Genomic DNA, 57,671 nt, shown 5'->3' with positions numbered 1-57,671 from the left:
AAGCCAGACGGGCTGTTCTTTTATCATTGCTATAAAAGAACCAAAAGATCTAGACGTCAAAAATATAGTTACCCATAACGACTTAAAGTCTAAACAGAATAATATTCCTTCGTTCCTCAGTCATGGAAATCTGTTCTTAACGACTTTTTCATCTATGGGTCCCAACAAATTTTTGAATGTCACTGTTACTGCAATAAATGAGTGATGTTTTAAATGAATTTTGCCTGAAGGGCAAATATCATATAGCCCAGGGGAAGGGAATGGTAATGACCGCCACCCTGGGTTAGTGTGTTTAAAATGTAATCGTCGCAATTGGGAATGTTGTTTTGTGTGGTGTGTTTATTGCGACGGAGAATGGATTGGTTTGTTTTCGAGCTGTTAATTTTCTCTTAAATGAGAAGGGTTTTGTGTGTTTGATTTGTGATGCTTTGTTTTTTCATTAACTTCAAATGAGTATTAAGCTTAATGAAATTTGTAATGGAAGATAAAAAAGATATCCTATTGGATAATGACATACTTGTAAACAAATCTCCAATTTTAAATCAGGGCACACCTGAGGAAAAAAGGACGGAGATTTTAAGATACTTTCAGCTTACCTGGGAGCTGGATAATAGATTGTACGACAGCCTAAAGAGTGAAGAGGCATTTTATATGAGGGCTGATCCGCTTCGCCATCCTTTGATATTTTACATTGGACATACGGCTACCTTTTTCATCAACAAATTGATTCTGGCGGGAATTCTAAATGAGAGATTGAACCCCAAGTTTGAATCGATGTTTGCGGTTGGTGTAGATGAAATGTCGTGGGACGATTTGAATGAACAACATTACGACTGGCCTAAGCTGGAGGATGTAAGGCAATATCGCAGGCAAGTGAAGCAGATCATCGAAAATTTGATTCTTGAACTTCCCCTGCAGATGCCAATCAATTGGGAATCTCAATTCTGGGTAATCTTGATGGGGATTGAACATCAACGAATTCACATAGAGACCTCATCAGTCTTGATCAGGCAACTGCCTATTGATGAGGTTCAGCAAATTGATTTGTTTGAAAGCTGTACAGAGAGAGGTTTGGCTCCTGAAAATGTACTGCAAAAAGTAGAGGCAGGAAAGGTGAGCATAGGAAAGGATCGTGATGATGCCCTTTATGGCTGGGACAATGAATTTGGAAGCTTTAAATCTGAAATTAAATCTTTTAATGCTTCGAAGTATTTGGTTTCGAATCAGGAGTTTAAAGGATTTGTGGATGATGATGGCTATGGAAACGAAAAATGGTGGACCGAAGAGGGTTGGGCCTGGGTGCAATACAAGAAATGTAGCTTCCCGTTCTTTTGGTTGAAGGATGGAGAGCAGTGGAAGCTTCGTTTGATGAGCGAGGAGATTGAAATGCCCTGGAATTGGCCAGTGGAAGTAAATTATTTGGAGGCCAAGGCTTTTTGCAACTGGAAATCGGCGCAAGAGGGAAAGAAACTGAGAATGCCGACCGAAGCGGAATATTATCGTCTTTACGATAGCGTGCGAATTCCGGATCAACCGGAATGGAAGCAAGCGCCTGGAAATATCAATCTGGAACATTATGCGTCACCTTGTCCGGTAGACCAATTCGAATCTGCTGGTTTTTACGATGTGGTGGGGAATGTGTGGCAATGGACCGAAATGCCAATCTCAGGATTGGATGGTTTTGAAGTGCATCCTTTCTATGATGATTTTTCGACTCCTACTTTTGATGCCAAGCACAACCTGATAAAAGGGGGATCGTGGATCTCGACAGGGAACCTTGCGATACGAGATTCGCGTTACGCTTTTCGTCGTCATTTCTTTCAGCATGCAGGGTTCCGATATATTGAATCGGAAGAGGAGGTGGAAATCAAATCGGATTATTATGAAACCGATGAGCTGGTGTCGCAATATTGTGAGTTCCAGTACGGACAAATGTACTTTGGCGTAGAAAATTATGCGCTTTCGTGTATTGATTTGATCAAAAGCCATATAAAGGATGTGAAAAGAAGTTATGCTTTAGATTTGGGATGTGCAACCGGACGCATGACTTTCGAACTGGCAAAGTATTTTGATCGTGTTACGGGGCTTGATTTTTCGGCTCGCTTCATTCGAATTGGCACACAGCTTAAAGAGAGTGGGAAATTGAATTACATCCGACAAGAGGAGGGGCAACTGAATTCATACCGGGAATTTAAATTGAGCGACTTTGGTTTGGATCAATATCGTGATAAGGTAGAATTTTACCAGGCTGATGCTTGTAACTTGAAGAGCTTGTACACGGGTTACGATTTGGTTTTTGCAGGAAACTTGCTGGACAGACTGTATGATCCGAAGAAATTCCTGAAAGAGATTGCCAATAGAATCAACAAGGATGGTTTGTTGGTGTTGACTTCTCCTTATACCTGGTTAGAAGAGTTTACCGAAGTGGAAAACTGGATTGGTGGCTTCAGAAAGGATGGTGAGCCTTATTCAACTCTTCAAGGTTTAAAGGATATTTTATCTGATCAGTTTGAGATGCTGGAAGAACCCAAAGATGTGCCTTTTGTGATTCGGGAAACATCGCGTAAGTTTCAGCATACGGTAGCGGAAATGACGGTTTGGAGAAAGAAGTGATTAGCGATGAGCAATGAATAATTGGGAAAAGGAGTGTAATGTTTTGTCTTATCCTCTGGCTGGATGGGCTATTCTGTTTAATCATCATCTTCGCCTATGGGTGCCCCACTTGCGTTGCTCATACCGAACTGGTTTGAATCGGGATTGTGATAAATTGGTGATGGTTCTTAATTGAAGGGATTGTTATTTGGTGGGTTTGCCTGAAGGGCAAATATCATATAGCCCAGGGGAAGGGAGTGATAATGACCGCTGCCCTGGGTTAATGAGTTTGATTTGGAATCGTCGCAAGTGGGAGTGTTGTTTTGTGTGGGGTGTTTATTGCGACGGATAGAATGGCTTGTTATTGTCTTCTTGCCAGACGGGATGTTTTTTTTCCTCAAGCCGGATGGGCTATTCTTTTGTCATTACCACAAAAGAATTAAAAAGTCTAGGTGTAAGCACTCGGTGACCCATTACGGCTCAATGATGAAAAGAAATAATAGTTGCGTTCGTACCTCACTTCACAGAATTTCTTTTTAGTCATCATCTTCGCCTATGGGTGCCCCACCTGCGTTGCTCATACCGAACTGGTTTGAATCGGGATTGTGATAAATTGGTGATGGTTCTTAATTGAAGGGATTGTTATTTGGTAGGTTTGCCTGAAGGGCAAATATCATATAGCCCAGGGGAAGGGAGTGATAATGACCGCCACCCTGGGTTAATGAGTTTGATTTGGAATCGTCGCAAGTGGGGGTGTTATTTTGTGTGGGTTGTTTATTGCGACGGTTAAAATGGTTTGTTTTGTCTTCAAGCCGGATGAGAAGAAATGTGCTGTACTTTATTCTTCGTTCTCAGTTATGACTTCTTCAGCTTCGCCGGACCAATAATGAACAGGAGCTTCTAATTTTTTAGATATTAATTCTTGTATGTCTGGTCTAACAGTCATTTGCCCTTTCATAATAGCTTGGAAGACTGGTTTTGTTAGAGGAAGGGATTCAGTCAGATCATGAAATAAAAGACCTAGCTTTCTTAGTCGTGTTTTTAGGATATCAGGATAAACCAACCTGTGTTGATCTATTGAAGTTTCGAAGACTTGATTGGCATTACAAAAGCGTACTTGCTCAGGGAGTTGATTCCCACAGTTGGGGCAGTAGTTTAGCGCTTCTAATATTAGATGGTTACATGAAGTGCACTTGTGTTGTGTTAGGTAATGCTTTTCAGCTGATTTTAGTTTGTAATCTTTTGTGAAATCAGGTTCAGTGATAATAGGAAGTGACTTTTCTTCATCCTTATGGTTTTGCTCCCATTTATTTTTGAATGAGTAGTGAGGATCTTGTGTTTTCTCAATGATTTTATGAAAATCGAACTCGAATATTTCTGTTAGTACTAAAATGCTGTATTCATCTATTCTTTTCACCCCGGAAAAAATGGAGTGAGCTCTTAATTCGCTTACTCTTAATTTTTCGAAAATTTGTTCAAAACTAAGGTTTTTTGCCTTCATGGCTTCTTCGAAGACTTCAGGAATAATGTAATATTTTGTCATTGTATTTGTTGAATATTTTGATTAAAAATAACAATAATAATTCGAAATAGAATGAGAATTAGGATAAATTGTTGTTTGTGGTAATAATGTTTTGTTAATATTGGATTTGATGAAAAAGCTAAGATAAATACCCGAGGGCGAAGTTAAAGCTTGTAAATACGGTGTAAATGCCATGTCAACTATTTATCGAATTTAGGTTTGTCTTACACAAATCATTTTACAGATAAAGCCAAGGGTTTTCCTTGGCTTTGTAATCATTAAATAAATATCGGTAAGGATATTTGTTTTATGCCGGGTGAGGAACCGGGAGTGGCTGCATCTCTACTTTAATACTGAGGTATTCGTTGATGTAACGGTAAATGTCTATAGTTTGGGTTTCGAACCTGATGTTTTCTACCTTTAGGGTGAATTTACCTTCAGGGAAATTCTTGAATGAGAAGTATCCTTTTTCAGTGATTTTGGTTTCCAGATCAGTGTCGAGAACGCTAACAATACCATTTGCAATTGGTTCGCCGGTTTGTTTGTTCACAACAAAACCTCGTATGGCGATGTGCTGATTGATGACCTTCTTTAGTTTACGAGCAGTAAAGTAGGCTTCTACTAATTTAGGGTTTGCCTCGCGATAGCTTTCGATGGACCAATCGAGTTTGTCCTTCAAAAAGGAATCGGTGGTTCGAATCAACTCTTCAAACTTCTTTTTGTTTTTCTTGTTCTCCTCCAGAATCAAGTCTTTCTCTGCATTTTGGATTTCGATATCGTCGATGCATTTCTTGTAGGCGGTAATAGATTCGCCGGCAATGGAATAGTTGGCCAATTCGCTGGTATAATCAACGCTTAGCTCATACAGTATGAATGCGGCTGCCAGGCGCACAATTTGTGATCTGCGTGCCAACTGATCCTGTACTTTTTCCAGCTTAACGCGTAGTGTTCCATTATCCGTGTCGTTTGCCAAACGAATCAAGGCTATCACCATCAATTTGGACTTGAGGCTAAGCTCTTTGTACAATTCATTTTTTGCTTTGATTACCGCTTTTGTTGGCTTGTTCTGTTCTACTTGAAGGTTGCGCAATTTGGTATGGTAACCTGTGAAAATTGTGATTTGAGCCTTTGTAGATTCATCGGTTTCGAATGCCGATTGGTTTTCTTCCAGCGCATCTTCGATGTGATGATAACTCTGTAGCTTGCTTAAATATCTTGCTATCATATGAGTGTTGTTTGTTCGCTAAATAACTTGTTGTTTATGCATCAACCGAAATTTCAATAGTAAATTACGTATTCGACTCACCCAGTGTAGGTGAGAGGCAGGTAGTAGTTTGATACAGTGGTTTGTATCTTAGGGTGTCAATTCACGGAGTCATGTTTTAAAGCCTCGTACATTGGTTTTAATGGACGAAACGCAAATGTTAATGCTTGAAACGGTCCTGTAAATGCTTAGGGAGTACATGTAAAAGCATGAAACATCAGTGTAAGAGCTTGATGTAGCAGTGTTAGAGGACTAAACGGCTCGTTAAATGTTCTGGTACGCCATGTAAATGAACAGGTCGGCCGTGTAAATGGAACGGAATTGCCATCAAATGCTTTCGAAAGCGCATGCAATCCTTTGGTTTGGCTTATCAATTTATTGGATTGTGCGGTTAGTCTGTCTGAATGAAGGTGTAATGCCTTTGTATGACTTGTTAGGATCATGTGCAAAGCTTTCATCCATTTCATTCTCACCTATCCTTCTCTTGTTCTTCGCTAATGCAGTAAATTGATAATATATATCGTATTGTTTAGCTAAACTCCTTTCGAATGTATAAAAATGTAATTAACAATACAAAATATTTATTGGCTGTTTGAATTTGAAGAATGAAGGTAGTTAACCTGCACTTATTGAAATTGCTAATGCTTCCGATAATTTTAATAAAAATTAAATAAATGCAGTTTAGAATCATTCAAAATATGATAATTAACAAAAAGGGAGTGTTTTTATCAAAAATGAACTATGGTTATCCTAAAAGTCTAATAATATGTGATGAATGTGTTTTCAGTTGATGTAAATGGCTTTGCTTTGTTTGTCAACTTGTTTGTTGTTATCTGTATTTTGTTTGCAATATTAGGCCGTTTGAGGATATTTTAAATGGGATTATTTTGGAATGATTTGGTTTAACTGGATAATTTGAATGGGTAATAGATTTGTGAGTGAAATTAGTTGAGCATAAGTTTTGATTTGAGGGTGGGGTTTGGTAGATTTGGGAGAGCTGCATCGAAATTGTTTGAAGTTCGAATGCTGTTATGGATATTATTTAGGGAAGTAAAAGATTAGATAAATGACATAAACCTGTGAGTTATGAAACTTAGAATTACAATTGTAGTGCTTTCAATATTGTTTTTGTTTGGGTGTGTGAGTAAAAGTAGAGAGACAGAATTGCTTTCAAAAATTGAAAAATTAGAACTGGAATTAGATGAACTTAAGAATGGAGATGAAAAGCTTTATTCTGAAATGAAACACTATTATCAGGAGAGTAAATACCCTACTTGTAAGAGCATTTATATTGAAATGGAAAAAAGACATACCAATTCGAAACATTTTGTGGAGGTAAAAGATTTGTATACAAAGATTTTGAGAAAAGAAGAACAAGAAAGAGAGGAGTTGAGAAAGAAGAAAGAACAGGTACAGGCCGAAGAGAAGAGGAAAATTGAATTAGAAAAACAAAAAAAGTTAAAAGCTTTAAAAAAGCTAAAAAAGTCCTTTGATGATGTGTCAGGTAATACTTGGTATTATAATCCTTATTTTACTCATTACAATAATAAAAATTTGACTTCACTTTATATTGGGAAAAGTGATTCTTATAGTTGGCTTAGATTAAAAATGTCATATCAAGGTAGTAATTGGATTTTTTTTGAACGAGTTTATTTGTCCTATGATGGAAATACAAAGGAAGTTATTTTTGATAAGTATGATGACAAAGAAACTGAAAATAGTGGAGGGGGTGTATGGGAATGGATTGATGTATCAGTGTCTAAAGATCTACTAAAATTCCTAAGAGATTTTTCTCAATCTCCAAATGCAAAAATGCGATTGTCAGGTAAATATACAGAAACACGTAACTTAACTTGGAATGAAAGACAGGGAATAAGAGATGTAATTAAAGGGTATGATGCTTTAAATGAATAAAATCGGTTCTTATATTTTTGATAAGTAATGGTAAAAGTGTGAAATAATAATGCTAATAGCTTGATTTAAATAAAGATGTAATTTATTAAGATAAAATCTAAATCAATGAACACATTAACAATGGAAGCGCCGAGTAAGATAACTCCAAAAGAAAAGGGAGATTCTTTAGAACTTGCTGTTGAGCATATATTTAGTGTAGCAGGGTTTAAAACAAGCCGTAATGTTTGGATTGCAAAGTATGAAATTGATGTGGTTGCTGAAGTAGGGGATAGAAAAGTTATTGTGGAGTGTAAAAACTATCAAAATGGGTCTCTTACAATTCGAAATTTAATTCATCAATGGCATAGTAAGAATCAGATTATAAGAGCTCATAAAATCATTATTGCTTTAGCGGGACTTGTTGTAAAGGATAGTGACTACGCCTTGGCTGCTGAATTTGATATTGAGCTTTGGAGTCAGGATGATATTTCAGAGATGTTTAATTTGTCCTTGAAACCTGATGAGCTTAGGAAAAAATTAATTGAAAAGATTGATTTTAGACCTATTACCATTGCAGAGAGATATAGAGACGATATTACATATTTGGTAATTAAGCCTTTGTTATCGATTTATGATATTCCAGAGGAGGGATTGTTTAGATTATTTAACAGGTGGTTGAGGGCCCATATATTAACAGAGCTTCAGATGACTGAAACTAATGCTTCGGAGAGATCGAATTTGATTGAGTTGTTCGAAGGAAGCAAAACTAAGAAAAGATTCTTAAATCTTGTGAAGAAGAAGAGGAAAGAGGTTGAATATTGGGATACTGTTTATGAGCAGCTTAAATCACATGATGTTTTATCGAGAGAAAGGCAGGATTACTATTTGAGTCATATGAATGACTTGCTGTGTGAATATGCGGATCAGAAAATATTTTTCAGAAGTGATGATTATATGGCTAGGATAAGAAAGTTAATTTCATCAAGGTTACAAAATGCTTTGTTAATGGGGCAATTTTGTTCTTTCACTACGAGTACCATGAATAATCATGTTAAGGTGTTTTTTGAAGAAGAAGGATATGTTGGCATTTATATTACTGGAATATCAGAAGCTGAGAGTAATGTGTTGAATTGGATTATGACTTCACAGTGTTCCCCACAAAGAAATGAAAATGGAGAAATTATTTCATATAGATGGTGGTGCAGTTCCTTAAATGATGCAACCGAAAAATTATATCGGATTTTTACGGAGTATTATGAGATAAGTGAGAAGAATAGGTTGAAGGATGAGCAGATCAAATAATATTGGGAATATATCGAAAAACTATATGTAATAAGAAATTAAAAGTATGAGAGGAAGTTATAGAAGTAGTATTATTCAATTTTTGTTTGTCGTACTCTTTGCAGTATTTTTCTCGGATAGTTTATATGCTCAAAATAGAATTGTGACATTGCCAGAAGGGGAGCAGATTATTTTATATCCGAATAAAACATGGGATTACTATAAGGGTATTTCTTATGATTTTGATTTTTCGACACTTACCAATAATAATATACCAAAGTTTCTGAGGTCTGGAATAAGTGTAGATAAACAAACATTAAGGATTGCTGTTGAGATGTATTTGCAAGGTTGGAGATATATTATGCCTAGACCCAAGAGTTCGCAGGCATATTGGGGTAATTCAGATGGAAGAACAACTTGGTGGAAAGGATATTGGTACAATAGCAAAACTTATAAATATTCGAGGATAAGACCTGTGAAGCAGAGTAGTGGATATTACAAAGGAGATGAACAAAATGATAAAGGATACTGGAGTAATGGAGGAAGTCCTGCGTATCCATCAAAAATTGATTGGTTATTGTCGTCATCAGGAGGAGTAAAACCTTATTAAGAATTGTTTAAAGACTTATAGTTACAATCAAGGTTAAAGTAAGAGCTTTAAACTCATACCAATTGGATGTGCATGGCTGATGCATAGACTAAAGACATAAATTAAAGATATGGCACAATACATTAAAAAGTATTCCATTTTATTGGTTTCTGCTTTGATCCTATCTCATGTATTGACAGGAGTGATCATGATCATATGGCCAGATTTATTAACGAGGGAATTGCCGAATGGAGGGTTTTCCACTTTAGGAACAGGCTTCCTGACTTCGGGGTTGGAATATCTAATCAATATTGCCTTTGTGGTTTTGTTGTACAAAGAGATGAAAAAGGAAAATATCAAATCGATTCCTGTTTTGGTGTTGACTTTCTTTTCATCCTTCATGGGTGTATTGTTCTTTCTGTTTGTTGTGGCCTATGAGCGAATGGGGCTTTGTAAAAAGTAAGAGTTATGAATAAGTTAATGAAAGTATTGAATAAGTATATCGTTTTATTCATCGTTTCGGCATTGTTTGGAATGCCATGGATCTATGTTAGGCATTTGATGTTTGATATGACCAATCATGAAACCTTTAATTTGGTTGATTCTATACCGGGTTATGTGAATTATTTGATTCGATTGATTGTGATTGTTTTGTTGATCATTGATTTTAGAAAGCAGAAATTGAAACATGTGGTTTTGACTTGTATTGCAACGCTGTTTTATCCTCTCTTGGGCGTTGTTGTGTTTGCCCTTTTGATGTTGGAGAAAGAGAAAGTAGAAAGGATAAAGTAATAAGGAAAAAGTAATAAGGATAAAGTAAAAAATATAAGAAGATGAGAAAACTATTATTTGTTATTGTATGTGTTCTAAGTGTGCTAACGATTAGTGCTCAGGAGTATAAAGAATATTTGCGTCAGTTTGAAGTAAGTTTTAGCGAAGGGAATTATGCCGCAGCCGAGAAGCATATGAATAAAGCGATATCGATTCTTGAACAAACGGGCAATAATAAAGAACTGGTATATTCCTATTCGAACCTCGGAACAGCTTTAAGGCGAATGGATAAGAATGAAGAGGCACTCCGAGCCTATAAAAAAGCTTTGGCTTTACGTCCTGATGCCGTGTTTGTATTGGCTAATCGAGCATCGCTTTATAATGTGATGAAGAAATACGATCTGGCTATTGCTGATTTTAATACAGCATTAAAACTTAAGCCAAATGAAGAAGGATTGTTGTTGAACCGAGCACATGCATTTAAACAAAAAGGTGATAGTTTGGCAGCAGAGAAAGATCTTCAAAAGATTATGGAGATCAATCCGGAAAACTTTCGTGCAGCAAGTAACTTATGCGGAATCTATGCCAACAGAGGAGATTACAAGCGTGCTATAGCTACATTAAGTCAGCTAATTGATAAGCATCCCTATGAATTTAGATTGTACAATAACAGAGCCTACTTCTATTTGAAAACCAAGGAGCTTGATAAAGCAATGCTTGATGTGGACAAGTGTATCGAGTTGAATAAAAACTACGATGTTGCTTATACCACAAGAGGGGAATTGTATATGGAGCATGGTGAGTTTAAAAAGGCACTGAAGGATTTAAGGAAAGCTGTAAAGCTTGGAAATAAGGATGATGAGACATTCAAGTTGATTGATAAATGCAATGAGCATTTGAATTAGACTTGAAGCTAGAATTAGCTAAAGAAGAACTGTATAGTATGAAAAATAAATTGAATTTGCTGGTGTTGCTGCTTTTCTGCAGTTCGATGTCGGCCTGTGCACAAAAAGAGTTGAACTTGAAGGCTTGTGCTTTAAGCGATACTATTGTTATGGGCAAAAGTGTAAAAGTGCGTTTGACACTGGAAGGAATTGAGAGTGATATTTTTAAAGGCAGAGAGGCTAAAAGTTGGGATGGTTTCTTTGGTGACTATCAACAGAATCATGATTTTAGAACTTTTGTAAGTGAAGTGCCCAATGAGTTAGGGACGAATGTATTAGGGCCTTATGCCATAAAGATGATGGGCAGGGATTTTGTTTCGAATACAGTAATTGTTGAGGTGATAGAACAGCCCGAAGAGATTTTTAAGATTGAGATGCCCAGAGAAGGAGAAGTGGGAGAGGAAATTACAATCAAGTTACGTGGCAGGTTTAATGGATCGCTTACAGCTATAATTAAAGAGAATGAAATTTTTAAGGTGAATGCCAGATCGGTTACCACAAGTATAGCAAATGGCGTACATAACACGGTATGGGAGTTTGGTGTGAGGCTAAAGAAAAAGGGTGTGTTTGAAATGAATAGAAGTATGTTTAGGAATCTGCCGGATCAAATTAAAATTACGCCTGTGACATTTGAGGTGAAATAAGCGGAGGCTATACAACTTGATCATCTAAAAATTAAATACATGAGATTCCTGATTGTCGTTCTGATCATTTTAGGTTTTACAGGATGTAAAGAGAAGATGAATTGCTCTTATCGAGTGCCGGAAGATAAGGGGGATGGCCTAATGGTATCTACACTTGCAAAGCATGCTTTTGATACCCTCCGATTTGTGGATGTGAATAAAGACATTTGCCAAGGGAAATATGGAAATGTTCATTCGGTCTTGCTTCTTCACAAAAAAGAATTGTTGGTAGAGCAGTATTATCATGCTTGGGATGAAAACGAGATGCATTTTTTAGCCTCCACCACAAAAAGTTTCTCTGCCATTTTAATGGGTATTGCCATTCAACAAGGAAAGATTAAGAATGAGAATGAAAAGATGATGGATTTCTTTCCTGAGTATTCTGTTTTACCTGCTGATTCATTAAAAAAGAGAATTTGTATCAAGCATTTGTTGACCAATACATCTGGATTTGAATGGGATGAGTATGCTTTGGCGGTTGATGATCCACAGAATATGGGTGTACAGATGGATAAAAAGGAGGATTGGCTGAAGGAATCGCTGGAACTGCCAATGGATACCATACCAGGAACTCGGTATGTATATAGTGGGCCAAATAATATCATTGTGGGAGAAATCATCAAAAGAGCGACAGGACAGAATGTGGCAGAATTTGCCAATGAAAACCTGTTTGAGCCATTGGGGGTTAAAGAGTATGACTGGTTTTTCAAGAATGGAGTATGTGATATTAGTGGCGGCTTGAAACTGAAAGTGAGAGATATTGCTAAATATGGCTTGTTGCATTTGAATCAGGGCAAGTGGCAAGGCAAGCAAGTGGTTTCGTCGGAATGGATGGAAAAAATATTTGAGCCATATATTGAAATCAAGCATCCGTTGTACAGTTGCTTTCAGTGGCGAATGGTTGAAACGGAATATGGATTTAATTCATGGTTTATTCCGGGAAATGGAGGGCAGATCATAAATGTTGTTCCTGAATTGGATTTGGTGATTGTAATCAATGCTGACAATAGAAGGATTCGGAAAGGGGAGTGTATTCCCTTGGAGTATTTGTTGAAGGCATTGACGGAATTACATCCGAAGCTCAAAAAGAATTGATAATACTTAAAAAAGTAAAAATATAAAGTCATGAGAAAATCAAATAAACTAATACTTGCAATTGTTGGCCTAGTTGCAGGGATTTTATTGTATTACTTCAGTGATGGAGTTGTAATTGTTGATTCTGAATGGACAAGTTTTCTTTCAGGTGCTCTGATTGGTGTGGGGGGTGGTTTTATGATCTTCTACCTGTTTAATGTCGGTAGGAATAAGGAGTAGATTCAGAAAAAGAACCTTATAAAATAAATATTGTTGACTAACAGTTTAGGACTGCCGGTTTATTTGAGAATAAATTAAAACTCAGATCTATGAATAGGAAATTATTTGTTGGCACTTTGCTAATTGCTGTATTGTTTTTTAGTTGTAAACAAGAAATCAAGAAGGTTAAAAGCAGTAGTGAGGAGATTGTTTTGTTGAATCATGATCCTGTTGTGAAAAGTAAGAAAGATATGCCTAAGAGTTTACCTATCTTATTTCAATCAGGAGAGCATAAGTTGGTAGGTAGAATTTTAATGGCTCATGGATCGAATCTAAAGCCTACTGTGATTTTTCTTCATGGTAATCCAGGATTTGAAAAGAATGAAGAAATAGGTCAGTTCTTAAGAAGACAGGGGTATAATGCAGTGTTCTTTTCTTATTCGGGAACGTGGGGTAACGAAGGGGTGTTTAATTATAAAAATTCCATAGAAGATGTTAAGTCACTGGTGATTTATCTAAAGAAAAATGCGAAATACTTTAGAATAGATACCAAACAAATTACTCTTTGTGGGCATAGCATGGGAGCTGATATTGCCATTCTTTGTGGTAAAGAAATTTCTGGAATAAATAAGATTATTTCTATTGATCCATGGGATGCTTATCATGCTTTACGATCAAAATCGAAGGAGGAATTGAATCAATATATTTCGAATGTGGAGAAAAGGCCTTGCATCAAAGTGAGCTCGGGAGCGGATTTTGTGAATGGTATTATTGAAGATCCGGAAATGGATTTAGAGTCAGCTTTAAGTGTTGGGGAAAACATTCATATTTTTAGTAATAAGGAATCGGAAGCAGAATTCATGGAGAAGTATGCGGGTGTAAGTAAAAAAAATCTAGTTGTTCTTGATGCATGCGATCATTCTTTCTCTGACAAACGTATAGAATTGGCAAAGACAATTATAAAAAGCCTACAGTAGTTGATGTTAATTATAATTTAGAAGATAAAATTATGAAAAAAATAGTATTACTTCTCTTTTCCTTTGTGGCTTTTTCATTCGGTCTTATGTCGCAGACTAAGTATTACAAGGAGTTCGGTAAAAGCAGAATTATCGATCAGGCCGAGTATGATCAGATAAAAGATGTATTGATTCACAAGAACAAATCAAAGCCTAATGTAAATGTGCATTTGATGATTGTGAATGAAAGCATGCGTAATGATTCTCTTGTGCTTACCTACAAAAGACAATTGGTAATGAATGGAGGCGTAACAATAGATTTATCGGGTGCCGAGCAGGTGTATGGCATGGTAGGAAAAAAGTTTCCGAAGTTTACTCTTAAAGATTTGGATGGTCATCCTTGTTGTTCTGATAGTTTGTTAAATGGTCCGGTAGTTATAAATTTTTGGTTTAATGGCTGCAGACCCTGTAAGCGAGAGATGCCAGTTTTGAATCAGATTAAAAAGGAGTACGAGGAAAAAGTTCGCTTTGTATCCATTACGTTTAATAATGCAGGTGAGGCAGGTAGAGTTTTGGAAGACAATCCTTTTGATTTTTACCATTTGGTGGAGGGCAAGGCACTTATTGATCAAATTGGAATTACGGCTTATCCTAAAACCATTATCATAGATAGGAATGGCGTTGTCGGACAGGTGATGGATTGTGTTGAAAGTGTGGTGAATGAAAATGGAGAAGTCGTTTTGGGTAAGGGGGATGAAATCAGGAAAGAGATAGAGAAGATCTTATAGACCTTTTGCAGATGCGAATACAAAAATGATAAGCGCATGAAAAAAAGAATTGAAAAAAAAGGTACTGATATGCTGTTGGATTGTGCACTGGAGTATCTCTCGAAGTAATAATTGTTTGTAAAATATCGAATTGTAACGTTTCACAAAATAATTAATGACATGATTAGATTGTTTTATTATTCGCAGTATTTGTTTTGGCCCTTTTTTGCCTTAACAGTTTTCTATATTATTAAAGGTTCTGTTTTTGAGCCCAACCTTAACGATGTTAGTCTGGGGGTTTTGTTTATGGGAATTGCATTTGGATTTAGTAGCATGGGTGATGTCTCAGATATTTCGAAGAGAGAAGAGAAAATGTTTTTGAATGAGAAGAAATTTAAAAGTCAGGTAATATACATTGCAGCATGTGGGATAATGACTGTTTTTATGACATTGTTCTTTATGAGTTTAAAGTGGTTTGGTACTAACGAAAGTGCCGATGTCTATTATAATTTAGGATTGAATTGTTCTCCATTGATACTTGCTATGTTTTTTACCTTAAAGCAGTTCCTTGATAAAAAGGCATATTTTGATATAAAGAGACAAGAGGATTTGCAATTGGAAAATCAATGTGTTGACAGTTAATGTGATGATATCTAAAATTTAATAGTTATGGGATTATTTAAAAAAACCAGAACCACAGAGAGTAGAAATAAAGGGACATCAGTTGAAGTGTCCGATATGTGGAGAAGAATTATTTTATCAGCGAGAAACTCAACTGAATACGGCAGTGGCTTCTTTCTTTAATTTTGATTGGGCAAATCGTTCGGCTACTTGTTTTGTATGTGCGAATTGTACGCATATATCCTGGTTTTTGGGTGAGTGATGAGTATGAAGATTTAACCTGGATTAACCTTAATTAGGATAATATTAACTTGCTTTAGATTGAAAAATATGTTGTTTTGCAAAGAGACAAATTAAGTGTGAGTTCAGCTAACCACTACACTAACTAATCGAACTTATCCCTGCGAATTTAAATTTGCAGGGATATTTTTATGGCAATTAATCATGCTTTGATAATTCTGTAGTACCTGGCATTTTCAAATCCATGGCATTTATCACTTTTCCAATATTGCATTCCCAGCTTTTCAAGAACTTTAATGGAGGCTGCGTTTTCAGAAAGAACTCGTCCTATGATTTGATCGAATCCTAATGTCTCAAAACCGTATTGTATGCATGCTTTTGCCGCTTCGCTGGCGTATCCTTTGTTCCAATGTTTCCTGAAGACTCTAAAGCCAAGATCGATCAGTTCTTCTTCGTTTAGCTTTAATCCACACCAGCCAATGAATTCATTTTCCATTTTTGTTATCATGGCCCATCTTCCGAAGCCATTCTCTTGATAGTCATTGTAATTCTGAAGAAATGCTTTGGCCTGTTCTACAGATTCGAATGGTAGGTCACCGGTGTATTTTATAACCTCAGGATCGGCATTTAGATCAAACATGCTTTGTGCATCCTTAGGAGTAAATTCTCTTAATCGTAATCGCTCTGTTTCCAATACAACTTTCATGTTTGTTGTTTAATTTAATCCAACCTTAATAATCTAATTTTATCAATGCGAACATCATTGCGCTCACCATTCATGTTGTTGTTGAACTCTTCGAAACTAATCTTGAAAAAATTATAGCCTTTTTTTAGATCTACATGAAAGGAGTTGGAGTAGTTGTAATCGTTCCATTTGCCTTTTCCCCTTTGAGGAAAAACAATAGTGCCTATGTATCCATTGTTTTGCCAAAGGCTTCTGCTGGCACATTTGTCACCGGTATTAACGTCTCCATTTCCATTTGCATACAAGAAGCTCAATTTATAGCTTCCATCTCTGGGTGCTATAACCTGAAAGTAGTAAGGTTCTTTATCGGTTTTCTTTAATGTTACAAAAGACGATTTTCGCTTGCTTAGAAATATCTCTGCTTCTATCAGTTTTTCATACCTGCGTTCATAGAGAAGAACTGGTTTGGAAAGAAAGGAGTGATGGTTTAAACTATCCACGGATTGTACACAAAATTCGGTAGGATACGTAAAATTAACTTCAACCATGTGGGTGTCTTTTGTTTCGAGCAAAAGTTCTCCGTTTTTATAAACCTTGTAATGCGTTGCATTGTTTATCTCATTCCATTGTAATTGATTGTTTTTGTAGGATAAGCTTGGAGTTTCTGGCGAATAGAAATGTTCGACCATATTTATTTTTTCATCAATTGGGATTTCGTTGTTCATTTTAATCACAATTTTGTGATGCCCTTCGATGTTTTTAGGTACAACTGCTCTTTTGTAAGGTGTTCCATCAAAAGTAAATGAGCTAATCCTGTTTCCAAATCCCAACACTTCAATATGAAGAATGGCCTTGTTGTATCTGAAATTACTTAGTACTTGCTTTCCTTTAAATTCTCGTGGAATAACAGGTTTAAATTCTAATTCTTCTGCAGTGAGGTGGATTCCCATCAGAACATGAAGAAAATTAGATATGGCTGAGGATGCACTTAAAAGTTGATCATTCGAATGGTTTTCTGTAGGCTGGAAATCTCCATTTTCAATCGAATAGCTTCTTTTGTTGGTTAGGAATAGTGCCGTGGATCTAATCGAAGAGGCAAGTCCCCAAAGTACAGCTTTTGTATTTTTGTTTTCTGCTGCTGCCCAATTCCATGTTGCCTGAATAAAAGGCCAAATTCTGTTGTTGTGATAATTGGCTACGTTCGGAATTTGTGGATGAAAACAAGCTACTCCAAATTGATGTATTGGAATGTTTTCTGCTGAATTTTCTCTTGCATCCCAAATGTTGGCAAGAGATTCTCCAAGTGCGTCGGAATGTGGTGATACCAAATTGTAATTGTTGTATCGAAATTGACCAAGGTATTTTTTGTCTTCTATTTTAAATTTGTTGTTGATGCTCTTTTTTAAAGCTTCAGAAATGTGTTTGTACTTTTGTATATCCTTGCCAAGAAGGTTTCCCATTTCAATAAGTATTTGCAAAGCCTTATAGTGAACAACTTGGTTAGAAAGGGAATAGGTTTCGTAAATATTGGTAGGTGACATCCATTTGGGATAGGATTGTTCCTGTTGATTCAAGAATGAAGCTTCTCCTTTGAAAAGATGAGAATGATAATCCCAAATTGAATTGATGTCATCATCAATGCTGTTTTTAATAATAAAGTATGTTCTTCTAAGCCAGTCAATATCTCCTGTTGTTTTGTAAATTTCCCATGCAGCTGTCCCCCAAATTAAGCGATCCGAACTTATGGGCCAGGAACCTCCAGTGCCTGCATCTTGAATAATCCTATCGTTTTTTACTCTTTGCATTAGGCTGTTTTGGCATACTTTAGGGTGGAGTAGTGCTAATGATAGCATGCCAGAATATCCTAAGGTAGTGCTTGTAATATTTTCTTTTGAGAAGATACTGTCATTTAAAATTTTCCGGTCTATCTCTTCTAAGGATAAATTGTATATCGCATTTAAAATTTCATGATTCGATTGGTATGAGGGATAATGAAATAAGCTGCGTTTTAGTTTCCACTGGTTGCTCTTTAGGTGAGGGTATGAGGAATTAATTTCCTTTTTGTTTTTAGCGATAGCTAGGAATTCGCCTTGTTCAACACGGTTTGGGTAGATATTAAATCGATCCGACTTGAAAATTGGATTGTTGTCTGATTTACAGGCAAGCATATTCAATGTAAAAAGAAGAACAATTACAAAACGTATGTGTTGATTTAGCTTACTTTTTTGCATAGCTTATTTTTGAATCAGCATTAAAATTAACAAATCGATTTTGAATTGAAATTCTTATTGTATGTTTTATAGCGATTGTCTGTTAAAATGTGATAAAAAAAAACGGCCGAAGCCGTTTTTTCATAGTGGGTAAAAAGTAAGGTTGTATGTAGTAATTGAGATTACTATTAAAATTATATAAAATAAATTAAATGATCAAAAGTTTATTATAAAATTTATTGAGATTTTGTATTGTTTAATCTTTCTGCATTCTCTAAAAGCACATCATATTTGTATCCGGCTCCAAAATCTTTGTCGGTAATTAAAACGCCTTTAAATTCAACGATCTCACCAATGCTAACCTTTTGAGTTGAGGTAATCGTTAAATCAAAATTACCATTGTGCTCTGTGCCGTCTTGAATGTGTATCCAGTTTCTGTTTAATATATTTTCGTTGAACTTGGTTACTTTTCCTTTTACTTTAATAACTGAATTAACTAATTCGTCTTTATTCTTGAAAATGTTTTGGATGTTTGTAAAGTCGTCGCCGGCTTCAATGTCCACTTCAACTTTTACTGCATTTGGTTTTTTCATTTGTGATTTGCTGTGAGGATCTGCTTTTCCAGATGGTTCACTTGAAATTGAGTTTAAGAAATAGATTAGTGGGAAAGTTTTGTCTAATTCTTTGCTGTGAAAATCTTTCATTGGCAAGGCATTCTTGTAAAAATAGGTTTTACCAATTTCTATTGGCTGTTTCCTGATTGCAACCCAAATTTCACTGTTCTCGTTGTTTCCCTTGATGTATGTGTATGTGTTACCATTAATCAATTCAGTTACTTTGATTTTCTCTTTTCCATCAGGAATGTCAATCGAATTACTTTGTTTTTCATTTTTGCAGGCCGATAATAATATGGCAGTAATAAAAAGGCAGGATAATAATAGATTTTTCATAGATGTATGTCTTAATTTGATCTACAATATAATGGTTTTATTTTGATCAATTCTTATAAGAAGAAAGAAGAAAGTTAAAAACTTGTTAAAACAGTTTTAAATATCCAGAGCCAATTAATAATGCCTTTTATTTGCTTTGGGTGAGTTTAGAATGTTATTGTAAATAAAATAAAGACTTGTAAGTCTTAAAAGTTCAATAACGGACGGTGATGTAACGTAAATGGACACGATTAGATAGATTCTAAATAGTGTTGAGTTGCCTACAGTAGTGGACAGTAGTTGTTTTTCATGTTTGGTACAAAAAATGCTAGGTGAATTGCATTTTTATTTAGACCTAAAACATATTTGATGGTGTAGGGGTGAATTTGTCTATAATAAGACTCATTGCAATTATCTTTATAGAGTTTTAACAAATATAAATGATTCAAGCATGCTACGTACTTTTTTATCCCTGGTAATTCTTATTTCAAGTTTTGCTGGTTTTGCACAGAATAACGCTCAATGGCGCGGAGAAAACAGAGATGGTAAATATCCTGATTCTAATCTTTTAAAATCTTGGCCCGCTGAAGGTCCCAAAATGTTATGGCATTTCGATCAATTGGGTGATGGCCACGCATCTGCAGCTGTTACTGAAAAGTATGTGTACACTGGAGGAACAGAAGGCGACGAAGGCTTTGTGATTGCATTTGATCATTCAGGAAAACAAATTTGGAAACAATCTTATGGCAAGGAATGGATGGATTCTTATGATGGTGTGAGAACTACTCCTATGATTAACGATGGAATGCTATATGTATTAACAGGACATGGAGAGCTTGTTGCAATGAATGCTGATGATGGCACTGTTGTTTGGAAGAAGAATGTTTTAAATGAATTTGAAGGCAGTAACATTCGCTGGGGAGTAACAGAGAACTTGTTGGTTGAAGGGGAAAAGCTTTTTTGTACACCAGGAGGCAGTCAGTCAAGTGTAGTTGCATTGAATAAAAAGAGTGGTGAGCTAATCTGGAAATCTGCTGCAAAGGGTGAAAAATCGGCCTATTGCTCGCCTGCTTTGATAAAATTAGATAACAGAAGTCTATTGGTTACCCATACGCAAAATTCAATTGTTGGTATCGATACAAAGGATGGTAAAATGCTATGGAGTGTGGATCATCCCAATAAATATTCCATTCATCCAAATACTCCTGTGTATAAAGATGGAATGTTGTACTGCTTTAGCGGATATGGAAAAGGTGGTGTAATGTTACAATTGGCTGATGATGGTTCAAGTGTAAAAGAATTGTGGCGAAATGAGAAACTGGACAACCAAATGGGTGGTGTAATATTGTTGGATGGTAAGATTTATGGATCAGGGCATGTAAACCGTGAATGGTTTTGTCTGGATTGGAAAACAGGAGAAACGCTTTATTCATCGAAAATGTTGAGTCGTGGAAATGTGATTTATGCTGATGGAATGTTATACTGTTATGGAGATAGTGGAGAAATTGCATTGGTTGATGTAAGTAATGGTTCGTTCAATAAAGTGAGTTCATTTCGAGTTCCTTATGGTGAAAAGCAACACTGGGCTCATTTGGTAATTCACAACAAGAAGTTATATGTACGCCATGGAAGTTCATTAATGGTGTACTCAATTGCGAAATAAAAATTATAACACTACTATAACCTATAACCAATTAAATTATGAAACGATTACTAGGACTGGGACTTGTTGCTTGTTTGGCTTTTTCTCAAGGAACCATGGAAAGGGTTTTTACCGAATGGAGAGGACCAAATAGAACAGGCGTTTACAATGAAACAGGACTCTTGAAGGAATGGCCTGCTGAGGGACCAAAAATGTTATGGTACAATGATAGTATTCCTGTAGGATATTCTTCGGTTGCCATAGCTCACAATACAATTTACCTAACAGGATTAGTTGATTCTTTGGATTACCTTCTGGCTTTTGACATGGATGGTAACAAGAAATGGCAGGTAGCCTATGGAAAAGGATGGGATGCCTCTTTTGTAGATAGTCGTGCTACTCCAACCATTGAAGATGATAGAATTTATCTTTCCAGTGGAAAGGGAGATGTTGCTTGTGTAAATGCATTGAATGGAGAAATCAACTGGAAAGTAAATGCCAGTGAAAAGTTTGGTGGAACTTTTGGTAAATGGGGGATTGCAGAATCGATACTTCTTTACAAAAATATGGTTTATTATACTCCTTGTGGAGAACAAACTACCATGATTGCTTTGGATAAAATGACAGGTGAAACGATTTGGCAATCAGAAAGCTTGAATGACAATCCTGGTTACGTATCTCCATTAATGATCAATCGCAATGGTAAAAATCAAATTGTTACGGTAATTGAGAAAAATGTATTTGGAGTAAATCCCGATACTGGAAAAATAGAATGGCGATTTGATTATGGAGCATATGCTGGTGGCAAATGGAAAGCAAATATCAATACCAATACTCCTTTGTACAAAGATGGTAAGATATATGTGACCAATGGATACGACCACAAATCGGTAATGTTGAATTTGAATGAAGATGCAACAGGAGTTGAATTAGCTTATGTAGATTCTTTACTTGATGTTCATCATGGTGGTTCAGTATTATTGGATGGCTACATTTATGGTTCTAACTGGGAGAATAACAGAATGGGAAATTGGTGTTGTTTGGATTGGAATACAGGTGCTAAAATGTATGAAACCCAATGGCAAACCAAAGGCTCTATTATCTCGGCAGAAGGCATGTTGTATTGCTACGATGAAAAAGTAGGAAATATCGCTTTGGTGAAAGCTGATCCTAATGAATTTAAAATAATTAGTGAGTTTAAAGTTCCATATGGAAAAGGACCTCACTGGTCTCATTTGGTGATAAAAGATGGAGTGATGTATGTGCGTCATGAAAATGCACTAATGGCCTATTCAATAAAAGAATAATGTAAATGCTAAACCTGTTGGGATTTTAAAAGCCTGACAGGTTTCTTACGAATAAGTATATGCTGTCGAAAAGAAGCGAAAAAGGATTAATTCTCTTGGCTGTTGTTGTGGCAACAGTATTGTTTGTGTATTGGTTGTTATACAATCCGGTTAAAGATATTCATGCAAGTATTCCCGGAATGGATAATCGTCCGAAGGAAAGTGAATCCAGTGGAGGAAAGGTTAAGATTGGTGAAGGATTTGATTTCTTTAAAGAGTTATCTACTGATCTAAAGGGTAAATGGGTTCAGTTTCGCGGAGCCAATTCAGATAATATTTCAGCAGACCAAACAAAATTGATTAATTCATGGGGAAATGGACCCAAAATCGATTGGCAGGTGGAACTGGGAGAAGGTCATGCAGCACCTGTGGTTTACAATGGGAAGGTATATGTGCTGGATTACGATGAGGTGAAAAAAGCCGATGCTTTACGATGCTTTTCATTGGAAACAGGGGAAGAGTTGTGGAGAAGATGGTATCGAGTGCATATCAAAAGAAACCATGGTATATCCAGAACTGTTCCGGCCATTAACGATAAGTATTTAATTACGATTGGACCTCGATGTCATGTGATGTGTACCGATCCCAATACGGGAGATTTCTTGTGGGGAATTGATTTGGTTAAGGATTACATGTCTGAAATACCTTTTTGGTATACAGGTCAGTGTCCGGTTATCGTCGACAATATTGCCATTATTGCTCCAGGAGGATCATCTTTACTAATAGGGGTGGATTGTGCTACGGGAAAAGTAGTTTGGGAAACCCCAAATCCAGATGGATGGAAGATGTCTCATTCATCTGTTATGCCAATGAATTTGAATGGTAAGAAAATGTGGGTATATGCTGCAGTAGGAGGTATTGTTGGAGTTTCAGCGGAAGGTGATGACTTGGGAGAGATCCTATGGAAAACAAAAGATTTTGCTCCTTCGGTTGTGGCTCCTTCGCCAATTGTTTTTGGCAATGGAAAAGTATACATGACAGCAGGATATGGTGCAGGAGGTATTTTACTTCAGGTAAAAAAATCAGGTAATAAATATTCGGTTGAAACTTTACAGAAGTTCAAGCCTAAGGATGGAATTGCATCGGAACAGCAAACACCTATTTTATATGATGGACACATGTTTAGTATTCTTCCTAAGGATGCCGGTGGTTTAAGAAATCGTTTTGTTTGCGTTGATCCAAATGATAGTCAAAAGATACTTTGGGATAGTGGTTCAGCACATCGATTTGGTTTGGGACCATATGTAGTTGCCGATGGAAAATTCTTTATCCTTAAAGATGATGGTACCATAAGCATTGCTAAGGCTACATCAAAGAGTTTCCAGTTTTTGGATAAAGCCAAAATTATGGAAGGACACGATGCGTGGGGACCTTTGGTTGTTGTTGATGGACGTTTGTTAATGAGAGATGACAAACATATGGTATGTATTGATGTGAGAGCCAATTAAAGAATTTAGATATGAGGAATAAGTTGATTTTATGGTTGTCTGTTGTTTTGCTAATCGTATTGATCGCATTCATGGCAAAAGATCTGTTTAAAACAGGTGAAGTAAGTCAGGAGAATGTGTACGAGTATGATTTGAATGCTTTACGTCATGTAGATGAATCAAAAATCAGTCATAAAGAGAGCAAGCAAATCAAAATTGATGCAGATGAAATTCATGCCATTGCTGTAGATCAGGATGATAATATCTATGTTGGAACTGATAAAAATGTACTTGTACTCAACTCGGAAGGCAAGCAAATTAACAATTTGAAATTAAGACAAGCTGCATCTTGTATCACAGTAAAGGAGAATGGTAACATTTTGGTAGGAATGAGTAATCGTATCGATATCAGAAAACCTAATGGCAGCCTAAGAAACAGCTTTGTTGTAAAAGGAGATCGAACTTATATTACATCCATTGCTGTTCAGGATACCAATGTTTTTATCGCCGATGCTGGTCAGAAAATCATTCATCATTATAGTATTGATGGCATTAAAATAAAGGAAATTGGTGAAGAAAATCAGGCAGAAGGAATAAAAGGTTTTGTAATTCCTAGTCCATACTTTGATTTGCTGATTGGTAGACAAGGCGAATTATGGGCGGTAAATCCGGGACGACATGCTTTTGAGGCATACAATTTTGAAGGTGAACAAATATCAAGTTGGAATAGAACCTCTATGGGGGTGGAAGGATTTAGTGGATGTTGTAACCCGTCGAATATTGCCATTTTATCTGATGGTTCTTTTGTGACTGCAGAAAAAGGATTGGAAAGAGTAAAAATACATCTCCCTTCAGGAGATTTTAAATCGGTAGTAGCTGCTCCGGATTTGTTTGAACCTGGAACGGTTGGTATTGATTTGGCAGTGGATTCAGAAGATAGAATTTTGGTTTTGGATCCGGCTAAAAGCTTAGTTAGAATTTTTGAAGCAAAATAGAATGGAAAGAAGAGATTTTTTAAGAAGTGGCTTGAGAGGATTAATAATTGCGGGATTGGCTGCAATTAGCGGGGTGTTTGTTTACCGAAACTATACAACGAAAGAAACTTGTGAGTTTACCACTCCATGTCAGGATTGTAAGCAGTTAAAAAGTTGTAAAAAACCAGAAGGCTTAAAATTCAAAAGAGATCAAAAAGTTTCTAACAACTAGTTACTAATTACTAGTCAGTATGAAAAAAGACAGAAGAGAATTTATAAATACATGCTTTCGTTTTGCGGCGGGAGCAAGCATTGTTGGAGTTGCAGGAGTTCTGGCGAGCAAAAGTGTAAAAGGAGATTACCTTTGGCAACTTGATCCAACCAAATGTACACAATGTGGGCGTTGTGCAACAAGTTGTGTTGTAACGCCATCGGCTGTAAAATGCATTCATGTTTATGACATGTGTGGTTATTGTGATTTGTGTGGTGGATATTTTAGACCTAATGTGAAGAATCTATCTACAGGAGCAGAAAACATGCTTTGTCCGACCGGAGCCATTAAGCGCACTTATGTAGAGGATCCTTATTTTAAATATGAGATTATTAATGAGTTGTGCATTGGTTGTGGCAAATGTGTAAAAGGTTGTGGAGCCTTCGGAAATGGTTCATTACAATTACAGGTTAGTCACGATTTGTGTGTGAATTGCAACGAATGTGCCATTGCACGCGATTGTCCATCAGATGCATTTAAACGAGTTCCTCTTGAAGAAGCCTACCAGTTTGCCGGCTTCAAAACCAATAAAAAGATTTAAGAAATGAAGAAAATCTTTTCGATATTCTCTCTGTTAGTGCTATTGGTCATCGATTTTGCAGCTTTTGCGCAAACTCAACGATTTCCAAGACCAGAATTTGAATCGGGCTACACGCAGCCGGTTACTTCCATGCCAGAACCTCGGGCAGGAATATTCGCATTGGTGGACGTATTGCTTTTGATTGCAGCTTTAAGCTTGATTACCTGGTTTATTCATAAAAAGCGTTCACGTACAGGAGTTGTAATTACTTCACTATTTTCAATTGTATATTTTGGATTCCTTAGAGAGGGATGTGTATGTTCTGTAGGATCAGTTCAAAATGTTGTGTTGGCTTTATTCAATCCAGGATATCATATACCACTTTCCGCTTTAGCATTTTTTGTGATACCATTAGTTTATACACTGTTTTTCGGAAGAACCTTTTGTGCAGGAGTTTGCCCTTTAGGTGCGGTTCAAGATGTTTTTCTGCTAAGACCGGTTTGTTTGAAGAAATGGTTGCAGAAAGTTCTGGGATTGATTCCATGGATATATCTTGGTTTAGCGATTCTTTATGCAGCTACGGGGACCGATTTTATTATCTGTAGATACGATCCTTTTGTTGGAATATTCAGGTTCAACGCAACTTTCTTCATGTTTGCCATTGGTGCAGCATTTCTACTGATTAGTGTTTTTATTGCTCGTCCTTACTGTCGATTTTTATGTCCTTATGGTGTGATTTTGAACTTGGTAAGTAGAGTTTCTAAAAAGCATTTAAGCATTACTCCGGCAAGTTGTATACAGTGTAAACTTTGTGAGAATTCATGTCCATTGGATGCCATCAACAAACCTGTTGAAGTCAAACAAATGGAAGATAAGCGATCAGCAACGAGACGTTTCATCCTTTTGGGAATGATTATTCCTGCCTTAATGATAATTGGTGCTTGGGTGGTTTCTAATTTCCATGAAAATTTGGCTATGGTGAATTCGAAAGTACGTTTGGCCAATGAATTGCTTCATTTTGATTCGAATACGATGAAGGAAAGTTTGGAGATTGAAGGATTCAGAACCTCTGGAAAAACCAAGGAGGAACTATATCTGGAATCAGCAGCTATATTAAAGCAGTTTTATTATGGATCGTGGATGCTAGGTGCCTTTATTGGTTTGGTATTTGGCTTGTCATTGGCAGGATTAACAAGATATCGTTATAGAGAAGACTATGAGCCAGATAAAGGAGAGTGTGTGAGCTGTGCCAGATGTTTAAAATATTGTCCAGTGGAGAAGGTTTAACCACGAAGGGTAACGAAGGTTTTCACGAAGTAACACAAAGGATAAGAACACTATGAGTAAGGAATAATAACCACAAAGGAAAAAATAAGGTAATCACAAAGGAGCACAAAGTTTATAATGTGTGGTTAAAGAGAAAACACTTAAATGAGTATTAGGTTTGTTTATAATATCAATGAACAACATTTAAATAAAGGCGGAATAAAAAGAGTAAACTATAATATTAATCATCGTAATCAAAGTATAACATTTTCCTTCGTGGAACTTTGCGAAGTACTTTGAGCAGCCTTTGTGGTAAAGTAAATAATCACAAAGGAACACAAAGTTCATGATTATGGATAGAGAGAAAATATTTAAAAAGATATTAGATTGTTGTTTTCGAGTGCATACTGAACTTGGGCCTGGCCTATTGGAATCAGCATACGAGGCTTGTTTATTATATGAATTAAAAGAAGAAAGCCTTGATATCAAACAACAGTTAGCCGTTCCAGTTACCTATAAGAATGTGGAACTTAATGTTGGCTACCGAATTGATTTGTTGGTAAACAATGAAATTATTGTGGAATTAAAATCAGTTGAAAAAATGAAAGATATTCATTTAGCACAGATTTTAACTTATATGAAATTAGCAGAATGTAAGCTTGGACTACTCGTAAATTTCAATGAAAAGCATTTAAAAGACGGAATAAAAAGAGTTATACTATAAAAATACTTTGTGTCTTGTGGTAAAAAAATATTATCCACAAAGGAAAAACTAAGGGGTTCTCCAAGGAACACAAAGAATATAAAATTACAGTGAATAAAAATAAAAAATAGATAAATCAAAATTAAAGAATAATAATCCTATTTGACGAGTGAATGAGTAATCCTTAGTGAGACTTTGTGAAGTACTTCGGGTGACCTTTGCGGTAAAACTAATCTTTGTGGTAAAATTATGAAGAACAAATTCAAATTAAGAAAAACCAACCAATTTCTATGGAGGAATATTGCAATTGTGGCGGGGACTTTCTCGTTTATCATCTGCATGTTGGTTTTGGTGAATTATATACAAATCAATCGAATTGATCCTGTAAATACAGAATTAATCAATTCATTGGTGCAACGATTGGAAGAAAATCCAAATGACAACCAATTGAGAGAGCAGATTCGTGAAATGGATCTTTTGGTGCGTAAAGCATACTTCACCAATCAATGGCAGGTGAAAGCTGGTGGTTATCTTTTGTTATTAGGTGTTATTGTTACAGCAATTGCTTTACAGATGTTTTATGCAGGCAAGCAAAAATTACCGGAAGTAACGGAGAGTGAACAAGAGAATATTGTTTTATTCAAAGAAAAAGCCCGTAAATGGATTGGCGTTGGAGGATTTGGATTGGTGGCCATAACCTTATTGATTGCCTTTTTGACTCATAAAGAATTGGGGAATCAGTTTACCCAAGCTGCTTTGGTGGCACAATCAACTCCTGAAGAGACCAATGATAATGTGGAAGTGATTGAGCCGGCTAAAGAAGTTGTGCAGGTTGAGCCTGTTAAAAAAGAAGAACCTGTAATAGAGCAAATTGCAGAAGAGGAGCAAAAGAAGGAACCTAAGAATCAAGAACCTGTTGTTGCTGAAAAGAAGCAAGAAGTAGCGGAGAAGAAAGAACCGGAAGTAAAAAAGGAAACTCCTGTCAAAAAAGTTGCTGCCAATACATCATATCCTACAAAAGAAATGAAGGCAAACTTCCCAGCCTTCCGTGGAGCTGCTGGACAGGGAGTATCTTATCAAAAGAATATCCCAACCGATTGGGATGGAGCAAGTGGCAAAAATGTATTGTGGAAGGTTCAAGTGCCAATTCATGCTTATAACTCGCCCGTAATTTGGGGAGATAAACTGTTTTTGTCAGGAGCCAATGCAACCCAAAGAGAAGTATATTGCTATGATAGAAACAATGGAAAGCTACTTTGGACAGCAAAAGTGGAAGGCATTGCAGGTTCTCCTGCAAAATCACCTGAGGTAACACCAGACACAGGTCATGCGGCATCTACCGTTACTACGGATGGAAAATCAGTTTTTGCCATTTTTGCCAATGGCGATATCATTGCCTTGGATTTTAATGGAAAACAGAAATGGGCAAAGAATCTAGGTGTTCCTGATAATCATTATGGACACTCTTCATCTTTGTTGGTGTATCAGGATAAACTGATTGTACAGTATGATCACAAGAAAGATGCGAAAGTATTGGCACTTTCAACTGCAAATGGTGACGAACTGTGGAGTACAAAAAGAAAAGTTCGTGTATCCTGGTCATCGCCGGTGATTGCTCAGATTGGAGAAAATACAGAACTTATTCTGGCTGCTGACCCTTGTGTAGCCTCATACGATGTGAATACAGGAAAGGAACTTTGGAAATTAGATTGTATAACTGGCGAAGTTGGTCCTTCTGTGACAGTTGGTAATGGTATTGTATATGCTTTGAATGAATATGCTAGTCTTGTGGCCATTAAACCAGGAGCAAATCCAGAGGTTTTATGGGAAGCATACGATTACTTGTCGGATGTTCCTAGCCCTGTTATTTCAGGAGATAATTTGATAATTGTAACCAGTTATGGAGCCGTAGTTTGTTATGATGCTAAGTCCGGAGAAATACGTTGGGAGCAGGAATTCGGTAATGGATTTTATGCATCTCCAATTGTTGCCAATGGGAATGTATATCTGCTTGACAGAGATGGTGTGATGCATATTTTCATGGCAGACAAAGAATATAAAGAAATTGCTGCTCCTGCATTGGGAGAGAAATCAGATATGACACCAGCATTTGCTGATGGAAGAGTATATATTCGAGGAGAGAAACACCTTTATTGTATAGGGAAATAACTATGAATGAGATTCAAAATATTGTTGACAAGATAATTGCCGAAAAAGGAAAAGATTCTGATAAGGTAATTCCGATTCTTCAGGCCATTCAAGGGAAATTCAACTATTTGCCAGAGGAGGCTTTGAAAAGAGTTTGCGATACTACGGAAATTACAGAATCTCAGATTACGGGAATCTCGACCTTTTATTCTCAGTTTAGACACCATCCTGTAGGAAAGCATATTGTAAAAGTATGTGTTGGAACGGCTTGTCACGTAAAAGGAGCCAAGCAGGTTTATGATAGTTTCAAGCGTGAATTGAAAATTACTGAAGGTGATACCGATGCGGATAAGCTATTTACTGTTGAAGAAGTGGCTTGTTTGGGATGTTGTACCATTGCTCCTGTTGTACAGATTGATGATGTGACTTACGGACATGTAGAAACCGGAAAGGTTGCTGAGATCATCGAGGATTTTAAAAATCTTGCACCAAGTGAAGAAAAGCAGGTAAGAGAGGTTACCGAAGATGGAATTTCACAGGGAGAAATTCGAATCGGATTAGGTTCCTGTTGTATTGCAAGTGGTAGTTCGGGAGTAAAGGAAGAACTGGAAAGAACTCTTGCAGACAATAAAATTAAAGTTGATGTAAAGCAGGTAGGCTGTGTTGGTGTGTGTAATCAGGTACCAATGTTAGAGATTCACAAGGATGGTGAAGAACCCGCTTTTTACACGAAAATAAAGGCGAATGAGGTAAGTGAGATTATTAAGAACCACTTTCGCTCCGAAAATTGGATAAGTCGCTTCAAAAACAGGTTTTACAATTACGCCGAGGACTTGACATTTTCCGATGTTCCGGTTAGCTCGAATAGGTACAATGCTGGTGAAGAAGGTACTCCGATTGCAGAGTTTTTAAAAGGACAAGTAAATATTGCTACTGAATACAGAGGAGAAATAAAGCCTTCAGATTTTAAAGAGTACAAATCAAAACATGGATTTGAGGCATTCGCAAAATGTTTGAAAGAACTATCACCAGATGAGATTATCGCTCAGATAGAAGAAAGTGGATTAAAAGGCCGTGGAGGCGCGGGTTTTCCATCTTTTATCAAGTGGAATTTGGTAAAGAATGCCAAGGCTGATAAAAAATACATCATCTGTAATGGTGATGAGGGAGATCCAGGAGCATTTATGGATCGCATGTTATTGGAATCCTACCCATTCAGAGTGATTGAAGGGATTCTAATTGCAGCCTATGCAGTAGGCGCAAGCGAAGGGCGATTGTACATTCGTGCGGAGTACCCGTTAGCAGTAACTCGTATTAAAGAGGGGTTGGAAATTTGTAAGAAGGAAGGCTTAATTGGAGAGAATATCCTTGGTAGTGATTTTTCTTTCGATTTAAAGGTTTTCGAAGGAGCGGGAGCTTTTGTGTGTGGAGAAGAAACAGCATTAATAGCTTCTATTGAAGGGAAAAGAGGTATTCCGGAATTGCGTCCGCCGTACCCGGCAGAAAAAGGCTTGTGGGAGAAACCAACCTTAATCAACAATACGGAAACCCTGTCATTGGTGCCATTCATTATTCGTAATGGCGCAGAAAGTTTTAAGAAGATTGGAACTGAAAACAGCAAGGGAACCAAGGTTTTTGCATTGGCAGGAAAAATCAAGCGTGGAGGTTTAATTGAGGTGCCAATGGGGATAACCATCCGCCAGATTGTAGAAGAAATTGGAGGAGGAATTGCCAACGGGAAGAAGTTTAAAGCAGTACAGATAGGTGGACCATCAGGAGGGTGTATTCCTGCTGAAATGGCGGATACAGCCATTGATTTTGATTCGCTTAAAGAAGTCGGAGCCATGATGGGATCTGGAGGATTGATCGTGTTGGATGAATCTGACTGTATGGTGGATATTGCTCATTATTTCTTGTCGTTTACCCAGGATGAATCGTGTGGTAGATGCACCTTCTGTAGAATTGGTACAAGACGAATGCTTGAGATTTTAGCGAAAATCAAATCAGGAAAAGGAAAATTGAGTGATTTGGATTTGTTGGAGCAGCTGGCCATTAATACCCAAAAGGGAAGTATTTGTGGTTTGGGAAAAACAGCGCCAAATCCTGTACTGTCAACATTAAAATACTTCCGACATGAATATGAGGCACACATCAAAGGCGAATGCCCTGCCGGGAAGTGTGAAAATCTGATTCGCTACGAAATCAATGATGATTGTACCGGATGTACTAAATGTGCTCAGCGTTGTCCGGTGGATGCCATACAGGCAAAACCATATGAATTGCACACAGTGGACAATGAATTGTGTATCAAATGCGATATCTGTAAACAGATTTGCCCGGTTGATGCAGTAGAAATAAAATAGGCCCGGAAGACCTGATAGCGTTTGCAAAACCTTTCAGCGTCGGATTGATAAATAATGAATTACGAATTATCAATTACGAATTACGAAAATGCCAACAATAAAAATAGACAATCAGACCATTACAGTTGCAGAGGGAATCAGTATCTTGAATGCAGCCCGTTCTGCAGGAATTCACATTCCTAGTATGTGTTATATGGAAGGATGTAGCAATCATCCAACCTGTATGGTTTGTATGGTGAAAAACAATGCCAATCAGCAAATGATTCCTTCTTGCGCAACCAAGGTGGTAGATGGAATGGATTTGGCAAGTGAGGACACAGAAGTAAAAGAAGCCAGAAAGGAAGCCATCGAGCTTTTGATGAGTGATCATGTTGGTGATTGCGAGGCTCCTTGTCGTGTAGCTTGTCCTGCCTATATGGATATTCCAAAAATGAACCGATTCATTGCCAATAATCAGTTCGATAAGGCATTGAAAATTGTAAAAGAGGAAATTGCCCTTCCTGGGATTTTAGGGTACGTGTGTTCTGCTCCTTGTGAGAAGGTCTGTAGGCGAAAAGATGTGGAACAGCCAGTTTCCATTTGTTTATTGAAGCGATTCTCGGAAGAAGAAACTCAAAACTATTTGCCTGAGAAGAAAGAAGCAAGCGGTAAGAAAGTAGCCATTGTTGGAGGAGGAGCATCTGGACTTTCTGCAGCTTATCATTTGTTGTTGAATGGACACGATTGTGAGCTGTTTGAAAAATATGAAGGTGTTGGAGGAATGTTACTGGCATCAGTTTTAAATGGTGACTTGCCAACAGAAGTGATGGCTAGAGAAGTTGCTGTTTTAGATCAATTGGGATTAGTAACGAATTGCAATGCTGAAGTTTCAAAAGAGAAATTTGAATCCCTAAAGCAAGAGTACGATGCAGTGATCCTTGCCAACGGAACAGATGGACAAATATTTGGTCTGGAGGCTACAAAAACTGGCTTGAAAATAGATGCTGGAACCTATACAACATCCGATCCGAAAGTATTTGCATGTGGTAGCGTAATTCGAACTCAAAAAATGGCAGTAAAAGCCATTGCGATGGGAAAGGAAGTTGCCTGGTCGGTTGATGCTTATTTAAATGATGGCAAGGCCAAAGCAACAGAACGATTATTCAATTCCAGGTTTGGAACACTTCGTAAAGAGGAGTTGGCTGAGTATTTGAAAGAATCGCTTGAAGGAGATAGAGTGGATGCAGAATCTCCGAAAGGATATACAAAAGAAGAAGCCATTGCAGAAGCAAAGCGCTGTATGCATTGCGATTGCCGCAAGCTGGATAATTGCCGTTTGAGAGATTGTGCAGAGGAGTACAAAATTGATCGCAGAAGATTTGCTTTGGGTGAAAGAAATTCTGTAATGAAATACATCAATCATGATTCGGTGATTTATGAACCGGAAAAATGCATCAAATGCGGATTGTGCATAGAGATCGCCGAAAGGCATGGTGAGAAAACCGGATTGACCAATATTGGTAGAGGCTTTACGGTAAAAGTAGCAGTTCCATTTAATCAGCAATTGAAACAAGCATTAACCATTGTAGGAAAGGAATGTGCCGAGGCTTGTCCGACGGGAGCTTTGTCGCTTCGCTCTAATTCATAATTAACAATGAATAATTAATAATATCACCTTACCCTTAGTCCCTTTCCTTTAGAAGAGGGAAACGTGAATAGCAGAAGGAAGGTGATGATAGAAATAAAATTAACTAGTAGCTCTATTCCCCTTCTCCTTTAGGAGAAGGGGTTAGGGGATGAGGTAAACAGAAAATGAAGCAACTATTCCTCTCCATATTAACAATCGCATTGAGCCTATCATCAATAGCTCAAAACAAACACAATTGGCTTTCCTTTCGTGGGAATGCACAGTTGAGTGGTGTTACGCAAGCAGAATTGCCAAAGAATCCATCTCTTTTGTGGTCCTACAAAACTGGTGATGCTATTAAATCATCGCCCATTGTTCGTAATGGCATCATCTATGTTGGATCGAATGATGGAAACCTTTATGCCTTAAGCAAATCGGGGGAGTTGAAGTGGAAGTTCAATGCGGAGACTTCAGTAGAGGCATCGCCCATGTATCTGGATGGGAATGTATATTTCGGAGCTTTGGATGGGACGTTTTATTGTTTGAATGCGAGCACTGGAAAAGTGAGGTGGAAGTTTGTAACTGAAGGTCAAGTTTCAGGATCGGCCAATTGGTTTTACGATAAGGCAAGCAAGCAAAAAAGAATTCTATTCGGTTCTTACGATTTTAAATTGTACTGTTTGGATGCCAAATCGGGAAAGAAATTATGGGATTATGAATCGGATAACTACATCAACGGAGCGGCATCATGCAATGGCGAAATTGCCATGTTTGGTGGTTGTGACGGTTTCCTGCATCAGGTGGATGTGAAAACAGGAAAAGCTAAGAATAAGCTGGATATCCAAACCTATATCGCATCATCAGTTGCCTTGGATGGGAATCATGCATTCTTCGGAAATCACGATGGGGAGTTTTACTGTGTGGATTTCAGGAAAAATCAGGTCAACTGGAAGAAGGAAGGAGCGATTTCTTATTTGGGATCGCCTGCCATTGCCAGTGATATTGTGATTATTGGAGCAGAGAACAGACAGGTGTACTGTTTCGATAAGAAATCAGGAAAAATAAAATGGCAATTTAAAACCAGGAACAAAATAGAGGCATCGCCTGTGATTGCAGCGAATGAGGTAGTAATGGCATCTGGAGATGGTCGCATATATTTATTGGATAAGGAAAATGGTCAGAAAATCTGGTCGTACGAAATAGGAAGAGCCTTAATTGGAACACCGGCCGTGGTTGAAGGAATGATTGTGGTGACAGCCATGGATGGATCTGTTTATGTTTTTGGAGAAAGGTAAACCTTCTGAAAGCCCCGCGAAGAGTGGTTGACTTAGGCTATGGGCGGCCAAAAAGTACGCAGGAAGCCATGATTTTGGCTATGGATGCCTAAATATTGCGTATGAACGGCTTAAATATCCGCAGGATGGTATATAATAGTCTATGGACGGATAAAAAGTGCGCAGGAAGCTATGATTTTAGCGATGGACCATTAAAAGTTGTAAAGGAACACTTAAAATCTGCGCGGGAAGTAGATTTTATCAGGAAAATTGGGGCATAGAACGAAAAAAAGTGATTTAAAAAGCGAATAGTAATATTTTAAGGATTCGAAAAGATTATAAGTATGAAAATAGAGTTAAAGCAAATTTCAAAATACTATCAGGTTCCGGGCAAGGAAAAGAGAATGGTTCTTGACGATTTATCCTTGAAAATAGAATCGGGTGATTCGGTTGCAATTGTAGGACCATCGGGTTCTGGCAAGAGTACTCTGTTAAACTTGATTAGTTCGTTGGATCATGCCAATTCGGGAGTAATTCTTCATGGCGAAAGAGAAATTGGGAAGCTGGGAGAAGATGAAGTTGCCCAGTTCAGGAATAGAAATTTGGGTTTCATTTTTCAATCGCATCACCTATTGCCTCAACTGAGTTTGATTGAGAATGTATTGGTGCCCCTGATTCCTGAAAAAGATAAGAAGTTAAAAGTTGAGGCAGAGCAAAGGGCTCAGGAATTGATTGATTTTGTTGGTTTGTCAGGTCAAATTAGTCAATTGCCCGGACAAATGTCGGGTGGAGAGTGTCAGAGAACTGCTGTTGTTCGTGCATTGATCCATCAACCAGGTTTGTTACTGGCAGATGAACCTACAGGATCTTTAGACAAGCGATCTGCTGATCAGCTTGGAGATTTATTGGTATCGATTAACGAAAAACAAAAAGTAACACTTGTAGTGGTTACCCATTCCATGGATCTGGCAAAAAAAATGAAGAAAATATACAAACTTGATAACGGAAAACTAACTATAATTTAAATAATAAACCCTTACAAATGAAGAACTACATCCTAATCTTAATGGCATTATCGCTGTTTTCATGTACATCGAAACAGAAAAAAGTAAGCGAATGGAGAGGTGAAAACCGCTCAGGAATTTATGCGGAAACGAATCTTTTAAAAGAGTGGCCGAAGGATGGTCCAAATCTTCTTTGGGATGCTGAAGGAGTTGGAAATGGTTATGGATCGCCTGTTGTTACTGATAATAACATTTATTTGAATGGAGAGGTGGATAGCATTGCTTATTTAATTGCAATGGATTTGGAAGGGAAGATGCTTTGGAAAACAGAATTTGGTAAAGATTGGATGAAGAATTTTATCGGATCTCGTTCTGCTCCAACTGTTGTTGATAGTTTAGTTTACGTAGCATCTGGTTTAGGAGATGTTGCTTGTATTCATGCTGAAACAGGTAAATTGAAGTGGAAAATCAACATGTTGGAAAAATTTGAAGGTAAAAATACACGTTTTGGATATTCTCAGTCTCTTTTGGTAGATGGTGATTTGGTTTTTGCTGCTCCAGGTGGTAAAGAAAAGAATATTATTGCATTGGATCGATTTACAGGAGAAACCAAATGGATCAATTCGGGTGTTGGTGAAATGCCTGCATATTGTTCTCCTTTATTGATTGAATATCCAACAAGAAATGTATTGGTAACCTTCTCGGAACATGCACTCTTAGCCGTAGAATCGCAAACAGGTAAAACCTTATGGATTCACCAGCAGGATACTACAAAGGGTGATGTAAATGGAAATACACCGATTTTTGAAAATGGATATTTGTATTACGTTACCGGATGTGGAAATGGTACTGTGAAACTAAAATTGGAAGACGAGGGAGCTAAAATCACTGAAGTGTGGAGAAATGAAGAACTAGACAACATCATGGGTGGTGTTGTGAAGCTAAATGGTAAAATCATTGCTTCGGCACATCGCAAGAAATCATGGAAGAGTGTTGATGCTGAATCTGGTGAAACTAGAGATACTTTGAAATTTGGTAGAGGTTCGAGTATTGCTGCCGATGGTATGTTGTATTGTTATAACGAGAGAGGACAAGTTGGATTGGTAGAAGTAAGTCCTGAAAAGATGGAATTGGTAAGTCAATTCAAAATTACCAAAGGAACCAAAGAGCACTTTGCTCAACCTGTAATTGCCAATGGTGTATTGTATATCCGTCATGGTGATGCATTAATGGCATATGATATTAAGGCAATTAATAATTAGCAATGAGTAGTTAATAATCGTTAAGAATAGAACCAAAAGTTAGGAACTTGTTTTTTAATGAATGTTTTCTTTTACTTAAAATCTAGACTATGAGTAAGCAAATATTTATATGTGGTTGTGAGAAAGATGGAAAAATCGAAAAAGAGTCTGTTCAAAAATTGATAGAGACTCTGGAAGAGAAGAATATTGGCTTCACTTATATTGAAGATATGTGTGGCACAATTCTTAAGAATCCAGATGATTTGGAAAGTCTGTACACAACTGAAGATGCTGTTGTTTTTGGCTGTCAGGCACGTGCCATGCAGAATTTGGTTGACAACTCAGGAAGAAGAATAGAAGAAAGTACAACAACGTACCACCATATTGATGATGACAAGGAGGAATTGATTTCGAGTTTGGAATCAGGAACAGGTGAACCACTCAAGATTAAATATTCTGATGATTGGAAGCCTTGGTATCCTGTTATTGATTATGAACGTTGCAATGGCTGTAGAAAGTGTTTGAACTTCTGTTTGTTTAGCGTTTACTCGGTTGAAGATGATGGAAGTGTTGTAGTATCGGCTTCGGCAAATTGCAAAGACATGTGTCCTGCCTGCGCAAGGGTTTGTCCACAAAATGCCATCATCTTTCCTAAACATGCCGAAAGTCCGATTGATGGAGGAGAAGGCGATGGTTCCGAAAATGAAAAAACGGATATCCTCGAACAAATTCAGAATGATGATGTTTATTCAGTATTAAGTGCAAGAAGAAAGAATTTTCAGGTGTCATTATTGAAGAAAGATCAATTGCAAATGGCAGAGGAAGAGCGACGAGCTTGTTGCAGCGGAGCAGATAAGGCGGAAGAGAAAAAAGAAGAGAAAAAAGAAGAGAAAAAAGAAGAGAAATGCGATTGCGACTGCAATTGCAAGGAAGAACCAGAGGCAAGCTGCGATTGTAATTGCGATTGCAAGGATGGTGATTCGAATTCATGTTGCTGTTAAAAAGGATAGAATGATATTTTCATTAGGATCAAGAATATTACGCACTGTTGATTTAAAGTTGCTTTGGAAATTGGGCTACAACCTTGGCTTTAAAGGCATGAAGGCAGTTGCAAAGCATAAAAAGCGTTTAAAGAATGGAGAATTGTATCCGGCTTTCATGATGATTTCGGTTACGGACAATTGCAATCTAAATTGCCAGGGATGTTGGGTAACAATTAACAATACTTCCAAGGGAATGGATGTGGAAACACTGGAAAATATCATCAATTCCAGTAAGAAAAAAGGATCATACTTTTTTGGTCTTTTAGGTGGTGAACCGCTAATGTATCCACAATTAATGGATGTGATCGAACGTCATTCCGATTGTTATTTTCAGCTTTTTACCAATGGGACTTTGCTGACCGATGAAGTGGCTCAGCGCTTAAGAAAGTTAGGGAATGTTTCTCCTTTAATTAGTGTGGAAGGCTTGAAGGATGTGAGTGACATCAGAAGGGGAGCGAAAAATGTGTATGGCCGCACCATGACGGGAATAGACTCTGCCATTAATAACAAACTATTTACTGGAGTTGCCACCAGTGTTTGTAAATCGAATTTTAGAGATTTGGTGAGCGAGGAGTTTGTGAATTCATGTATCAAGAAGGGAATTCATTACTTGTGGTACTACATTTATCGACCAGTGGGAGAACGTCCCACCACTGAATTGGCTTTATCGGAAGAAGAAATTCTGGAGCTGAGACAATTCATGGTTGACATTCGTGTAAAAGCACCCTTAATGATTATTGATACCTATTGGGATGAGAAAGGAAATGCGCTTTGTCCGGGTGCAATAGGTTTATCGCACCATATTAATCCATATGGAGATATTGAGTTTTGTCCGCCAATACAATTTGCAGGTGAAAAAATTGAGGCGGATTCCAATATTCCCGAATTAATTGAAAATTCAAAATACATTTCAGGCTTAAGAAATGGCATAACTGATTGCACACAAGGATGCATTTTGTTGGATGCTCCAGAGCAATTGAATACCATGTTGAAAGAGGCTAATGCTTACGATTCATCGAAAAGAAGCAAAGCATTCGAAGAATTACAAAAAATGAAGCCATGTGCTGGTCATCATATCCCAGGAAAAGAAATTCCTGAAAAATCGTGGGTGTACCGATTTGCAAAGAAATATTCATTCTTTGGATTTGGTGCATATGGATAGAGTAGAGACACACGGCCATTTTTGATATAATGTAGAGACGTACGGCCGTGCGTCTGTGCAAGGAAAAAAAGAAGATTACGATAATGAGATTGCAATGATATTAAGGAAAGATCAGATAAATACCAATTTAGGTAATGCACTACCGCAAGCTCCTGAGAAGCTAAAGCAAATCAGGGATTTGATTTGTGATTATGCCGCTGAAACGGAAATTGTTCCTCCTTTGCAGGAATCGGAGGTGATTTTTCATTCAGGAGAACTAATCAAAATGCATCCTGAATTGTTTCTGTATCAGAAGTTACTGGCTGTAATGATTAATAATTTTGCATGGCAAAATATTGTAGCAGGCATTCCTTTCAATCGCCGAATATTATTACTCCCTAAGTGTTTTAGTCATGCCGATTGTCCTGCAAAGTTTGACGAATTGGGTTTGTTATGCGAACAATGTGGCAGATGCGATTTGGCCGATATTATTTCTAAAGCAGATGATTTGGGCTATCATACCATAGTAAGCGAGGGAACAACATCTGCAAGTGTCCTGCTTTCATCTGGTCAGGTGGAATGTGTAATTGGCGTAGGTTGTTTGCATTCTTTCGAAAGATCTTTTCCTTTGGCTGTAAAAGAAGCAGTTCCATCCATTGCAATTCCATTGTATAATAACGATTGTAAGGATTCCAAAGTTGATGATGTTTGGTTGAATGAAGTTCTTGCCAATCGAAAGGAAAGTAATTGGCATGGCTGGATCGATTTGGATCAATTAAAGAAATCCGTAAACTCATGGTTTAGCAAAGAAAAATTGCAGGAGTTTTTTGATTACAAAGACGGTACCGTAGATATTGCAATTGACTGGATTGAAAAAGATGGGAAGCGTTGGCGTCCTATAATGATGACTGCAGTTTATGATGCCTTAAAAGGAAAATCGGGAGAATACAACGAAACCATTCAAAAATTAGCTGTTTCTATAGAGTGCTTTCATAAAGCATCTTTGGTGCATGACGACATCGCGGATCAGGATGATGAGAGATATGGTAAACCTAGCTTACACAAGGAATTTGATGTTCCGGTTGCATTAAATGTTGGTGATTTAATTGTTGGGTATGGTTACCAAATGATTGCTGAATCAGGTGCGAAGCATATTAAAAGCTTATTAAAGGTGGCTTCTCGAGCTCATCGCGATTTGTCTTTAGGACAAGGTGAGGAATTACTATGGAGATCGAATGGTAAACTGCTTAATCGAGAAGAAATCATTCGAATATTTAGTAATAAAACTTCACCAGCCTTTGAGGTGGCGTTGCAATTTGGAGCGATTCATGCCAATGCAGGAAATGATGTTATCGAAGTGATTACGGAATATAGCACAGCACTTGGCATTGCTTATCAAATTAATGATGATTTGGATGATTTCAGGCAAAATGAAATTGCCAGTGGATTTAATACGGTTCAGCCCTCTATGATTTCATGTATACTGAATGAAAAGTATCCCCAGAAGATGAAGGAGTGGAGGAAAAATCAAAATTCAGATATTCTGAAATGGGATGAAACCAAAGAGGCAATAAAAGAAGCAGAAGAAATGCTGAGCGAGTACAAATACAAAGCAATGAAAAGCCTATGCATGTTGTCCAATTCAAATTTAAAGATATTATTAACGCGATTATTGAATCGGATTGTACCTGAATAAATATGACATTGTCCAAAAAGTCAGTTAATTGTAACCAAGTTATACTAGAATTCTTGTTAGGAGCCAGAGAAGCTTTAAGCGAGGATGCTCAAAATCATATTATTTCGTTTTTACGTTCCCAAAAATGTGAATCAGGAGGATTTATTGATAGAGCTGGCAAATCAGATTTGTACTATTCGGTTTTTGGATATACGCTTGCTTTGGTTTTGGATTTGAAATTGAATATAGCTGATGAGAAAAAATATCTGAAGCAATTTGAACAACAAAATCTTGATTTTGTACATTCAGTATGTTTGGTAAGGGCTTTCTATTTGCTTCACCTTATTGATTTAAAACAAAAAACAGGATTTAAGTCCACCAAATATTTAAGAATAGGATTTGCTAAAGATTTAATAATAGGAAAATTGGTCAAAAGAACGATGATTGATTGTTCAGAAGTACTGTGGGAACTGGAAAATTATATCGCAAAAGATGAAGGTTACAATCACAATAGAAAAGACGCAGAACACTCTACCGTTTATGCCAATTATTTAATGTGGACTTTATATCAAGATTTGCAATTAGAAGAGGATACAATTGAGGAAATTCAAAATGCAAATCAGTCATTAATATTGGAGAATGGTTCTTATGCGAATGAAAATAACAGTTCAGATGGGGTAACTTCAGCTACTTCTGCTGGTATGATTATGAATTTGGATCATGGAAAAAGTAAAGATTGGTTACTTCAAATGAGATCGAAAAGAGGTGGATTTATGGCTGCTAAAGATGTACCTGTTTCTGATCTTTTATCAACAGCAACTGCATTGTTGGCTTTGAAATTGTCTGGAGAAAATATGGACTCGTTTGCCGAAAATTCCTTAAATTTCATCAACCTTCATTGGGATGAGTCAGGAGGCTTTTTCGGTAGCATTGCTGATATGTCCTGTGATGTGGAATATACCTATTATGCTCTTCTGGCTTTGGGTGTTTTGTCTTAATTAAGACAAACCCATTTATGAAAGAGATAACCAATTGCTAAATTGAACCATATCATGATATCCAATTACAACCACATGCAAAACCTAAAACAAAGACTAGATACTCATATCCTTTCTCTTCGAAATGAAAATGGATACTGGGATGGAAAATTATCTAGTAGTGCATTGTCAACTTCAGTAGCGGTTTTTGCATTGTGGAAATATGATAAAGAGAAATACGACATTCATATCAACAAAGGACTGGTTTGGATGGCTCAAAATGCCAATTTAGATGGTGGCTGGGGCGATACAATAAGAAGCAAAAGCAATTTAAGTACTACTTTACTTACTTGGGCATGCTTTTCTATTGCCAATGATCGCCCTGAGTTTGCTGAATGCATTCAAAATGCAGAAAATTGGTTGATAGATCGTTTGAAGAAATTGAACCCAGAATCAATAAGTAATGCGATACTCAATCATTACCAAAGCGATCAAACTTTTTCGGTGCCAATTTTATCCATGTGCGCACTTTCGGGAAGGTTAGGAGAAGATGGTTGGAAGCTAGTTCCGCAACTTCCATTTCAAATGGCGGTTTTCCCAGATGAACTTTTCAAGTTTTTGAATTTGTCAGTGGTAAGCTATGCTATCCCGGCATTAATTGCCATTGGTTTGGTAAAGGCACAAAATAGTAAGCCAAATAAGTTAACAAAGAAGCTGAATCAATTGGTAAAACCTAAAGTTTTACAGATTCTATCTGAAAAACAGCCTGGCAATGGAGGTTTTTTGGAAGCTGCGCCTTTAACCGGTTTCGTTCTAATGAGTTTGATTGGAGCAGGAGAGCGGGATATAGAAGTTTGTCAGAAAGCAGCAAGCTTTTTGATACATTCGATTCGTGAGGATGGATCCTGGCCAATTGATACTCATTTAGCAACTTGGGTAACTTCTCTGTCTATAAATGCCTTGGATAATAATATGTTGGCTGAAATTGCTGATAGAGAGAAGATTGTTTCATATTATCTTGATTATCAGTTAAAGAATATTCACCCATTTACAAAGGCAAAACCAGGAGGTTGGGCCTGGACTCATCTACAAGGTGGAGTTCCTGATGCCGATGATACTTCGGGAGCATTGATTGCACTACATAAATTGAACGAATACCAGAATATTCCCATTGAGGCAATAAAGAATGGAGTGAACTGGTTAATTGACCTTCAGAACAGTGATGGAGGCTTGCCTACTTTTTGTAAAGGTTGGGGGAAATTGCCTTTCGACTGTTCCTGTCCTGATATTGCAGCTCATGCCATAAAAGCATTATCTCTCTGGAGGGATAAGTTGGATGTTGATACCAGGAGTAAGATTGATAAATGCATCCAGAAGGCTTGGGGGTATTTGCAGAATTCACAATCAGATAATGGCTCATGGTTACCACTATGGTTTGGAAATGAGGACGATTTGCAACATGAAAATCCTGTGTATGGAACCTCAATTGTTTTGTATTCCATAAGTGATTTAAATCCAGATGTTTTAAGAGGGCTACATGAAGTTAAAAACAAGGCTATGACCTTTCTGCAATCTGTTCAAAATGAAGATGGTGGATGGGGTGGAAACAATAATCTAATCTCTACTATTGAAGAAACTTCTTTGGCAATTCGTGCTTTGGCTTGCATGCATAATCAGGAAGAAATAAGTAATGGATTGAAGTGGTTACAAGCTCATCTGCCTAATGATTTGAATGACATCAAAGCTACCCCAATTGGATTGTATTTTGCCTCACTTTGGTATTTCGAAGATATGTATCCTTTGGTATTTGCAAGCTCTGCAATGAATGAAGTAGAAAAATCAATCGCGAATTGCGAATTAATAATTACGAGCGAAGCCTATTGAGGATCGCTTTAAGTGAGATATGCAAGAGTTAAATCAAAAAAGGCGCGAGTATTCGCGCCAATATTAGTCATGCCAATTGTTCATTATTCATTATCCACCTGCACTCCGATCATCTCCCAAAAGATTTCTTCATCTATCACATTTACATGATATTCCATGGCTTTCCGATTCTTTCGACCTTTACCGGAGAATTGCTCAGCATGAGCTGTAATCAGGTAATCAACATTTTTAGAGACTACTCTTTTGACGAATAAGCCACGCTCCTTGACCAACTGTTGAGCCAATTCACGATCGATTCGTTTTCCATTAATTTTGCAATTAAGGTGACCAGAGAAACAAACGCTCTTTCCTTTCAATGACTTCAATTGTTTTTGAATTCCTGGAGTAGTGATTGGAATTTTGGTACGCTCATATTCAATTAACAAATCCAATTCTTTGGGAAGAATACAAAGCAAATCTGAAACCAAATGAAGGTCATCCATTTCTGCATTGGTAAGAATCTCATCCAAAAGGTAAATGCGAATTAGCTTGCGCAAGTATTCTTCATGAATTTCCATTACCTGATCTTTGGAAAGCTTGTAATCGGTGGCCAAATCAACCAGAGAAATAATCTCTTTTTCAGTTAAAATTCTATCGGCCAAAGCACGATCCAGAACATTCAGATACTGACGTACAGGAACAGAATCTCCAGCACTGGAAGTTAGTCTGTTTAATAAGTCGTAAAGCTTTGTTTTTTGGATGTTAGCTATGTTCTTAGCTTCTTTACGTTTAATGTAAACATTGCGCTCTTTTGGACAATCTTCAATTTCATTCCGATGAAGGAAGTTTACTACGAAGTCTTCAATCTCATTTTGTTGAGCGTATAGATTTTTCAGGATGGAGAAAAGTTTGGCTGTTGCCAATGAATCAGACTTCGCACTATGGCGTACTGAAAATTCAATATCGTAATAAGTACAAAGTTGTTCCAATCGGCGTAGGCCAGATTCCGGAGCAACTAAATCGAACAGCTTTAGAGTACAGATACCTTCCAATTTAGGCATGCTATCATTTAGAATTGGGTCTAAAAAGCGAATGGTAAAATCTAAATCGTGAGCAACTAAAGTTTTTCCATTTAAACGAGAAAGGATATCAGGAACAATTTCTGAAGCTGAAGGAGCATTTTTTACCATGTCATCAGTAATGCCATGAATTTGAAAACCTTCAATTTCTTTTCCCGGATGAATTAAAGTTTCGTAGCTATCCAATAATTCTCCGTTCCAGTTTACGGTTTGAATGGCCACCTCAATAAGGTGATCACCATGTTGTGGTGAAATACCAGTTGTTTCAATTGAAATGATTGCAAATTGATGCTTATTTAGTTCCAGTATTGGATCGTTTGTCATAGGCAGTTTTTATTAGGGTAATTAGATTAGAGCAAATATAAAACTATTGAACGAAAAATGAATCGATAAGCCGCCTAAAGTACTTGCCAAACCTAAAAATTAATGTAGATTTGAAATTCAAATTTTGAAGACAATATTAAAACATATACTATGAGTAACTCAAAACAACAAGCACAAGAATTAATCGATTTTATTCATGGAAGTCCTAGTACTTACCATGCGGTAAATAATATCAGAAAGGAGTTAAACGAGGCTGGATTCGAGGAACTAGACCTTCGTGATGAATGGAAAATTGAAAAGGGAGGAAAATACTTTACAACAAAGAATGGATCGGCTATTTTCGCTTTTCAAATCGGAAGTGGAGAGATTGAAGAGGAAGGATTCCAGATGATTTGTGCCCATTCTGATGCTCCAGGATTTAAAATTAAACCAAATCCTGAAATTGAAGTTGAAGAAAACTATATCAAATTAAATACAGAAGTTTACGGAGGTCCGATTTTGAATACTTGGATGGATCGTCCACTATCAATTGCTGGTCGCGTATCAGTAAAATCAAATGACCCTTTGCATCCTGAACATTTGTACGTAAAGATTGATCGTCCTTTGATGGTGATTCCAAATCTGGCGATTCACTTAAATCGTGAGGTTAACGAAGGTGTTGAGTTGAATAAACAGAAAGACATGCTTCCATTACTATCTATGATTACAGAAGAAATGGAAAAGGACAATTGTTTGGTGAAATTGATTGCCGATGAATTGAAAATTGATGCTGAATCCATTATCGATTTTGATGTGAACTTATTTGAAGTTGAAAAAGGATCTATCTTTGGTTTGAATGATGAGTTTATTTCATCACCACGTTTGGATGACTTGGCAATGGCTCACGCTGGATTAAAAGCTTTGTTATCGGTAGGAGCTTCGAAGAAGACTCAAATGCTAGCCATTTTTGACAACGAGGAGGTGGGAAGTGTTACCAAGCAAGGAGCAGGTTCTCCGGTATTGCGTCACATCTTGCAGCGCATTGTTTTCAAATTGGGGAAAGATATGGAAGCATTACATCGCGCAATTTACAGCTCTTTCATGATTTCGGCAGATATGGCACATGCTGTTCATCCAAATATTGGAGAGAAGCACGATCCAACAAACCGCCCATTCATCAACAAAGGGCCAGTAATTAAGATTCACGCGAACCAGAAGTATACTACTGATGGAGATTCTGGTACAGTGTTCGAAACTTTGTGTAAAAATGCGGATGTTCCTTATCAAAAATTTGTGAATCGTTCCGACTTAGTTGGAGGTAGTACACTTGGTAATGTTTCTACAGGTCAGGTTGATATTCGTACTGTAGATATAGGTAACCCAATGTTTGGTATGCATTCAGTTCGAGAAACAGGTGGAGTAGAAGATAATTCTTACGTTCGTAAGGTGTTCACTTATTTCTTCGGATTGTAAGAACTCAGCTTGTTAGAAAATATTTTAAAGGCAGCACGTTGTGTTGCCTTTTTTTAGGCATTAATTTCTTGTAGGGATTGATTTTATTTAATTCAGACAAATATTTCATACTTGAACTGAAAAAGTACTTACCTATTGAATCATTTTCGAACTCAAATAGCAGCCTTGGAAATTCAATTAGCATGAGTTTATTTCAGTAGGTTAAATGCTAAAGTATTGTTCCTATCTGCTTTTTTACTCTAATTATCAGGATAATAAAAATTACTGCTATGGTATTGCTAAGGTAGGTAAGGTAAATTCCTAAGGAGGAAGCTTTTTGTTTGTAAACAAATTTTCAATTCTTTCGATCGAACCAAAATATCATAGTATGAATATGTTTGATGTAATTAGCCCTGATGATTGGATTCTGTTACTTGTTGTTCATTTACTATTAAGTGTTGTGTCTATCTATTTTGTAATCCGAAATGAAAAAAACAGATTCTCACTGATTTACTCACTTGTTATTCTTTTGATTCCCATTGTTGGTGCAATGGCCTATTTATTTAATTCTTACCTGAAATGGGATTCTTCACGTTATCTAAACAAATAAATATTTTTCCCAGTAAATTTCGTATATTCTAGGGTATGGAAGTGTAAGTGAGGATTTTTGAAGAAAAGAGATTGTTCATGCGCAACCATCGGGTATTGCCTGCATCGTATATGCAATGTGCCAAACAATTTGGCACACCAAGAAAAATTACAAACAACCAAACCCCACAATCTATGAAACGCTACGTTTTACTATTAATTCTTTTATTCCCATTGATGCTTCTGGCTCAGGAACGTTTTCTGGTCGATAGCTTGAGTATGCGAATGGATGCAGCAGAAGAAGATAGTACAAAAGTTAAAATCCTGCTTAAATTATCAGATACCTATCAGAATACCGATTTTAAACAGAGTCTGGAATATGCAAATTCTGCCCTAGCAATTGCTAACTCAGGAAAGTTGAGATTACAACAGGCCAGAAGTCATAAGAAAATAGCTGATATTTTATTTCGAAAGGGTCTGTACGATCGTTCTCTGGACCATTACCTAAAGAGTAAAAAGATATTTGAAGAAGAAAAGAATCATACTGCGCTGGTTGGTGTTGAGCACAATATGGGGAGTATTTTTTATCGCTTGTTGGAATACGATAAAGCACTGGAACATTATAAGGTAGCTCTTTCCATGCAAAATAAAATTCTAGCCATGGGAGATTCTACTTACTATACTCAACATCATGCTTTTTACAATAGCATTGGGAACTGTTACAATGTGAAAAAAGAGTATGAAATAGCCAAAACTTACTTTCTAAAAGCTTTGAAAGGAGCCCAAAAGTTTGATGATAAATTGAATTTGGGTGTTATCTATAACAATCTTGGAAAAGTTTCCATGGAAACGGGCAAGTATGATGAGTCATTGGAATATATGAAACTCTCGTTACAAGCACGTAAGGCAATAAACGATAAAAATGGCATGTCTCGTTCACACCTGTTTATGGCAGAGTATTATCGGAAAACAGGAGCGTTTCAAAAAGCTTTGGACGAGGCTAATATTGGGAAAGATTTGGCCAGTGAAGCAGGATCGATGCTGTCTTTAATGGAAGCCTACCAGACTATTTCACAAATAAAAAAAGAGTTGGGCGATTCGGATGGAGCCTTGATGGCTTACCAGAAATTTCATGCATATAACGATAGCATTATCAACGAAGCATCGGTTCGCGAAGTTACCAGCCTACAAATGCAGTACGAGTTCGATAAACTTGAAAAAGAGAGACAGGTGAAGCAGCAACGAAAGGAAATGATTTACCTTTTTCTGATGGCTATTTTGGTTTTGGGAATGATCATTACCGGATTGCTTTATGGTTTTATAAAGAGTAGGGCTAAGGCGATTAGTTTAGAGAAGCAGACATTGGAAAAAGATTTGGTGCTGAAGAATCAGGATTTGGAGATTAAGAACAAGGAGCTTACCACCAATGTCATGTATCTTTTAAAGAAAAATGAATTAATTACTAGTGTTTCCAGTCGATTGTTGCAGCTGAAATCCCAACTAAAACAAGAAAATAAGGAGCCTATTCAAAAGATCATTTTCGACCTTCAGGCTGGTGCCGATCAGGATGTGTGGGAAGAATTTGAGCTGCGTTTTCAACAGGTTCATAACGATTACTACAAGAAATTACAGGAACGATTCCCAAACTTGTCTCCTTCAGAAGTTAAGCTTTGTGCATTTTTAAAGCTGAACATGACCAGCAAGGAGATTTCCAGTATCATTCACCAGAGTGTGAAAAGTATTGAAGTGTCCAGGTCCCGCATTCGCAAGAAACTGGATCTTACTGGCAAGGATGTCAATTTGGTTACTTTTCTATCCGAATTGTAAAGATTCATTTCCCTTATTGTGAGTATTTGCAACATCCACAAAGTGAGATATTAATACCAATTAAGTGTTATAATACAGATCAATTGATCAGGGCATCTCTTGTCTGATTTATTTACTCGCCAGAAATATTCTTTTTTATTGATTTAATAAGCTGAGTTTGATTTAAACATGGTGTAGTTTTGAATTGAACTCAGCTTATTTTTTTTCTGGTTGTATAGGACTTTTCTTTTAATTCTACTTCCCAAAAGCCAACCGTTTTCCCCCGAAAATTGTATTCATGCTCTGTTTTAAGATTTAGAGTGTTTTTAGTGTTGTTTATTTGTAAGTAACAGATAGTGAAGCGTTAGTATGCTTTTGTTAAGGTGCCGCTATGGTGCCTAAATAGGAATGTAGATGCATTTCTAAGGTCATTTTTAATTGTTGAAGATTCCTGATAAGGCACATCCTTCTTTTCTCTATTAAATACCGTCTATCATTGTGAGCAAATAAAATTGCCAGCATATGAATTGGGAAAAGAAAACTAAAGAACTAACAGATCGAGAGAAAGAAATTCTTGAACTCATTGACAAGAAAAAAAATGAGACAGAAGCTTTGCGAAAGATATTGGAGTCGATTGAGAAAAAGAGAGATCAAAAAACGAAATAAAAACAAGTGTTGGTCTTTCGAACTATAAAATTTGGAAGTTGAAATCATCAACCTCTGGTTTTGTGCAATGGTCATGAACGATTGTTTTTGGTCAAGTGGAAAAGACGACAGGACAAAATAACCCATAAACAATGAACACCCAAAACAACAGCCCATAGTGGATGACCTGAACCTAATGAATTAATACAGTGATTTACTCAAAACAAATTTCTATGAAAAAAAGATTACGATTGAAATCTTTATTCTTACTATTCGTTTCCTGTATCCTTATAACAGGAGTTGCAAATGCACAGCAATACGAGAATGGAGCACAGAAAGGTGTCATTAGAATAAAGTTTAAGCCCGAATTATCAGCAGCCACGAAAAGTTTTAAAACTACACGTCGTGGTGTTAAGACTGGCATATCTGCTTTTGATGCAGTATCAGCAAAAGTGTCAGCATATCAGTTGGAGCGCGTATTCCCTTATGCTCCAGCACATGAAGACAAACACCGTAAATATGGTTTACATTTGTGGTACCAAGTAAAATTCGATGCCAGTTTAAATGCTGCAGAAGTAGCAAAATCTTATAAACAATTAGGAGAAGTAAGCATTGCAGAAACCATTGGTGAAGTTCAGTTAATTGATGGACCTCAACCAAGCGAGGCTCCTGTTCTCACCTCCGAAGAATTACCAATGAATGATCCAGCTTTGAATGCACAGTGGCATTACAATAATGATGGAACTGTAGTGGATGGAGCTATAGCTGGCGCTGACATTAACTTGTTTGAAGCCTGGAAGGAAACTACCGGTTCATCAGATGTTGTGGTAGCCATTATTGATGGTGGTATTGATGTGGATCATGAGGATTTAGCCGCTAATGTGTGGGTGAATGAGGCAGAGTTGAATGGCGTGGAAGGCGTTGATGATGATGGTAACGGTTACCCTGATGATATCTACGGATACAACTTTGTAACGAACTCAGGTGAGATCACGGATCATTATCATGGAACGCACGTTGCGGGAACTGTAGGTGCGGTAAACAACAATGGTATTGGTGTTTCGGGTGTTGCTGGAGGTGATGGAACCGAAGGAACCGGTGTAAAAATGATGTCCTGCCAGATTTTTACTGAAGATGGTGGAGTTGGTGGTTTCGCTAATGCCTTGGTTTATGCAGCTGATATGGGAGCTGTTATTTCTCAGAACTCATGGGGATGGAAGACTCACAATCATTACGATCAGGCTGTATTGGATGCCATTGACTACTTTATTGCAGAAGCAGGTAACTATGCAGGTAGCCCAATGAAAGGTGGGGTTGCCATTTTTGCCGCTGGTAATAATGGAGTTGAGATGAATGCTTACCCTGCTTATTATGAGCCTTGTGTTGCTGTATCTTCACTTGGTCCAGACAATGGTCGCGCTGGTTACTCCAATTATGGTGATTGGGTTGATGTGGCGGCTCCTGGTGGAAACATGGGGATTGCGCGTGAAGCGGGGATTTTAAGTACTTCCCCTGGCGACAAATATGCATATTTGCAAGGTACTTCAATGGCTTGTCCGCATGTCTCAGGTATAGCTGCTTTGGTCGTATCAAAGTTCAAGGGGAATATTACAGCTGAGGGGTTGAAGAGACACTTGCTAACTTCAGTTCACGATATTGATCCTTTCGTTGAAGATTTTGCGAAAGGGAAGATGGGGAATGGATATATTGATGCAGCCATGGCTCTTCAATCAGGTGATGCAACCAAAGCTCCCGAAAAAATTAATGACTTAGCAGTTACTGCAGCTCAGGATTTTGCTTCTCTAACCTGGTCTGTTCCTGCAGATGAAGATGATGGAAAAGCAGTTAGTTATTCTATTTATTGGAGTAAAAATGAGTTTGATGCTGCAAAGGTTCAATATGCAAATTCTGCCGTAATTAAATCATTCTATTCCAATGCAGGTGATGAACTGAATTACCTGATTGAAGAATTGGATGCCAATACTCCATATTATTTCGCCATTAAGGCTTATGACCGTTGGGGTAATGAGTCAGAACTTTCTGATGTGAAAGTTGTTTCTACCAATTCAGGCCCTGGCATTCGATTGGGAGAAGATGTAAACATGGCCGTTGATGTAGCAGTTAATCCTAAAGTTTCTGATGCTCTTTGGGTTTACAACGACTCTATTGGTGTCTTAAACTGGAATGCTCACGTTGGTTTGGTGGGTCTTGAACCCGATGCTTTTAGTGTTAAGGATGTCGTTTATCCAAATGTAAGTACCTTTTCGCAAAGTACAAGTTTGGGTGGAAACGAGATTCCACAGGTTGAAAAAGTAATGGCTCCAACCTCCATGGCTATTGACGAGAGAATGGGTAATAGTGAAGGGTCACAAGCCTGGAGACTTATTGGAGATAATGACGTTACAGTTACCAATTCTTCGGCTTCCCGTTTTTATGTAGAGCAGGATAAAGGTTTTAATTTAACGGGTTTGTGGGCCCATCTAAAATTTGATCCAGAGATTGGCCCTGCTGTGCTTGAAATCTGGGAAGGTCCTGTACTGGAGGAAGCTAAGTTAATTACTGCTCAAAATATTTTTTCAGAAGCAAATGTTGATTATTCTCGTTTTGTGCAAATGGACGAACAGGTATTCATGAAAAAAGGATCTTATTACTGGGTGGTAATCCATGTGCCGGCAGGAAACTTATATCCTTTGGGGATTTCTCCTGAAAAGACGGAAACAGGATCAGACAACTGTTTGATGAGTTTTAACGGCGGACAATCTTGGCAACCCCTTGCAGAGGCTATAGAAGATGATACTTGGGCCTGGGCAATGATCCTTAGAAGCCAGTTCGAAGATCTTGGAGAATACATTACCTTAACTCCTAATAATGGAGTAGTGGACGGAGGGGATTCCCTTCAGGTTGCTATTGATGTGGTTTCGGAATTCCTTGTGGACGGACAGTACACTGAAAACATTGTGTTTACATCCAACGATCCTGTTAATAAGGTGATGAAAGCCAAAATTAATTTGGATGTTGATGGACACCTTCCAATATTGAAATCTGAGAAAACTGTAAATTTTGGAGACGTATTTGTTGGCAATACAAAAACTCTGGATATTCAGATTGTAAACGAAGGGTATGTTGGTTATAAATTAGGTAACTACGCTCATTCATCTTCCAATGAAAATATATTCTTCACGGACAACAAGACCAGTGGGAATAACATTCCGGCTCGTGATGGAGGTTGGGTAAGAGTGACTTTTAAACCAACAGAAGCAGGTACTTTCAACGAAACCATCACCATTACTGATGGAAGCAATCCATATACATTTAATGTACATGGTGTTGCTACAGAACCTGCCAAACTTACTATTTTACCTGAAAGAGATACTATACCGGGTGATTTAACTATTGGCGATACAATTGCAGATCGTACCTTTACCATCCGCAACGATGGAAAGTATCCGCTGGATTATATGATACCTAAATTTGCTCCTGGTTACGAGGTGGAAGGACTGAAAAGACCTTTCAACAAATTTGGATACTCATACGACTATGTGATCGGCGGAACCTATAATGATTCAAAGGAATACGGCTGGAAGAACATTTCTTCTAACGATATTCTTCCTCAGATCAAAACCAACCAGGTATTTGCGATTGAAGTAGAGCTTGGTTTCTCTTTCCCATTCCGTGATAAATTTTACGACAAGGTTTGGATCAATTATGAAGGAGCCCTGATTTTTGGTGAAGATGGTAACGTAGGATTAGATTGGGCTAGTGGAACACCTCTTGATCCGCGCTATTTGAAGGATCGAGATATGATTACCGCAGTAATGGCAAGAGCAGATTTGAACAATACAAATGCTGCAATCTACTATGAAAAAGAGGATGGTACATTCCGTGTTCAGTTCAAATATTTGAAATATGGAAAGTCTCTTCCTAACTACCAGATTGTATTGCACGCCAATGGTGATGTAGATGTACTCTTTAATAAAACCGGTACTGCGGATGAAGGAGCCAAAGGCTGGCTTGTAGGTTTAATTGACGAAAAGAATGAGGATGTTTGTTTTGCTACAAACAGTGAGTACAGTTTGAATATGGGTGAAACAACCTCTTATCATTCTTACTTCAGATTCTATCATCCTGGCGAGGATATGATTACTGCTGCTACCAATGCATCAGGTATTTTGATGCCAGGTCAGACAACTGATATTACTTTGAGCTACAATACCGATAAGGTTTTACAGGATTCAATTTATCAGAAACTGCCTATTATTAGTAATGATATTACTTCACCAATTTCAACCTTTACTACATATGCCAATTTTGTAGCAGGTGGTGCTCCTGTAATGAGTGTGAAAAAGGATACTATTGATTTTGGAGAGGTTTTCAAAACGGCTCAGGACTCAATTGCTGTGCAGGTGGTTAATGCAGGAACAGCGAAGGAAACTATTACTGGTATCCGATTCGAAAATGGTCATTATAGCACTAGCAAGTCCGCTCCTATCGAAGTGGGAACCAGACAGTCTGCTTATATTCCTGTGAAGATCAATACGGAAGTTGCTACAGTACTGGAAGATGCAATATATATAACTACTGCTGCAGGCGAGGAGTTCAAAGTAGTACTGAAAGGAAATGTGGTGGAAAATCCATTGATTAGCATTGCTCCTGCTGAGGGTATAACCTGGGAAATGCCAGCGCGTACCATAAAGGATACAGTGCTTCAGATCACTAATGATGGTTTGGGAGATTTGGAATTGGCCATCCTTCCGGATTCATGGTATTATCCTTTGGAGACATCCTCTCCAGCAATGGATATCAAAGATTTTGAGTACATCAATGTAGAAGGTGATGGAAATGGTTGGATTGATATCACCGAAACTGCTGCGGAAACGAATTTGAGAGATCAGTTTGTTTTTGATGAGATTCCTTACAAGGCTGTCAAATTAGACAATCCAATTCCTTACTATGGACAAACCTACGATACCTTATACATTGGTTTCATGGGTTGGGTTAGTTTTGTGAAACCTAAAGGAGAATCAATGTGGGATCGTGTACAGGGAATTCCTTTAGAGGATAATGTTTCAGGTGCAATTGCTCCTATGGGTGGCTTTCATGTTCCTAATGGAACTGTGGCTGATAAAAAGGATGGTATTTATTATCAGATAGACGAAGACAAGGTAATTGTAACCTGGAATGAATACATCGATATGACTGCTATGAGTCAAAATTATGATTTCCAGGTGATTCTATACAACAATGGAAGAATCGATTTCAACTATAAGAATTTTGAGATCGTAAAATCATTTGCTTTTGTTGGTGTAGAAAGTCCTGATGAAAAACAAGGTCTTTTGGTACATTACGGAATGATGCCTACTGGGGTTAATAAATACTCTTATACCGTATTCCCTGTTAAGAAGGAAATTGTTCCAGCTCAAACAACAAAGGATATAGCCCTACGTTTGGATGCAAATAATTTGCATGATGGTACTTACAATGCAAATATCGTTGTAAATAACAATACCGTTAGTGAAGGTGTGAAACTTGTACCTCTGAACCTAACTGTAATTGGTTCACCGGAATTAACGGCTGCAGATGTTGAACTTGGAGATATCTGGTACACCGAAGGTATGGAAGTGGTTGAAGGATTTACCATTACCAATACCGGTACCAAAGCCATTCAGTTGGATTCGGCTCAGGTTACCATGAATGACGATATGAAAGTGGAGTTTTATTATCCTGGAGCTCCTGGTATCTTCGGATATCCAGAAGGATATGTTCCGATTAAGGATCTTATTGGTGAACAAATTATAATTCCTGGAAGAAGACCTATTTTAGTTGCTGATGGTTCTCAATTGGCTCCTGGTGATTCTTGGCAGTTCTTTGTAACCTATACACCAACAGCACCAGGTGCATCCAATGCCAATGTTGTGGTTGTTGATGCGGATGGTAACGAGGCTCTGGTTTGGAATGCATCTGTAAATGCGATGTTGCCACCTGTCGCTACCATTAGCGATGAAAGCATTACTTTACACGCTGACGATTATACATTTACTGATACTCGTGATTTTGTAATCGGCAACGAAGCTGGAAATAATGATTTGGAGTGGAATCTTGAGTTTGTTTTCAATAGAGGAAAAGTGGAAGAGGCTGTTGCTCCTGCACAAACATTTGTAGTTAAGGCACCTGTATCGCTGAACTCAGAAATGAATGACAATCCTGCTCCATCATCAGTAAAATCTACCAAATCGGGAGAGTACAACCGTGTATTAGAGTATGATAACAATGATACGGAAGTGGATAACTGGTTAGGATTTGGTGCTAGCTTAAGCTTTACTTCAGCAACCAAGTTTACAGCTCCATCGGACGGATTCTCTGTTTCAGATGTGAAAACATGGTTCCGTAGAGAAACGGTTAATTCTGGCGTTCTGCACGCTGAAATTCTTGCTGGTGGTGATGGTATTGCAACCGCATCGAAAGTGGCAGAGGGAAGACTGGAATATTCGAAAGATGGTAATGACGACGTTGGTGAATTCTTTACCATTGCATTGGATGAAGCTGTTTATATCTATCCTGGAGAAGATTTTTATGTGGTAATTCACTACCCATTAGGAGTAAGCAATCCTCAGGGAACTAGAATTCTACAGAAAAAAGACGATGCTGTAGTAGATCGTTTCTTCTTCGAGTATGAGGGAGACTGGTATGATCTTACTTCTCAGGGTGGTTTTGAAACTTATACTTACATGGTGAAAGCCATGGAGAGAGAGCTGGATATGAAAACCTGGGTTACAGTTGATCAAATGTCAGGAACTGCGGCAGCAGGAGAGGTTTCAACATTAACATTGAACTTTAAGGCAGAATATGCTCAGGAGATTCGCAACAATGCTACGATTCTGGTAAATACCAATGATCCGAACAACGAGCAGTTTGAGTTGGATGTAAATCTGTTAATGAACGAAGGTCCGGATATTACAACCACAGTACCTTACCCAACTGTTATTGAGGCGGAAACTTTGGAAGTACCATTTACAATTACTGATAAAGAGGGCGATAGTTATAATGTTGAAGTTAGTGGAGCTGGTGATTATTATACCTATGTTTCTACTGCAGAAGGCATCACGATTAGCCTTGCGCCTGGATACTTCGATCAGGGTATTCATGATTTAGAGTTGATTGCAACCGATGAGCATGGAGCAAAGAGTTCTTATAAGTTCCAGGTAGAGGTAGTCAATGTGAATCGTGCTCCTGAATTGACAAATTCAATTGCAACTAAAGAATACTATGAAGACGAAGAGTTGGAAAACATCGATTTAAATGAACATTTTATCGATCCTGACGGTGAGGAATTGAGGTATGAAGTATCTGTGGACAACCAGTCTGTAGTGAATATTTACACTTCAGCTACAGGTATTGTGATTGAGCCATTGGCAGAAGGTAGTGCAATAGTGAAGGTGATTGCTATAGATCCTTTAGGATTGAAAGCGGAAACTACTTTCGAGGTGATAATTGCAACGGTTACAGGTATTGAAGAGATCACAGAATCTTCAACCAGAGTATATCCTAACCCAACCGATGGTCCATTAAATATTGTATTGGGTGGCGAAATTGAGGGTGAAGTAATTATTGATGTATTAAATATTATTGGTAGCAGTCAGTATAACACAAAGATTACCAAATCAAAAGGTCAATATGAAACGAAGCTTGATATTACAAATATGCCATCTGGTATTTATATGGTTCGTATTCGTACGAACGACGGTGATATCGTAAGAAAAGTTGTTAAAAAATAAGAAGAGGAAGCCCTCGTGGCTTCCCTCTTTATTTAATTCATGAATTACTTTCAACTGGTGATTCGTAGCTTTTTTTAAGAGCGGAGGAGTTCCTCATTTGAGAAGCATGAACGTAGTAAGTAATTCTGAATTATATGGTACTAATAACTAAAAACAAAACAAATGAAAATAGTAAATCATACCATTTGCTTACTTATAGGCTTAGTCCTGTTTGCATGTAGTAGTGGTGGAGATGATCCGGTTGATGGAACAAAACCAAGTATCACACTAAATAGTCCAACAGAAACTACGAGTATCTTGCC

General features: G+C 37.5%; 46 protein-coding genes (1 of these 46 only partly in view). 39 read left to right on the top strand and 7 right to left on the bottom strand.

Annotation, left to right across the window (positions count from 1 at the left end):
* The first annotated feature begins 477 nt into the window (after window positions 1-477).
* Window positions 478-2,613 carry a 5-histidylcysteine sulfoxide synthase gene (ovoA, locus tag ACKPCA_RS06975; protein WP_321282141.1) on the top strand — a complete coding sequence of 712 codons (2,136 nt, stop codon included), beginning with the start codon at window positions 478-480 and terminating at the stop codon, window positions 2,611-2,613.
* Between the two features lie 817 nt (window positions 2,614-3,430).
* Here the strand turns inward: ovoA and ACKPCA_RS06970 are convergent.
* The 3 genes from ACKPCA_RS06970 to ACKPCA_RS06960 form a co-directional block, all read right to left on the bottom strand.
* A complete protein-coding gene (locus tag ACKPCA_RS06970) occupies window positions 3,431-4,135 on the bottom strand; it encodes a zinc ribbon domain-containing protein (protein WP_321282139.1) in 705 nt (234 codons plus the stop codon).
* A 286-nt stretch (window positions 4,136-4,421) separates the two neighbouring features.
* Window positions 4,422-5,339, bottom strand: a complete 918-nt coding sequence (locus ACKPCA_RS06965; protein ID WP_321282138.1) for a carboxypeptidase regulatory-like domain-containing protein — start codon at window positions 5,337-5,339, stop codon at window positions 4,422-4,424.
* 227 nt (window positions 5,340-5,566) lie between these two features.
* Window positions 5,567-5,845 carry a hypothetical protein gene (locus tag ACKPCA_RS06960; RefSeq protein WP_321282137.1) on the bottom strand — a complete coding sequence of 93 codons (279 nt, stop codon included), beginning with the start codon at window positions 5,843-5,845 and terminating at the stop codon, window positions 5,567-5,569.
* Between the two features lie 619 nt (window positions 5,846-6,464).
* On the opposite strand from ACKPCA_RS06960, the gene ACKPCA_RS06955 reads away from it, so the two are divergent.
* The 12 genes from ACKPCA_RS06955 to ACKPCA_RS06900 all read left to right on the top strand — a co-directional run bounded on the left by ACKPCA_RS06955 (window position 6,465) and on the right by ACKPCA_RS06900 (window position 15,197).
* A complete protein-coding gene (locus tag ACKPCA_RS06955; protein ID WP_321282135.1) occupies window positions 6,465-7,292 on the top strand; it encodes a hypothetical protein in 828 nt (275 codons plus the stop codon).
* A 105-nt stretch (window positions 7,293-7,397) separates the two neighbouring features.
* Entirely contained in the window at window positions 7,398-8,573 is a 1,176-nt protein-coding gene (locus ACKPCA_RS06950; protein ID WP_321282133.1) for a restriction endonuclease, read from the top strand.
* A gap of 46 nt (window positions 8,574-8,619) precedes the next feature.
* Window positions 8,620-9,162, top strand: a complete 543-nt coding sequence (locus tag ACKPCA_RS06945; protein ID WP_321282132.1) for a hypothetical protein — start codon at window positions 8,620-8,622, stop codon at window positions 9,160-9,162.
* 109 nt (window positions 9,163-9,271) lie between these two features.
* On the top strand, window positions 9,272-9,604 hold the full coding sequence (locus ACKPCA_RS06940; RefSeq protein WP_321282131.1) for a hypothetical protein: 333 nt from the start codon (window positions 9,272-9,274) through the stop codon (window positions 9,602-9,604).
* A gap of 5 nt (window positions 9,605-9,609) precedes the next feature.
* A complete protein-coding gene (locus ACKPCA_RS06935; RefSeq protein WP_321282130.1) occupies window positions 9,610-9,933 on the top strand; it encodes a hypothetical protein in 324 nt (107 codons plus the stop codon).
* A gap of 41 nt (window positions 9,934-9,974) precedes the next feature.
* A complete protein-coding gene (locus tag ACKPCA_RS06930; RefSeq protein ID WP_321282128.1) occupies window positions 9,975-10,817 on the top strand; it encodes a tetratricopeptide repeat protein in 843 nt (280 codons plus the stop codon).
* A 38-nt stretch (window positions 10,818-10,855) separates the two neighbouring features.
* The gene (locus ACKPCA_RS06925; RefSeq protein ID WP_321282126.1) at window positions 10,856-11,500 is read left to right on the top strand and encodes a hypothetical protein; all 645 of its coding nucleotides are present in this window, start codon (window positions 10,856-10,858) and stop codon (window positions 11,498-11,500) included.
* 39 nt (window positions 11,501-11,539) lie between these two features.
* Window positions 11,540-12,634, top strand: a complete 1,095-nt coding sequence (locus tag ACKPCA_RS06920) for a serine hydrolase domain-containing protein (protein ID WP_321282125.1) — start codon at window positions 11,540-11,542, stop codon at window positions 12,632-12,634.
* Between the two features lie 30 nt (window positions 12,635-12,664).
* On the top strand, window positions 12,665-12,853 hold the full coding sequence (locus ACKPCA_RS06915; RefSeq protein WP_321282124.1) for a hypothetical protein: 189 nt from the start codon (window positions 12,665-12,667) through the stop codon (window positions 12,851-12,853).
* Between the two features lie 89 nt (window positions 12,854-12,942).
* Window positions 12,943-13,809, top strand: coding sequence for an alpha/beta hydrolase family protein (locus tag ACKPCA_RS06910; RefSeq protein ID WP_321282123.1), 867 nt, complete (start codon window positions 12,943-12,945; stop codon window positions 13,807-13,809).
* Window positions 13,810-13,841: 32 nt separating this feature from the next.
* Complete coding sequence (locus tag ACKPCA_RS06905; protein ID WP_321282122.1) at window positions 13,842-14,576, top strand: TlpA family protein disulfide reductase; 735 nt, start codon at window positions 13,842-13,844, stop codon at window positions 14,574-14,576.
* A gap of 159 nt (window positions 14,577-14,735) precedes the next feature.
* Complete coding sequence (locus ACKPCA_RS06900) at window positions 14,736-15,197, top strand: hypothetical protein (RefSeq protein ID WP_321282121.1); 462 nt, start codon at window positions 14,736-14,738, stop codon at window positions 15,195-15,197.
* A 421-nt stretch (window positions 15,198-15,618) separates the two neighbouring features.
* On the opposite strand, the gene ACKPCA_RS06895 is transcribed toward ACKPCA_RS06900, so the two are convergent.
* The 3 genes from ACKPCA_RS06895 to ACKPCA_RS06885 form a co-directional block, all read right to left on the bottom strand.
* Window positions 15,619-16,122 carry a GNAT family N-acetyltransferase gene (locus ACKPCA_RS06895; RefSeq protein WP_321282120.1) on the bottom strand — a complete coding sequence of 168 codons (504 nt, stop codon included), beginning with the start codon at window positions 16,120-16,122 and terminating at the stop codon, window positions 15,619-15,621.
* A gap of 14 nt (window positions 16,123-16,136) precedes the next feature.
* The gene (locus tag ACKPCA_RS06890; RefSeq protein ID WP_321282119.1) at window positions 16,137-18,332 is read right to left on the bottom strand and encodes an alpha-L-rhamnosidase-related protein; all 2,196 of its coding nucleotides are present in this window, start codon (window positions 18,330-18,332) and stop codon (window positions 16,137-16,139) included.
* 215 nt (window positions 18,333-18,547) lie between these two features.
* Window positions 18,548-19,261 (bottom strand): hypothetical protein, encoded by a 714-nt coding sequence (locus ACKPCA_RS06885; RefSeq protein WP_054721589.1) that lies wholly within the window; start codon window positions 19,259-19,261, stop codon window positions 18,548-18,550.
* A 430-nt stretch (window positions 19,262-19,691) separates the two neighbouring features.
* Here ACKPCA_RS06885 and ACKPCA_RS06880 point away from each other — a divergent pair, with 430 nt between their 5' ends.
* The 20 genes from ACKPCA_RS06880 (at window position 19,692) to ACKPCA_RS06785 (ending at window position 43,745) form a co-directional block, all read left to right on the top strand.
* On the top strand, window positions 19,692-20,903 hold the full coding sequence (locus ACKPCA_RS06880; RefSeq protein WP_321282118.1) for an outer membrane protein assembly factor BamB family protein: 1,212 nt from the start codon (window positions 19,692-19,694) through the stop codon (window positions 20,901-20,903).
* 38 nt (window positions 20,904-20,941) lie between these two features.
* Window positions 20,942-22,189, top strand: coding sequence for a PQQ-binding-like beta-propeller repeat protein (locus ACKPCA_RS06875; RefSeq protein ID WP_321282117.1), 1,248 nt, complete (start codon window positions 20,942-20,944; stop codon window positions 22,187-22,189).
* 59 nt (window positions 22,190-22,248) lie between these two features.
* On the top strand, window positions 22,249-23,676 hold the full coding sequence (locus ACKPCA_RS06870; protein ID WP_321282116.1) for an outer membrane protein assembly factor BamB family protein: 1,428 nt from the start codon (window positions 22,249-22,251) through the stop codon (window positions 23,674-23,676).
* 11 nt (window positions 23,677-23,687) lie between these two features.
* Complete coding sequence (locus tag ACKPCA_RS06865) at window positions 23,688-24,650, top strand: NHL repeat-containing protein (protein ID WP_321282114.1); 963 nt, start codon at window positions 23,688-23,690, stop codon at window positions 24,648-24,650.
* Window position 24,651: 1 nt separating this feature from the next.
* Entirely contained in the window at window positions 24,652-24,861 is a 210-nt protein-coding gene (locus tag ACKPCA_RS06860) for a hypothetical protein (protein ID WP_306740443.1), read from the top strand.
* A 19-nt stretch (window positions 24,862-24,880) separates the two neighbouring features.
* Window positions 24,881-25,441 (top strand): 4Fe-4S dicluster domain-containing protein, encoded by a 561-nt coding sequence (locus tag ACKPCA_RS06855; RefSeq protein WP_321282113.1) that lies wholly within the window; start codon window positions 24,881-24,883, stop codon window positions 25,439-25,441.
* 3 nt (window positions 25,442-25,444) lie between these two features.
* Window positions 25,445-26,707 carry a 4Fe-4S binding protein gene (locus tag ACKPCA_RS06850; RefSeq protein WP_321282111.1) on the top strand — a complete coding sequence of 421 codons (1,263 nt, stop codon included), beginning with the start codon at window positions 25,445-25,447 and terminating at the stop codon, window positions 26,705-26,707.
* 331 nt (window positions 26,708-27,038) lie between these two features.
* The gene (locus ACKPCA_RS06845; RefSeq protein ID WP_321282110.1) at window positions 27,039-27,410 is read left to right on the top strand and encodes a GxxExxY protein; all 372 of its coding nucleotides are present in this window, start codon (window positions 27,039-27,041) and stop codon (window positions 27,408-27,410) included.
* 228 nt (window positions 27,411-27,638) lie between these two features.
* Window positions 27,639-29,558 carry an outer membrane protein assembly factor BamB family protein gene (locus ACKPCA_RS06840; protein ID WP_321282108.1) on the top strand — a complete coding sequence of 640 codons (1,920 nt, stop codon included), beginning with the start codon at window positions 27,639-27,641 and terminating at the stop codon, window positions 29,556-29,558.
* A 2-nt stretch (window positions 29,559-29,560) separates the two neighbouring features.
* Window positions 29,561-31,900, top strand: coding sequence for an NAD(P)H-dependent oxidoreductase subunit E (locus ACKPCA_RS06835; protein WP_321282107.1), 2,340 nt, complete (start codon window positions 29,561-29,563; stop codon window positions 31,898-31,900).
* 88 nt (window positions 31,901-31,988) lie between these two features.
* Window positions 31,989-33,527 carry a 2Fe-2S iron-sulfur cluster-binding protein gene (locus tag ACKPCA_RS06830; RefSeq protein ID WP_321282106.1) on the top strand — a complete coding sequence of 513 codons (1,539 nt, stop codon included), beginning with the start codon at window positions 31,989-31,991 and terminating at the stop codon, window positions 33,525-33,527.
* Window positions 33,528-33,691: 164 nt separating this feature from the next.
* Window positions 33,692-34,801, top strand: coding sequence for an outer membrane protein assembly factor BamB family protein (locus ACKPCA_RS06825; protein ID WP_321282105.1), 1,110 nt, complete (start codon window positions 33,692-33,694; stop codon window positions 34,799-34,801).
* 125 nt (window positions 34,802-34,926) lie between these two features.
* Window positions 34,927-35,061, top strand: coding sequence for a hypothetical protein (locus tag ACKPCA_RS06820; protein ID WP_321282104.1), 135 nt, complete (start codon window positions 34,927-34,929; stop codon window positions 35,059-35,061).
* A 63-nt stretch (window positions 35,062-35,124) separates the two neighbouring features.
* Window positions 35,125-35,805, top strand: a complete 681-nt coding sequence (locus ACKPCA_RS06815) for an ABC transporter ATP-binding protein (RefSeq protein ID WP_321282103.1) — start codon at window positions 35,125-35,127, stop codon at window positions 35,803-35,805.
* 17 nt (window positions 35,806-35,822) lie between these two features.
* Complete coding sequence (locus ACKPCA_RS06810) at window positions 35,823-37,046, top strand: PQQ-binding-like beta-propeller repeat protein (protein WP_321282101.1); 1,224 nt, start codon at window positions 35,823-35,825, stop codon at window positions 37,044-37,046.
* Between the two features lie 89 nt (window positions 37,047-37,135).
* Window positions 37,136-38,026 (top strand): ATP-binding protein, encoded by an 891-nt coding sequence (locus ACKPCA_RS06805; protein WP_321282100.1) that lies wholly within the window; start codon window positions 37,136-37,138, stop codon window positions 38,024-38,026.
* Between the two features lie 10 nt (window positions 38,027-38,036).
* Complete coding sequence (locus ACKPCA_RS06800; protein WP_321282099.1) at window positions 38,037-39,230, top strand: radical SAM protein; 1,194 nt, start codon at window positions 38,037-38,039, stop codon at window positions 39,228-39,230.
* A gap of 94 nt (window positions 39,231-39,324) precedes the next feature.
* Window positions 39,325-40,905 carry a polyprenyl synthetase family protein gene (locus ACKPCA_RS06795; RefSeq protein ID WP_321282097.1) on the top strand — a complete coding sequence of 527 codons (1,581 nt, stop codon included), beginning with the start codon at window positions 39,325-39,327 and terminating at the stop codon, window positions 40,903-40,905.
* A 2-nt stretch (window positions 40,906-40,907) separates the two neighbouring features.
* Window positions 40,908-41,882 carry a prenyltransferase/squalene oxidase repeat-containing protein gene (locus ACKPCA_RS06790; protein WP_321282095.1) on the top strand — a complete coding sequence of 325 codons (975 nt, stop codon included), beginning with the start codon at window positions 40,908-40,910 and terminating at the stop codon, window positions 41,880-41,882.
* A 54-nt stretch (window positions 41,883-41,936) separates the two neighbouring features.
* Window positions 41,937-43,745, top strand: coding sequence for a prenyltransferase/squalene oxidase repeat-containing protein (locus tag ACKPCA_RS06785; protein WP_321282092.1), 1,809 nt, complete (start codon window positions 41,937-41,939; stop codon window positions 43,743-43,745).
* A gap of 83 nt (window positions 43,746-43,828) precedes the next feature.
* Here ACKPCA_RS06785 and ACKPCA_RS06780 read toward each other — a convergent pair whose 3' ends face one another.
* Entirely contained in the window at window positions 43,829-45,127 is a 1,299-nt protein-coding gene (locus ACKPCA_RS06780) for an exonuclease domain-containing protein (RefSeq protein ID WP_321282091.1), read from the bottom strand.
* A 150-nt stretch (window positions 45,128-45,277) separates the two neighbouring features.
* On the opposite strand from ACKPCA_RS06780, the gene ACKPCA_RS06775 reads away from it, so the two are divergent.
* The 6 genes from ACKPCA_RS06775 to ACKPCA_RS06750 form a co-directional block, all read left to right on the top strand.
* Window positions 45,278-46,579, top strand: a complete 1,302-nt coding sequence (locus ACKPCA_RS06775) for a M18 family aminopeptidase (protein WP_321282089.1) — start codon at window positions 45,278-45,280, stop codon at window positions 46,577-46,579.
* A gap of 367 nt (window positions 46,580-46,946) precedes the next feature.
* A complete protein-coding gene (locus ACKPCA_RS06770; protein ID WP_321282088.1) occupies window positions 46,947-47,168 on the top strand; it encodes a PLDc N-terminal domain-containing protein in 222 nt (73 codons plus the stop codon).
* A gap of 173 nt (window positions 47,169-47,341) precedes the next feature.
* Window positions 47,342-48,973, top strand: coding sequence for a tetratricopeptide repeat protein (locus tag ACKPCA_RS06765; RefSeq protein WP_321282086.1), 1,632 nt, complete (start codon window positions 47,342-47,344; stop codon window positions 48,971-48,973).
* 501 nt (window positions 48,974-49,474) lie between these two features.
* On the top strand, window positions 49,475-49,618 hold the full coding sequence (locus ACKPCA_RS06760; protein ID WP_157471519.1) for a hypothetical protein: 144 nt from the start codon (window positions 49,475-49,477) through the stop codon (window positions 49,616-49,618).
* Between the two features lie 212 nt (window positions 49,619-49,830).
* Window positions 49,831-57,369 carry a S8 family serine peptidase gene (locus tag ACKPCA_RS06755; protein WP_321282084.1) on the top strand — a complete coding sequence of 2,513 codons (7,539 nt, stop codon included), beginning with the start codon at window positions 49,831-49,833 and terminating at the stop codon, window positions 57,367-57,369.
* A 162-nt stretch (window positions 57,370-57,531) separates the two neighbouring features.
* Window positions 57,532-57,671, top strand: the beginning of a protein-coding gene (locus ACKPCA_RS06750; protein ID WP_321282083.1) for a DUF4625 domain-containing protein. 313 nt of this gene lie beyond the right edge of the window; the window shows 140 of its 453 coding nt (coding positions 1-140); it begins with the start codon at window positions 57,532-57,534; its stop codon lies beyond the right edge, outside the window.

The sequence above is a fragment of the Marinifilum fragile genome (assembly GCF_963677365.1).
GTDB lineage: Bacteria > Bacteroidota > Bacteroidia > Bacteroidales > Marinifilaceae > Marinifilum > Marinifilum fragile.
The sequence above is the reverse complement of the archived record's forward strand: the minus strand, read 5'-3'. Positions and strand labels throughout refer to the sequence as shown.

Coding starts and splice junctions, on each gene's coding strand:
- ACKPCA_RS06845 (WP_321282110.1), top strand. CDS start 27,039: ATGGATAGAGAGAAAATATTTAAAAAGATATTAGATTGTTGTTTTCGA.
- ACKPCA_RS06765 (WP_321282086.1), top strand. CDS start 47,342: ATGAAACGCTACGTTTTACTATTAATTCTTTTATTCCCATTGATGCTT.
- ACKPCA_RS06905 (WP_321282122.1), top strand. CDS start 13,842: ATGAAAAAAATAGTATTACTTCTCTTTTCCTTTGTGGCTTTTTCATTC.
- ACKPCA_RS06830 (WP_321282106.1), top strand. CDS start 31,989: ATGCCAACAATAAAAATAGACAATCAGACCATTACAGTTGCAGAGGGA.
- ACKPCA_RS06795 (WP_321282097.1), top strand. CDS start 39,325: ATGATATTAAGGAAAGATCAGATAAATACCAATTTAGGTAATGCACTA.
- ACKPCA_RS06965 (WP_321282138.1), bottom strand. CDS start 5,339: ATGATAGCAAGATATTTAAGCAAGCTACAGAGTTATCATCACATCGAA.
- ACKPCA_RS06850 (WP_321282111.1), top strand. CDS start 25,445: ATGAAGAAAATCTTTTCGATATTCTCTCTGTTAGTGCTATTGGTCATC.
- ACKPCA_RS06950 (WP_321282133.1), top strand. CDS start 7,398: ATGAACACATTAACAATGGAAGCGCCGAGTAAGATAACTCCAAAAGAA.
- ACKPCA_RS06755 (WP_321282084.1), top strand. CDS start 49,831: ATGAAAAAAAGATTACGATTGAAATCTTTATTCTTACTATTCGTTTCC.
- ACKPCA_RS06815 (WP_321282103.1), top strand. CDS start 35,125: ATGAAAATAGAGTTAAAGCAAATTTCAAAATACTATCAGGTTCCGGGC.
- ACKPCA_RS06840 (WP_321282108.1), top strand. CDS start 27,639: ATGAAGAACAAATTCAAATTAAGAAAAACCAACCAATTTCTATGGAGG.
- ovoA (WP_321282141.1), top strand. CDS start 478: ATGGAAGATAAAAAAGATATCCTATTGGATAATGACATACTTGTAAAC.
- ACKPCA_RS06960 (WP_321282137.1), bottom strand. CDS start 5,845: ATGAAATGGATGAAAGCTTTGCACATGATCCTAACAAGTCATACAAAG.
- ACKPCA_RS06790 (WP_321282095.1), top strand. CDS start 40,908: ATGACATTGTCCAAAAAGTCAGTTAATTGTAACCAAGTTATACTAGAA.
- ACKPCA_RS06930 (WP_321282128.1), top strand. CDS start 9,975: ATGAGAAAACTATTATTTGTTATTGTATGTGTTCTAAGTGTGCTAACG.
- ACKPCA_RS06880 (WP_321282118.1), top strand. CDS start 19,692: ATGCTACGTACTTTTTTATCCCTGGTAATTCTTATTTCAAGTTTTGCT.
- ACKPCA_RS06910 (WP_321282123.1), top strand. CDS start 12,943: ATGAATAGGAAATTATTTGTTGGCACTTTGCTAATTGCTGTATTGTTT.
- ACKPCA_RS06775 (WP_321282089.1), top strand. CDS start 45,278: ATGAGTAACTCAAAACAACAAGCACAAGAATTAATCGATTTTATTCAT.
- ACKPCA_RS06885 (WP_054721589.1), bottom strand. CDS start 19,261: ATGAAAAATCTATTATTATCCTGCCTTTTTATTACTGCCATATTATTA.
- ACKPCA_RS06900 (WP_321282121.1), top strand. CDS start 14,736: ATGATTAGATTGTTTTATTATTCGCAGTATTTGTTTTGGCCCTTTTTT.
- ACKPCA_RS06875 (WP_321282117.1), top strand. CDS start 20,942: ATGAAACGATTACTAGGACTGGGACTTGTTGCTTGTTTGGCTTTTTCT.
- ACKPCA_RS06805 (WP_321282100.1), top strand. CDS start 37,136: ATGAGTAAGCAAATATTTATATGTGGTTGTGAGAAAGATGGAAAAATC.
- ACKPCA_RS06940 (WP_321282131.1), top strand. CDS start 9,272: ATGGCACAATACATTAAAAAGTATTCCATTTTATTGGTTTCTGCTTTG.
- ACKPCA_RS06860 (WP_306740443.1), top strand. CDS start 24,652: ATGGAAAGAAGAGATTTTTTAAGAAGTGGCTTGAGAGGATTAATAATT.
- ACKPCA_RS06945 (WP_321282132.1), top strand. CDS start 8,620: ATGAGAGGAAGTTATAGAAGTAGTATTATTCAATTTTTGTTTGTCGTA.
- ACKPCA_RS06955 (WP_321282135.1), top strand. CDS start 6,465: ATGAAACTTAGAATTACAATTGTAGTGCTTTCAATATTGTTTTTGTTT.
- ACKPCA_RS06915 (WP_321282124.1), top strand. CDS start 12,665: ATGAGAAAATCAAATAAACTAATACTTGCAATTGTTGGCCTAGTTGCA.
- ACKPCA_RS06785 (WP_321282092.1), top strand. CDS start 41,937: ATGATATCCAATTACAACCACATGCAAAACCTAAAACAAAGACTAGAT.
- ACKPCA_RS06820 (WP_321282104.1), top strand. CDS start 34,927: ATGGTATATAATAGTCTATGGACGGATAAAAAGTGCGCAGGAAGCTAT.
- ACKPCA_RS06770 (WP_321282088.1), top strand. CDS start 46,947: ATGAATATGTTTGATGTAATTAGCCCTGATGATTGGATTCTGTTACTT.
- ACKPCA_RS06780 (WP_321282091.1), bottom strand. CDS start 45,127: ATGACAAACGATCCAATACTGGAACTAAATAAGCATCAATTTGCAATC.
- ACKPCA_RS06825 (WP_321282105.1), top strand. CDS start 33,692: ATGAAGCAACTATTCCTCTCCATATTAACAATCGCATTGAGCCTATCA.
- ACKPCA_RS06870 (WP_321282116.1), top strand. CDS start 22,249: ATGCTGTCGAAAAGAAGCGAAAAAGGATTAATTCTCTTGGCTGTTGTT.
- ACKPCA_RS06810 (WP_321282101.1), top strand. CDS start 35,823: ATGAAGAACTACATCCTAATCTTAATGGCATTATCGCTGTTTTCATGT.
- ACKPCA_RS06835 (WP_321282107.1), top strand. CDS start 29,561: ATGAATGAGATTCAAAATATTGTTGACAAGATAATTGCCGAAAAAGGA.
- ACKPCA_RS06760 (WP_157471519.1), top strand. CDS start 49,475: ATGAATTGGGAAAAGAAAACTAAAGAACTAACAGATCGAGAGAAAGAA.
- ACKPCA_RS06925 (WP_321282126.1), top strand. CDS start 10,856: ATGAAAAATAAATTGAATTTGCTGGTGTTGCTGCTTTTCTGCAGTTCG.
- ACKPCA_RS06890 (WP_321282119.1), bottom strand. CDS start 18,332: ATGCAAAAAAGTAAGCTAAATCAACACATACGTTTTGTAATTGTTCTT.
- ACKPCA_RS06800 (WP_321282099.1), top strand. CDS start 38,037: ATGATATTTTCATTAGGATCAAGAATATTACGCACTGTTGATTTAAAG.
- ACKPCA_RS06920 (WP_321282125.1), top strand. CDS start 11,540: ATGAGATTCCTGATTGTCGTTCTGATCATTTTAGGTTTTACAGGATGT.
- ACKPCA_RS06865 (WP_321282114.1), top strand. CDS start 23,688: ATGAGGAATAAGTTGATTTTATGGTTGTCTGTTGTTTTGCTAATCGTA.
- ACKPCA_RS06855 (WP_321282113.1), top strand. CDS start 24,881: ATGAAAAAAGACAGAAGAGAATTTATAAATACATGCTTTCGTTTTGCG.
- ACKPCA_RS06895 (WP_321282120.1), bottom strand. CDS start 16,122: ATGAAAGTTGTATTGGAAACAGAGCGATTACGATTAAGAGAATTTACT.
- ACKPCA_RS06935 (WP_321282130.1), top strand. CDS start 9,610: ATGAATAAGTTAATGAAAGTATTGAATAAGTATATCGTTTTATTCATC.
- ACKPCA_RS06970 (WP_321282139.1), bottom strand. CDS start 4,135: ATGACAAAATATTACATTATTCCTGAAGTCTTCGAAGAAGCCATGAAG.